The sequence below is a fragment of the Buttiauxella noackiae genome (genome assembly GCF_000737905.1).
Taxonomy (GTDB): domain Bacteria; phylum Pseudomonadota; class Gammaproteobacteria; order Enterobacterales; family Enterobacteriaceae; genus Buttiauxella; species Buttiauxella noackiae.
In genome coordinates this window covers 1-57006 of sequence record NZ_JPRU01000003.1, presented here as the reverse complement: position 1 = coordinate 57006, position 57006 = coordinate 1, and the positions used below count along the sequence as shown (strand labels likewise).

Here is a 57006-nt window from a genome sequence, read left to right as displayed (position 1 = left end):
CTTCCAACACCATGCCAGGCTGAAGATCGTTCATAGTTTCAACGCCATCAGCAAACTTCGCAGTTTTGAACTCAGGGCGCGGGTCACGGCCTGGTTTTTCCAGCTCTTTGATGATGTCGGTAACTGTTGGTACACCAAAACGTTCATCGGTGAAATCGCGTGGGCTCAGACCGCGTAACGCTTCACCATTACCCATCAAATCCTGCAGTGCTTGCTCGGTCGCAGCCAGGATGCGCTCAACAATCGGATACGCTTCCGGGTGCACGGTGGAGGCATCGAGTGGGTTATCGCCGTGGTTAATACGCAGGAAGCCCGCGCACTGCTCAAAGGCTTTTGGCCCAAGGCGGCTGACTTTCAGCAACTGCTGGCGGTTCTGGAAACGGCCATTCTCATCACGCCAGTTGACGATGTTCTGCGCCATCATGCGCGTTAAACCTGCCACGCGAGTCAGTAGCGGCACAGACGCAGTGTTCAGATCCACACCCACGGCGTTTACGCAGTCTTCGACTACCGCATCAAGCTTTTTAGCTAGTTGAGACTGACTAACATCGTGCTGATACTGGCCGACACCGATAGATTTCGGATCGATTTTTACCAGTTCGGCAAGCGGGTCTTGCAGACGGCGGGCAATCGAAACCGCGCCACGGATCGAAACATCGAGATCAGGGAATTCCAGCGCTGCAAGCTCAGATGCGGAATACACTGATGCCCCCGCTTCGCTGACGATGACTTTCTGCGCGGTGACTTTCGGGAATTGTTGCTGCACATCGAGGAAGAAGCGCTCGGTTTCACGTGATGCTGTTCCGTTGCCGATAGCGACCAGCTCAACATTGTGCTTCTCGCACAGTGCAGCAACAGCAACAGCGGCTTTTGCGGCTTGTCCGGTATGTGGGTAAATGGTGTCGGTGGCAACCAGTTTGCCGGTTGCATCAACCACCGCCACTTTTACGCCAGTACGCAGGCCCGGATCGAGGCCCATTGTGGCACGTAAGCCAGCAGGTGCCGCCATTAACAAGTCGTGGAGGTTACGGGCGAAAACGTTAATTGCTTCGTCTTCAGCACGTTCACGTACGGTTCCCATTAGTTCGGTTTCGAGGTGCATCAGCACTTTGATGCGCCATGTCCAGCTCACTACCGCACGGCGCCAGGCATCTGCTGGGGCGTTGTTCAGGCGCAAACCGAGATGGTCGATAATGATTTGTTCGCAATAGCTTTCACGCGGCGGTTCATCGTGTTGCGGATCGGCATTCAGCGCGAGCTGCAAAATGCCTTCGTTACGGCCTCGGAACATGGCGAGGGCGCGGTGAGAAGGAGCGGTGGCGATAGGTTCGTGATGGTCGAAGTAGTCGCGGAATTTCGCGCCTTCCTCTTCCTTACCACTGACCACGGTAGCCACCAGATGTGCGTTCTTCCACAGGTAGTTACGCACTTTTGCCAGCAGCGCGGCATCTTCGGCAAAACGCTCCATCAGAATGTAGCGTGCGCCATCGAGTGCGGCTTTAGTATCAGCAACACCTTTATCGGCATCAACGTAACTTGCAGCGGCTTCTTCCGGTGTGTGGGAAGGATCATTCCACAGCAACTCGGCCAGTGGCTCAAGACCTGCTTCGATAGCAATCTGCCCGCGTGTACGGCGCTTTTGCTTATACGGTAAATAGAGGTCTTCGAGCTCGGTTTTACTCAGCGTGCCGTTGATGGCTGCGGCGAGTTCGTCACTTAATTTACCCTGCTCGGTAATTGATTTAAGGATCGTCTGACGACGGTCTTCTAATTCGCGCAGATAGCCCAGACGAGTTTCGAGCTGACGCAGTTGCGTGTCATCCAGACCGCCGGTGACTTCCTTACGATAACGTGCAATAAACGGCACGGTATTCCCTTCATCCAGCAGGCGAACGGCGGCATCAACCTGTTCGTTTCGGGCTTTTAGCTCGCTGGCAATAATGCGGCAGAGTGAATCATTCATCATGGCTTTTCATCTGAGTTAGTCGGAATTATTTGGGGATAGTTATACGGATTGGAGGGTAAAAATGCCAGCCGCAGCGCCCGACAGGTGATGAATCGGACTGTTCTGTTGCTGGCCTGTATGCTATTTCACATACTCGATTTCATTAACGTACCACTGCGCTTCTCCGGCGGGTGTCTGCACAACGGCGAGGTCACCCACTTCTTTTTTCAGCAATGCTCGCGCCATCGGTGAATCGATAGAAATGTAATCTTTGCGTCCAAAAATCTCGTCGTAACCGACGATGCGAAAACGCATCTGGTTTCCTGCATCATTTTCAATCTCGACCCACGCGCCAAAGAACACTTTTCCTTCTTGTTGCGGTGAATAGTCGACAATTTTCAACTGTTCGAGGCATTTCGTGAGATAACGCACTCTACGATCTATTTCTCGCAGGCGTTTTTTGTTGTACTGGTAGTCGGCATTTTCACTGCGATCGCCAAGGCTTGCCGCCCAGGTGACCTTTTTTGTCACCTCTGGACGCTCTTCACGCCACAAGGTGTCCTTTTCTTGTTTGAGCTTTTCATAGCCTTCGCGGGTAATTAATGGCGTTTTCATCAGCAAGCCTTGCATGGGTGAAACAATTAACGGTGATTTAAACCGAAATATCAGGGTGATGGCAATCCCGGAGATTTGCGAAGTAAGTCATTGTTCTGTGCTAAAAAGTGCCTATAACCATCTGTTTAATATGCTTTGTAACAATTTCGACTAGAATATATACCAGATTTGACTGGTCGTAACGTCGCAGTTTTTTAAGAATACGCACTCACTGTTCGAGCCTTTGGGAGTATAAGAATGCAAGAGAATTATAAGATTCTGGTCGTGGATGACGACATGCGCCTGCGTGCGCTGCTAGAGCGTTATCTCACCGAACAAGGCTTCCAGGTCCGTAGCGTTGCTAACGCAGAACAGATGGATCGCCTGCTAACCCGTGAGTCCTTCCACCTGATGGTGCTTGATTTGATGCTGCCGGGGGAAGATGGCTTGTCTATCTGCCGCCGTCTACGCAGCCAAAGCAATCCAATGCCAATCATTATGGTTACCGCGAAAGGCGAAGAAGTTGACCGTATTGTTGGTCTTGAAATTGGGGCTGATGACTACATTCCAAAACCTTTTAACCCGCGTGAGCTGCTTGCACGTATCCGTGCTGTTCTTCGCCGTCAGGCTAATGAACTGCCTGGTGCACCTTCTCAGGAAGAGGCGGTTATTGCGTTTGGTAAGTTTAAGCTGAATCTCGGCACTCGCGAGATGTTCCGTGAAGATGAACCTATGCCATTAACCAGTGGCGAGTTTGCGGTACTGAAAGCGCTGGTGAGCCATCCGCGTGAGCCGTTGTCTCGCGATAAGCTGATGAACCTGGCGCGTGGACGTGAATACAGTGCGATGGAACGCTCAATCGACGTGCAGATTTCTCGTCTGCGCCGCATGGTTGAAGAAGACCCTGCGCATCCTCGCTACATCCAGACCGTATGGGGCCTGGGCTACGTATTCGTGCCGGACGGTTCCAAGGCATGAGGCGAGTCCGCTTCTCCCCCAGAAGCTCGTTTGCACGCACGTTGTTACTGATTGTCACCTTGCTGTTCGTCAGCCTGGTGACGACCTATCTTGTGGTGCTGAACTTCGCCATTCTGCCGAGTTTGCAGCAGTTTAATAAGGTACTGGCTTACGAAGTCCGTATGCTGATGACCGATAAGCTGCAACTGGAAGATGGCACGCAACTGGTGGTTCCGCCTGCATTTCGGCGTGAAATCTATCGTGAATTGGGTATCTCTCTTTATTCCAATGAAGCGGCGGAAGACGCGGGTTTACGCTGGGCGCAGCATTACGAATTCCTCAGCCATCAAATGGCGCAGCAACTGGGTGGCCCAACCGAAGTTCGTGTTGAGGTAAACAAAAGCTCGCCGGTTGTCTGGCTGAAGACATGGCTGTCACCGAATATCTGGGTTCGCGTTCCTCTTACTGAAATTCATCAGGGCGATTTCTCGCCGCTGTTCCGCTATACGCTGGCGATAATGCTGCTGGCGATAGGCGGCGCATGGCTGTTTATTCGGATTCAGAACCGACCCTTGGTTGACCTTGAACATGCTGCTTTACAAGTGGGCAAGGGCATTATTCCGCCCCCGCTTCGTGAATATGGTGCATCTGAGGTGCGCTCTGTGACCCGGGCGTTCAACCATATGGCTGCTGGTGTGAAGCAACTGGCCGATGACCGTACATTATTGATGGCAGGTGTTAGTCACGATTTGCGTACACCGCTCACTCGTATTCGTCTGGCAACAGAAATGATGAGTGAAGAAGATGGCTATTTATCTGAGTCAATTAACAAAGATATCGAAGAATGTAATGCGATAATCGAGCAGTTCATCGATTACCTGCGTACCGGGCAAGAGATGCCACTGGAAACCGCCGATCTCAACACGGTGTTGGGCGAAGTGGTGGCTGCGGAAAGTGGCTATGAGCGCGAAATCGACACCGATCTGCAAGCAGGAGAATTGCTGGTCAATATCCATCCGTTATCCATTAAACGTGCTGCGGCCAATATGGTGGTGAATGCTGCACGTTACGGAAATGGTTGGATTAAAGTCAGCAGTGGCGGTGAGTTAAACCGTGCCTGGTTCCAGGTGGAAGATGACGGCCCAGGGATTAAACCTGACCAGCTCAAACACCTGTTCCAACCTTTCGTGCGTGGCGATAGCGCGCGTAGCACCAGCGGCACCGGTTTGGGACTGGCGATTGTGCAGCGTATTATCGACAACCATAACGGCTTGTTGGATATCGGCGTTAGTGAGCGGGGCGGTTTGCGGATACGGGCTTATTTACCGTTACCGATGAACAAAACGGTCAGCCAGCTAAAAGAAAGCTGAGTGATAAATAAAAAGCGAACCTCGAAGGTTCGCTTTTTTGTCGGTCGGGTTAGCGTAGATGGTGGATGTCACTTGCGCTAATCCACCCTACAAACTCATTCGCCATTCGAAAATTAAATCTTCGGCCCAGCGCTTACAAGGGCAGCACCCGCCGGAGTGTCGGTATATTTCTCGAAGTTCTCGATAAACAACTTAGCCAGTTGCTCTGATTTTTCCTGCCACTGTTCTGGTGATGCGTAGGTATTACGCGGGTCCAGAATATTGGCTTCCACACCTGCCAGTGCTGTTGGAACAGCAAGACCAAAGATTGGTAGGGTGAACGTTTCGGTATCATCCAGAGAACCATTAAGAATGGCGTCGATAATCGCACGCGTGTCTTTAATGGATATACGCTTACCTGTGCCATTCCAGCCGGTGTTAACCAGATAAGCCTGTGCACCTGCCGCCTGCATGCGTTTCACCAGCACTTCGGCATATTGTGTTGGGTGCAAAGAAAGGAATGCTGCACCGAAACAGGCAGAGAACGTTGGAGTAGGCTCGGTGACACCACGCTCAGTACCTGCCAGTTTGGCCGTGAAGCCTGACAGGAAGTGATACTGAGTTTGGTTGGCAGTAAGGCGTGAAACGGGTGGCAATACGCCAAAAGCATCAGCGGTCAGGAAGATAACTTTCCTGGCATGCCCAGCTTTTGAAACCGGCTGAACGATGTTTTCGATATGGTAAATCGGGTAAGAAACTCGGGTGTTCTCGGTTTTCGAACCGTCGTCAAAATCAATTGAGCCATCGGCACGTACCGTTACGTTTTCCAACAGCGCATCACGACGAATCGCATTATAAATTTCTGGCTCTGCTTCTGGGGATAAACGAATTGTTTTTGCGTAGCAACCGCCTTCGAAGTTGAAAACGCCGTCATCGTCCCATCCGTGTTCGTCATCACCAATCAGGCGGCGTTTCGGATCGGTAGAAAGCGTTGTTTTACCTGTGCCAGACAGACCAAAGAATACCGCAACATCGCCTTTTTCGCCGACGTTTGCCGAACAGTGCATCGAAGCAATGCCTTTTAGCGGCAGCAGGTAGTTCATGATTGAGAACATCCCTTTCTTCATTTCGCCGCCGTACCAGGTGCCGCCAATCAGCTGCACACGCTCGGTAAGGTTAAAGGCGATGAAGTTTTCAGAGTTTAAACCCTGCTCTTTCCATTGTGGGTTGGTGCACTTGGCACCATTCATCACCACAAAGTCTGCTTCGAATGTTTCAAGCTCTTCTTCGGTTGGACGGATGAACATATTCTTAACGAAATGAGCCTGCCAGGCCACTTCGGTAATAAAACGCACCGACAGACGAGTGTCTGCATTCGCACCGCAGTAAGCATCAATAATAAAGAGGCGTTTGCCAGAGAGTTGGTTAGTGACCAGACCTTTCAGATGCTGCCAGGTTTCTTCACTAAGCGGTTTATTGTCGTTTTTACCTTTGCCGTTATCTGCCCACCACAAGGTATCGCGGGTTGTGTCGTCACGAACGATGTATTTATCTTTTGGGGAGCGGCCAGTAAATATGCCGGTATCTACGGCAATTGCACCGAGATTGGTTTCTATGCCGCGCTCAAAACCTTCCAGATTGGGGTTGAGTTCTTCGTGATACAGAGTGTCGTAATCGGGGTTGTAAACCACTTCACTTGCGTCATGAATTCCATAAGCCTTGAGATCTTGCGGGGTTATGCCTTTAACTCGCATTTCACTGCTCCTTAGCCAATTTGTACTGCCTGAGATTGTAGGGTTGTTTATTGGTTGTTAACCGCGACACCTATCATAGATTTGAGCATCCACTCGAATCCACATAGCGGAAAACGCTGTGAAGCGAGTCACAACGGGGTGAGAGTATGGCAGGAAAAGCTAGTACGGCAGGGAAAATATTCTGAATATGTTAAAAAATAGTGCGATTAACGGACGAGGTGTGATTAAGCACTCAATTCTATGAAACGAAGATTTGCCCTTCCACAAATGGAAGGGCAAAAGGCATTAATGCACTTGTGGATCTGCTGGGGATGCGTTATTGCGGATCTCTGCAATATCCATGGCATTGAACACGTAGTGATTACCGCAGTAGTCACAGTTCATGTCGATTTCGCCTTCTTCTGCAATGATGCTATTCACTTCTTCATCAGGCAGAGTTCGTAGTGCATCGGCACAGCGTTCGCGTGAACAAGTACACTTAAATTCAACGTTTTGCGGATCGTAAAGTGTCACTTCTTCTTCGTGGTACAAACGCCACAGCACGTCATTGGCCGGTAGGGTCAACAACTCTTCAGCCTTGATGGTTTCAGTCAGTGCCGCAAGGTGGTTGAAATCGTCAGCCTGTGCATCTTGCGCTGGCAAAACTTGCAGCAACATGCCGCCCGCTGCTGGCCTACCTTCAACATCGCCAGTACGGATAAACAGACGCGTCGGCAACTGCTCGGAACGTAAGAAGTAATCTTCCAGACATGCTGCCAGAGTATCGCCTTCAAGCCCAACAACACCCTGATAACGCTCTCCCTGAGCCGGGGTGATAGTAATGACCAGATAGCCATTGCCAACCAACGTTTTCAGATCCGCATCGGCAGGGATATGACCTTTAAAACGCGCAACACCGCGCATTTGCTGGTTATTGTTGCCGTTAATCACCGCAAGGGTCATTGGACCATCACCCTGCAATTGCACGGTAATATCACCATCAAACTTCAAAGTTGCAGTCAGTAGGCTGGTTGCGACCAGCAATTCACCGAGAATGGTTTTCACCGGGGCTGGGTAATCATGGTTTTGCATGATTTGCTGCCAGGTGTCGGAAACCGTTACCAGTTCGCCGCGAACGGCAAAGTTTTCAAACAAGTAACGATGTAGTTGGTCGTGTTGAGCCATAATTTTCTCTCATTCAGGTGACAACTATTCGTTGCCACCGTGTTTAAATTTCATCAAATCACGACGCTCTTTTTTATCCGGGCGTCGGTCGGGGTGGGGCATGGTCAGCGCGTTCATTTTGCGTGCCAGCGCTACTTTCTCCCGCTTAGTGATACTTTCTGCTGTCTCTTCATAAAGCTGCGAGGCATCTGTGGCCGGGCGGCGTTGTTCAGTTACCGCCAGCACTTTAACGGTTCTCTCGTCATTGCCCTGGCGTAGCGTCAACATGGCATTCAGCTCAACGATTTTACTCGGTTTGCTGCGTTGCCCGTTGTAATGCACCTTACCGCCTTCAACCATTTCCCGGGCAATAGCACGCGTTTTATAAAAACGTGCGGCCCACAGCCATTTGTCGAGGCGCACACCTTCAGACGATTTCTCTTTCATCACAACTCCTTAAACATCAACTTCGGGAGTAGTCGGCGATAGTCGTTCAATGCCGGATGGCGCTGATATGTTTTGTCGGCCTGGCCAGAATCTGGATTGGTCACGCCCAGGCAATAGCGAATACCAAACTTTGCGGCGGAATCCAGAATCGGTTCGCTATCGTCAATAAATAGCGTTCTGGTGGGTTCCAGCCCGGTATGCTCGGCAACGGCTTGCCACAACCGCTGATCTTCTTTCGGATAACCAAATGTGTGGGTGGAAAGTAATAAATCAAGGTGCTGAGCTAAACCCGTGTGCTCAAGTTTGACAGCCAGATTATGTGGGTGAGCATTCGTCAGTAAGATACGACGTTTACCACAGGATTTTAGAGCATCAAGGAACGGGACCGTATCTTCACGTAGCACCGCATTTGGCCCCTGAGCTGTAGTCATGGCGCAAATGTCCAGGCCCAGACGCTCACTCCAGAAATCCAGGCAGTACCAGTTTAGCGTATGTTGTACGGCGTGATATTCGCGGGCGATCAACTGGTGGGCTTCATCCAATGGAATATTTCTTTGCTCACTGATTGTCTCTGGTACCAATTTTTGCCAGAAGTGGCTATCGAACGCGAGATCCAGCAATGTGCCGTCCATATCGAGCAATACGGTATCGACATCCTGCCAGGCAATATCAATATGCATAGGTTCGGACCTGATTAGAGAAAACTGCGCGACAGGTTAGCACAACCTGCCGCGTGACGTTTAGAACAGCGGGCGTACAGCGGAGATCGTGGTTAACGATGGATTCATACAGTTATCGTAGTACTGCTGGATTTGTGCCAGGCGATTGCGGCTGCGGCGGTAGCGGCGAATCGCCAGCACACCGTTAATGAGCAGACAGGCAATCATGCCGATAAGCAACAGTGTAGTACTGATGTAGCGCCACAGGCTGCTGCTATCCGGGATTTTATGCAGGGTGATGTGCTGCGTACCGTTTGCATCCTGATAGATGCCGGTAATAATTCCCTCGGCACTAAATGGCGTTTTAAGCAGCATATCGGCCAGACGTTGGAATTCGCCCCACTGCTCCTGGGCGGGGATGTCATACAACGGAACCGGCGGTAAAGGCTGGTCTACTAAATCACCACCTTCATCGCTAATAATCACATATCCATCAGGTGCAGGACTGTTTAGAGACTGTGCTGCGCGTGCTGTTTCACGAATAAAGAATGGTGCAGTTGAGGTGGTGACCAGGTTATCTAGTGACTCGGCACTAACCGGTCGCAGCAGAACATTTACGCCTGTGAGTTTTCCTGAATCTGCCTTTTTGGTCAGCGTATCCCAATCCTTGGTATTACCCAGATTGACCAACGCATTCTTCAGGCGAACACATTCATCTTCTGCGGTACAAAGCGCCTGTGTTTTCAGCACAATGCTGGCGAAATCATCCAACAGCACCATGCCTGATTTCTGAATAGCGCTACGTAGCTGCGGGTTTACTTTTGAATCGTCACTAGTCTGCGGATGAATTTGCCCACTCACCGCCTGAGTTAGTGCTGTGGCTTTATCCATAATATCGGATTCAGGCAACGGCAACGCCTGTGCGTTATTCCAGATGATTTGCGAACAGTCGAAGGGGGTAAACGGATAAGATTGCCGATTGGTATAATTACCAGGAGTGTGGATATTGCACATGCCCGTACCGTTTACTTTCAGCGTATCACCAACACGAAGCGTCGTTTTATCGAGGTCAGCTACCGTGGTCGCTTCGATGGTTTGCGCGCCTTTTAGCTTTGAGATGCTCAGTTTCAAAGGCATCTCCAGCGGCACCCAAATTGTCAGCATGATCAAAACGGCCAGGCTTCCAATGGCAATCACCAGATTGCGAACCCAATGCTGAATAGGGAAGTTGCGTACTTCGTCATGCAGTGACAGGAATCGCCCCTGGCGAATAACATGCCTGTCGAGATAAATATCAATATCGGTTTTTTGCCCAAGGTCCTGAGCAACATAAGGTTGCCAGTGCGCAGGGTAGATCAGGTCAATTATCCCCAAAGAGATATTGCTAATCTGATCCTGATTCGATTCCCCAAAAAGCCCCCAGCGCTTAGGTGTACCGCGTAAACAGTGGACTTCGCGCAGCGCATTTTTTGCCGGAGGTGCAAATAGTCCCCAAAGGCTCGCAGCCAGCAGCATAAAAGCACCACCGACTAACCACGGTAATACAACTGCAGGTGTAACCAGGCATAAAAACAGCATTATAAAGGCGACACAAATCAGAATTGCTTCGCGCAACCCATCGGGACGGCTCAGTGCATACTCTTCGGGCGTTTCCTGGCGGATATTGAGCAGTTCTATCTGTTCGCTTTCTTCGCCGCGGATAGAGGCCTGACTATGAGGTGTTTGTTCCAGTGCAAAACCACGATTTTCGCTGCTGTAGTCGACAAGCGTGTGCCCGTTAAGGGAGATAACCAACGGCATGGTTTCAGTACGAATCAACTCAACGTAGTTATCGTTAGTAATGTACTGTTCCCAGAATGGCGGAAGATGCACCTCTACTGAATCAAGGTAATAGCGCCATTTATTCGGGTCGTCCGTTGATAAGCCATAGCGGGTGATGGAGCGTGTGAGAGCAAGCGCTGTATTGCTCAGGGAGTTCAATACCAGCTTTGTCGGTGCAGCACTGGCGCCTGAAGGCCCCACGATATCCTGGGTGCGGTCTAATGATTCAATATAGTTTTCAACGGCGCTGCGTTCGTCTGTGGTCAGCTTGCGTGAAGTTGCGCCAGTAAACGATTGGGCTTGTGAAGCATGAGCGCGTAAACGCAGGCTGCGCCAAATAAGCCACCCCGCAATCAAGATGCAGGCCAGCATAGCAGCTAAAAGAAGTAATAAGGTGCTCATGCCTTCCCCATCAAACACTCGTTTTCTTATTAAAACGCAGCAAGTTGCACCCCTTAAAGCATTTGGGTGTAAAAATCGTTATCGGCAGGCATGGCCTCAATCTTGAGACATTTTTGCGTGTATAGCCTGCTGTAACATAATGTTAGCAAAGCGACTTTACGAGAAATATCAGCAAATTCCTATTTCATTTGTCGTGTATTGACATGTGATGGAGGTATTGAAAAATCACCTAAAGTTGCAAAAATGTAAATAATAACTAATGTCCGTTGCGTGAGATATGTGGCATAACGCACAATGGTGCACCTGCATTTACTGTTAACCCAGCCACGATGAGCAAACCATTACAAAAACCGACTATTTTACATGTTGAAACCGTGGCTCGTTCACGTCTGTTTAATGTCGAAACGGTGGACCTGGAGTTCAGCAACGGTGTGCGCCGAGTCTATGAGCGCATGCGTCCATCTGCCCGCGAAGCTGTAATGATAGTCCCTATCGTTGATAACCATTTGATTTTGATCCGTGAATACGCGGTTGGTACAGAGTCTTATGAACTCGGCTTCTCTAAAGGGTTAATTGACCCTGGCGAGACTGTCTTTGAAGCAGCGAATCGCGAGTTGAAAGAAGAGGTTGGCTTCGGAGCTCATCAGCTGACATTCCTGAAAAAATTGACGATGGCGCCGTCCTATTTCTCCAGCAAAATGAATATCGTCATTGCTGAGAGTCTCTATCCAGAATCGCTGGAAGGTGATGAGCCAGAAGAACTACCGCAAGTACGTTGGCCGCTAGACTCAATGCTGGATCTGCTTAATGAGGAAGATTTTAGCGAAGCGCGAAATGTGAGTGCGCTTTTCCTCGTGCGTGAATGGTTGAAAGAGCAGGGGCGCTTGTAACTTTTTCTCTTAAAGCCCGTTTCAGGGTGAAACGGGCTTTATCAATTACCTAGAACAGTTCGTGGGTCTCGCCGTTATCAATTATCGTCGTTCCCACCTCATGCACAGCCTGCTGCGTCGGTTGGGTGCCTTCAATAAAGAACTCAGGGCGACTATTCCCACCATTGGCAAGTTGCCCGGTGCTGCGATCGATATTGACCGTAACAATGCCTGGTGGCGGTGTTAACGGCTCTTCCGGAACACCTTCAAGAGCGGCTTTCATAAATTCATCCCACGCAGGTTGAGCACTTTTCGCCCCACCTTCATAGCCTGAGATCTGGTCTTTTATCGCACCAGATGCCGATGTACGCCCAAGGTCGCGACGATGATCGTCAAAACCAATCCAGACAGATGTCACCACGCCCGGTCCGTAGCCTGAGAACCATGCATCTTTTGAACTGTTTGTCGTACCGGTTTTGCCGCCAATATCATTGCGTTTCAAATCCCGCCCTGCACGCCAGCCAGTACCTTGCCAGCCCGGCTCGCCAAAGATGTTTGAGTTCAACGCACTCTTAATCAGGAAAGCCAGCGGGGTGTTGATAACATGTGGTGCGTATTCAGGCGGGCTGCTCTGCGCAACCAACTCGGTATTCGCTTGTTCAAGCTTCGGCATTGGGACGCTAACATTCTGTTTTTCCTCAGACTGTGCGACGTCTTCGACATTCCGATTTTCCAGCACGTTAGACTTCTGCGTTTCACCGTAAATCACCGGGATATCACAATCCGGGCAAGCTACTTTTGGTTTCGCTTCAAAGATTGTCCCACCGATTTCATTCTCAATTTTAGAGATGTAATACGGGTCAACCAGGAAGCCACCGTTCGCCATCACTGAGTAACCACGCGCGACTTGCATTGGCGTGAAAGATGCCGAGCCTAACGCCAGCGATTCGGTATGCACGATGTTCTGTGCAGGGAAGCCAAAGCGTTGCAGATATTCAGCCGCGTAATCCACGCCCATAGCGCGCATCGCACGTACCATTACCACGTTTTTCGACTGACCAAGACCCTGACGCAATCTTATTGGTCCGGCATATTCTGGCGGGGAGTTTTTCGGGCGCCAATCGGAACCCGCACCGGCATCCCAGCGTGAAATAGGCACATCGTTCAGCACACTCGCCAGCGTCAAACCCTTGTCCATTGCCGCTGTGTAGAGGAACGGTTTGATGTTGGAGCCAACCTGGCGTAATGCCTGCGTTGCACGGTTAAACTTGCTCTGATTGAAATCAAAGCCACCGACTAGGGCGACTATCGCACCATCATGTGGGTTGATGGAAACCAGGGCAGAGTTCACATCCGGGATTTGTCCAAGCCACCAGCTGTCATCAACTTTACGCACCCAGATTTGCTGCCCGGCCTGCACGACATCGGTCACTTTTCTTGGCGTTGGGCCCTGAGCAGTATCTGAACGATAAGGGCGCGCCCAACGCATGCCGTCCATATCAATAGAAACAGCGCTGCCATCCGCCAACAATGCGGTAGCTTCATTCGGTGATGCTTGTGTAATCACAGCAGGGTTAAGCGGGCCATAGACCGGTAGATTCTTTAACGAATCGACAATCTTTGTTTTGTCCCACGGTGTTTCACCTACTTTCCACAATACGTTTGATGGGCCGCGATAGCCGTGGCGCATGTCATAGGCCATAACGTTGTTACGCACGGCTTGTTGTGCAGCTTGCTGAGTTTTACGAGTGATGGTGGTGTAAACCTTATAACCATCTTCGTAGGCTTTCTCACCGTACTTAGCAACCATGTCCTGGCGGACTAACTCAGACAGGTAAGGTGAGGAGAACGCGATTTCTGGTGCGTGGTAGTTCGCATCGATTGGCTGATTTCGCGCTTCATCGAATTGCGCCTGAGTGATGTAGTTTTCACTCAACATACGCGATAACACCACATTACGGCGGGAAGTTGCACGATCGAGCGAGTACAGCGGGTTAAAGGTTGACGGCGCCTTTGGCAAACCGGCAATAACCGCTATTTCACTCAGGCTTAATTCATTTACGGACTTCCCAAAATAGACCTGTGCTGCGGCACCTACACCATATGCGCGGTAGCCGAGATAAATCTTATTGAGATACAACTCGAGGATTTCATCTTTGGAAAGTAACTGCTCAATACGAATTGCCAGGAACACTTCTTTTATCTTTCGCGTCAGCGTTCGTTCAGGACTTAAAAAGAAGTTACGTGCCAGCTGTTGGGTGATAGTGCTTGCGCCCTGCGATGCATGGCCAGAAAACAGCGCCACGCTAGCGGCGCGGAAAATCCCAACCGGATCAACACCATGGTGTTCGTAAAAACGGCTGTCTTCAGTCGCAATGAACGCTTTCACCATGACGGGGGGAATTTGATCGAGCGTAACCGGAATACGGCGCTTTTCACCGTATTGCGCGATTAACTCGCCATCAGCCGTATAAACCTGCATTGGAATTTGCAGTCGCACGTCTTTCAGCGTAGCGACATCAGGCAACTGCGGCTCAATAAATTTGTAAAGCCCGAAGATCGAGCCTGCTCCCAGCAGAATGCAACATACTGCAAGGATTAATAAATACTTTACGAACTTCACCTTAAATTTCCCATTACGTTTCCATTGGGCAGTTTATAAACAACCGCGCGGTAGTATAAAGGCAAGCCAGTGGCATTGGTATGGCATTTTCCGTAACCGGCGATAAGGAGATCGTAAACATGGTATTCACAACCTGGCAAATTGGTATGGATATTCAACATGAAAACATTCGTGTTGTGGCTGTTCAGCGCCAACGACAAGGGTGGCAACTTCGGCATTGGTGGCAATTGCCACTGCCTGAAGGCACCTTCAGCAACGGCCTGGTAATGAATACTGAAGCGCTGACTAAGGCACTGGTGGATTGGCGAAAAGAGTTACCTCTACGTCACCAGATACGCATCTCTTTTCCTGGGTCACGGACATTACAACGCCCTGTCCCCGCACCTGATAAACGTTTGTCTGAACCAGCACGAGAAGCTTATATCGCCTCAGCAACTGCCCGTCAGTTGCAAATGACATCGGCTCAATTGTGTTGGGATTATTTACCGTCACAAGATGTTGCTGATCCACATTTGATAGTAGCTGCGCGCCAGACAGATGTCGCTGCGTTGCTCAAAAGCCTGGCCGCGATAAGGCTATATCCCACGACATTAACCCCTGGAGCCAGCGCATTGCCGGCACTTATTTCTCCGTGCCGTCTGGAGAAATGTCAGTACCTGGTTCATCAAGAACAGGGCCATTGGTTATGGGCTTCTACTGAGCCTGTGCCAAGTTGGGGATGGAGTGATACCAACGTGGCGCCAACAATTTTCGACTTGTGTCAGCAATTAAAAACCGAGCCTGGATTGGTTGCATTGAGTCATGCGCAATCGTCACCAGTTTCGGCGGACATTTTATCTTTAGATGCCTGGCAAGCGTTCTCCCGTCTACAGCCACCCTTACCACGTAATGGCGCCGAATTTACGGTCGCGATAGCACTGGCGATAGGTAGAGTATTTAGCTGATGCGCCTGATTAATTTACTACCGTGGCGCCAGATACAGCGCCAGCAACGTATGCGCCATTGGAGTTTTTTATTCTGCCTGGTTTTGGTGCTTGTGCCGTTACTGGTCATGACTGTGCGGCAGTTTTCCGCATGGGAAATTCGCCAACAGCAGGCACGAAATGACTACCTGACAAGCATGCAATCTGCATTAGAGCATCTCTATCAACGGCGATTAGTTCAACAGAAGCAGAACAAAGAAATGCTGCGCTTGCAGCAGACTCGTGAAGCGCAGCAAAAAGCTATCCAGATATGGGAAAAACGCTTGATTCGTATCGCTGGTTTTATGCCCGGTGGAGCCTGGTTGTCTTCCTTAACACAGCAAAAAGGGCAATTTATTGTCAAGGGACACAGCGGCCTTCTTGAAGATTTACAGGTGCTTGAAAAAGAGCTCACTCATCTTGAAGGTGTTTCTGCCGTGCGGACTGGTGCGGTTCAGTACGAAGCACAAGGCGGGTTTGGTTTTGTTTTCACCTTAACGATATCTGAGGTGGCAAATGCCCTGGTTAATTGAATGCTGGCTGAGTGGCCCGGGCTGGAGACGTGTGGTGATGATTGTCGTCGTAACAGGTGTAGTCACGTTTGTTGCCTGGATAAGTTTGATACGGCCACATCATTCTCATTTTTCTCAGTTAGAAGCAGACAGCAAGCATTCAGCTCGACGCATTACTGAATTGCAACGCAAAGTCCTTCAAGTTTCACCCTCTGAACTGCACGTGCATCCATCTAATTTACGGGCATTCTCCGTGACGGAATTCGTTGGGAAATCAAGGGGGAAGTTGCTGAAGTGGCAGCCTGAAAATAAGGAGGGAACACTGGAAATTCTTGTGCCATGGGAGGAACTACCGGGTGTATTTACCAGACTTGCAGAATATCGAGTGGTAGCTGGGCACTCTTTCACCATTACTGCACAAGGGGAGTTACTCAAACTAATGCTGATAATGGAGTTTTCCGATGAGTCGTAGCATTTTCTGGGTAGGATTCATTGTTATTTCAACTGTGAGTGCTATGCCTCCGAACCCCTTTCAGCCGCATATTTCTCCTTGTGAAAAACTGACCGAGCAACTGGCGGCATGGGTATTACAGGGAGTTCTCAGTTCGCCCACTGCGAGTACGGCGCTAATGCTCAGTCCACAAGGTATCGGGCAGCGAATCAAAGTAAATCAAGAGCTCTTTCCCGATGTACGTATTGAAAATGTCGGGATGGGGTATGTGGTGGCGAGGCTTAATCCCGCCTGCAAACCCTCTTCTTATCGTTGGGAAATAAAAGGAAAAATATATGCCATGGATGCGGGTATTTCTTCTGGTGTTGGCTCTGCCTCTCTCCTGCCAGGCAGATAAAGGAATTTCTCTGGTCCTCGACAACGCGCCGGTAACCCAGGTTTTACAGGTATTAGCTGAAAACCAAAACGTTAACCTTATGATTGCTCCAGGTGTGGATGGAGTGCTGTCGCTTAACTTAATTGATGTGCCGTGGAAGCAAGCATTTCAATTGGTATTGAATAGCGCGGAACTTAGCCAGCAACAGGAAGGTAATGTAATACAGATTTTTCCGAAGGCTCGCTTGCGTGAGCAACAAGCGCAAGCGATGGAGCAACGAAAACAACGGTCACTCGATCAACCTATGTTCTACCAGATCTTCACTCCTCATCATGCCGATGTTGAAGAGTTATCGACATCACTAAAATCTGGTGGAAATAAGTTGTTGAGTGCTCAGGGTAATATCACGGCTGATAAACGCACTAACCGGCTGATTGTGCGTGATAACAAGACAGTGCTCAAACAGATTGCTGACTGGGTGAAAGAAATGGATTTGCCAATTGGGCAAGTGGAAATTTCAGCCCATATTGTCACTATCAACCAGGATAAGTTACGTGAGCTTGGTGTGAAATGGTCTACCGCGGAGCAATCTGGGGAAAATAAGCTCCATCAGACCACTGGTTTTTCAGCCGATCTTTCCGTCAATAACGCTACAACAAAGGTCGGTTTTAATATTGCTCGAATTGATGGGCGATTACTGGAACTTGAATTATCTGCTCTGGAACAACAGCAACAGCTTGAAATCATTGCCAGCCCACGTCTGATGGCGGCACATCAACAGCCTGCCAGCATCAAGCAAGGTACGGAGATCCCTTATCAGGTATCCAGTGGCGAGAGCGGGGCAACGGCAATTGAGTTTAAAGAGGCTGTTCTGGGGATGGAGGTGACGCCGACTATTCAGTCTGATGGTAATATCCGCTTAAAATTGCGCATTAGCCAAAACATGCCAGGTCGTAGTATTCAGCAATCTGATGGCGAAGTCCTGGCGATTGACAAGCAAGAAATTGAAACTGTCGTTGCGGTGAAAAATGGTGAGACTCTTGCCCTTGGTGGGATCTTCCAGCAACACAACACTGACAGTAGCGACAGCGTCCCTTTGCTTGGCTCAATACCCATTGTGGGCAGCCTGTTTCGCCATGATGCAAAAAATCATCAACGCCGTGAATTAGTTGTATTTATTACCCCTCGACTTATCCCTGTTTCGTAGCTTTTTCTTTCCTCATCGTGCAGTTTTTCTTTGAAACGTTGCCCAGGTGTTTGACGCCAGAGAGGAATTAGCTTACAAGGTGTACCGTTTCGAGAGGCTGGTTGCTCAAGTCTTGTGACAGATAACCCCGATTTATGCATTTTCTTCTTCATAGGAAGGCTGGGGAATATAATCGGTTGCCAAACCACCTTGAGTATTGAGATAATTTTCAGTCTGACTCTCGCACTATCGCTTATGAGGTTTCAGTTCATGTCCCGCTGCACCTGGTTGTAACAGGGCGGGTTTATCATCAACGAATTGTCTTAGTAGTACCGAAAAAATGGCAGAGAAACGCAATATCTTTCTGGTTGGGCCTATGGGTGCCGGCAAAAGCACTATTGGGCGTCAGTTAGCTCAGCAACTCAATATGGAATTTTTCGATTCTGATCAAGAGATTGAGAAACGTACCGGAGCTGATGTGGGCTGGGTATTCGACGTTGAAGGCGAAGACGGCTTCCGCGATCGCGAAGAAAAAATCATCAACGAACTCACTGAAAAACAGGGCATTGTGCTGGCAACTGGCGGCGGTTCTGTAAAATCTCGTGAGACCCGTAACCGTCTCTCCGCCCGTGGAGTTGTGGTGTATCTTGAAACCACAATTGAAAAACAGCTCGCCCGTACGCAGCGTGATAAAAAACGCCCACTACTGCAAGTTGAGACTCCACCGCGTGAAGTTCTTGAAGCCTTAGCTCAGGAACGCAATCCTCTTTATGAAGAGATTGCTGATGTGACGATTCGCACTGACGACCAAAGTGCCAAAGTGGTTGCTAACCAGATTATTAATATGTTGGAAAGCAACTGATTCTGGCTTAATCGAAAAAAACGCCTGCGGGCTAAGCAACATCAAGGTGGACTTCGCGTTATGGAGAGGTTAACAGTCACTCTCGGGGAACGTAGTTACCCTATCACCATTGCTGCTGGGTTATTTAGTGACTCGGCATCTTTTGGGCCGCTGAAGGCTGGCGACCAAACGATGCTGGTGACCAATGAAACCCTGGCGCCGCTCTACCTGGATAAGGTGCGTGGCGTGCTGGAGCAAGCGGGCGTTAAAGTCGATTCCGTCATCCTTCCGGATGGCGAACAATTTAAGAGTCTCGCTGTATTAGACACTGTCTTTACTGCGTTACTTGAAAAGCCACATGGTCGTGATACGACACTCATTGCTTTGGGCGGTGGTGTCGTAGGTGACCTGACTGGCTTTGCCGCAGCGAGTTATCAACGCGGCGTACGCTTTATTCAAGTTCCAACCACTTTGCTTTCGCAAGTGGACTCTTCTGTCGGCGGTAAAACAGCCGTTAACCACCCTCTTGGTAAAAATATGATTGGCGCGTTCTACCAACCTGCTTCGGTAGTGGTGGATCTCGACTGTCTGAATACTTTACCTGCCCGGGAGTTGGCATCTGGTCTGGCAGAGGTGATTAAGTACGGAATTATTCTCGACGGCGATTTCTTTAACTGGCTTGAAGAAAACCTGGATGCGTTGCTTGCGCTGGATGGCAAAGCAATGGCCTGGTGTATTCGTCGTTGTTGTGAGCTGAAAGCAGAAGTTGTTGCCGCTGACGAGCGCGAAAGCGGCTTACGTGCTTTACTGAATTTGGGCCACACCTTTGGTCACGCTATAGAAGCAGAAATGGGCTATGGCAATTGGCTACACGGTGAAGCTGTTTCCGCAGGTATGGTTATGGCGGCACGAACAGCTCAGCGTTTAGGGAACTTCAGTGAGGCAGATGTGCAGCGCGTTATTAAATTGCTGCAACGTGCCGGGCTGCCAGTTACTGGGCCGAAAGAAATGTCTGCTGCCGCGTATATGCCCCACATGATGCGTGACAAAAAAGTTTTGGCCGGTGAGCTGCGCTTAGTGCTGCCGCTGGCAATCGGGAAGAGTGAAATGCGTGGCGGAGTGCCACACGATATCGTTTTGTCCGCCATTGCTGATTGTCAGCAGGCTTAATTATTAGAAATTTCGGTCGCTGATGTCAGGCGATTTTTAACTTCGGGCGTAGTGCTGACTTTGAATCGCTGGCACAAGCCTTTGAGTGGGGTGTTAAATGGATGAATTTAAACCGGAAGACGAACTGAAACCCGATCCCAGCGATCGCCGTTCAGGCCGTAACCGTAAATCTGATGAGCGCGATAATGATCCGCAGATCAATGTCGATGATGTTGAATTAGACTCTGATGAGCCTCGTCCCGCGCGTACCCGTCGTGCTCGTGATGAAGAAGAGTATGAAAACGACGATGACCTGCAAGTTGACGCAGAAGAACGTCGCCCGGCTCGTACCCGTAAAAAATCCGCTAAACAGAAAGTGCCGGTTTCCCGCCAGCACCTGATGATGGGCATTGGTATTCTTGTACTGTTGCTGTTAATCATCGGGATTGGTTCGGCCCTCAAAGCCCCTTCTACTGATACTGAAACAGCGAATAAGAATCCGAGCGCTGAAAAGAATATCGACTTGTCCGGTTCTGCGGCTGACCAGGCTAATGGCGCGCAACCGCAGCCTGGTGACACATCTGCTGCTAATCAGACCGAAACCGCAGGTAACCCGCAAGAAGTGACTCTTCCTGCAATTTCTTCAACGCCGACTGATGCGCAAACTCAACCTGTGCCTCAGGGCCAACAGCGTGTTGAAGTTCCGGGTGACCTGAATAATGCACTGACTCAACAGTCCGGCCAGATTGACAATGCAGTTAATAGCTCAACATTGCCAACAGCTCCGGCTACTGTCGCAGCAGTTGCAGGAGCAACTACAGCTCCACGTGCAGTAGCAAAATCAGAGCCAGAGAAACAAGCCGCTCCACGTCAGGAACGTAAAACTGTCGTGATTGAGTCGCAGCACAAAGCTCAACCTGTAAAACAACCAGCCGTGAAAGCGGAACCAAAACCGGTAGCAACGGCAAAACGTAGTGAGCCTGTTACTGCTCCTGCGCCAACAGCAGCGGCACCAGTTAAAGCACCGGTCAGTGCTGCGGCACCTAAAGCTGCTCCGACTCAAACTGCAGCAGCCCCGGTATCGAAAGCAGCAGAAGCAACTCCTGCAGCGGCCGCCACTGGCGCTGTCGCGGGTGATGCAGGCGCAATCAAAGGTGCTCCGGGAAGCCATTACACCTTGCAGCTCAGCTCTTCTTCTAACTCGGCAAACCTGAATGCCTGGGCGAAGAAAGAGAACCTGCAGCACTATATGGTTTACCAGACTGTGCGAAATGGTCAGCCATGGTATGTGTTGGTTAGCGGTATTTATGCCAACAAAGATGAGGCAAAACGTGCCGTTGCAACATTGCCAGCCGATGTGCAGGCCAAGAACCCATGGGCAAAACCTATCCATCAGGTTCAGTCTGATCTGAAGTGATGAACAAGCGCAGCCGCTGTTGGAACCTTTCCACAGCAGGAAAAGGTGTAAATAGTTAGGCAGCATGAAAAAAAATCGCGCTTTTCTGAAATGGGCAGGGGGTAAATACCCCCTGCTCGAAGACATTAAAAAGTATCTGCCGAAAGGTGATTGTCTGATTGAGCCGTTTGTTGGTGCCGGCTCAGTCTTTCTGAATACTGATTACTCTCGTTATATCCTCGCAGATATTAATAGCGATCTGATTAACCTCTATAACATCGTCAAAACCCGCGCGGATGAGTACGTTCAGGAGTCCCGTAAACTCTTTACTGCTGAGCAAAACGATGAGCAGGCGTTTTATCTCAATCGTACCGAATTTAACCAATGCAAAGATGAGTTTCGTCGTGCATTGCTGTTTTTATATCTGAACCGCCATTGTTACAACGGCCTTTGTCGTTATAACCTACGTGGTGAATTCAATGTCCCGTTTGGCCGTTACATCAAACCCTACTTCCCTGAAGAAGAGTTGTATCATTTTGCCGAACGAGCACAAAACGCCATATTCTTGTGTCAGTCATACGATGTCAGCATGGCAAATGTCAGTGCGGGATCTGTTGTTTATTGCGATCCTCCCTACGCACCTTTGTCTGCAACGGCTAATTTTACGGCGTATCACACCGATAGCTTTAATGCTGTGCAGCAGCAACATCTCGCGCAGTTAGCCGAAAATTTGCAAGGAAATCGCATCCCGGTGCTGATTTCTAACCATGATACGGAACTCACCCGGTTGTGGTATCACCAGGCAAAACTGCATGTCGTGCAAGTGCGTCGTAGCATTAGCCGGAATGGTGGAACACGTAACAAGGTGGACGAACTGCTGGCGCTGTATAAAGTCAGTGCCTGAGACGTTTCGTCCGCGGTCTTTTTTGATTTGCTATTGGAGAAGCGGATGAAACAGTTTTTGATTGCCCCCTCAATCCTCTCAGCCGATTTTGCCCGTCTGGGTGAAGACACGGCCGCGGTGCTGGCTGCAGGTGCGGATGTCGTCCATTTCGATGTGATGGATAACCATTACGTTCCTAACCTCACCATTGGCCCGATGGTGTTAAAAGCGCTGCGAGATTACGGTATTACTGCCCCTGTTGATGTGCATCTGATGGTGAAGCCTGTTGACCGCATTATTCCGGATTTCGCCGCTGCTGGTGCCAACATAATTACCTTCCATCCCGAAGCGTCAGAGCATGTTGACCGTTCCCTGCAACTGATCAAAGAGCACGGCTGCAAAGCAGGCCTGGTGCTTAACCCAGCAACATCGTTGAGTTGGCTGGATCACGTCATGGATAAACTTGATGTGATTTTGCTGATGTCTGTTAACCCGGGTTTTGGCGGCCAATCATTTATTCCACATACGCTGGAAAAACTGCGCCAGGTACGTGAGCGCATTGATGCTTCTGGCTATGACATTCGCCTGGAAGTGGATGGTGGAGTGAAAGTGGACAATATTGCTGAAATTGCTGCGGCAGGTGCTGACATGTTTGTTGCCGGTTCGGCGATTTTCAATCAGCCAGATTATAAAGCCGTTATTGATCGTATGCGTAGTGAGTTAGCAAAGGTAAGTCATGGATAAGTTAAGTAAAATTCGCGGTATCGCCTTTGATTTAGACGGTACACTGGTCGACACCGCATTGGGGCTGACACAGGCAATGGATCAGGCGCTTTATGCGCTGGAGTTGCCGACCGCAGGTGAAGACAAAGTTGAAAAGTGGATCGGCAACGGTGCTGATGTGCTGGTTAAGCGCGCATTGACCTGGGCGCTGAAAGGTGAAGAGCCTGAAGCTGACCGATGCAGCATCGCTCGTAAACTGTTTGACACCTACTATGCGCAAACAGCAGAAGAGGGCAGCTTCCTGTTCCCGGAGGTCGCTAATACGTTAGCTGTGTTGGCCGAAAAAGGCTTGCCGATGGGACTGGTAACTAACAAGCCGACACCGTTTGTATTACCGATGCTGGAAAGATTGGGCATTGCGCAATACTTCAAAGTCATTATTGGTGGCGATGATGTGGAAAACAAAAAACCACATCCCGAAGCGCTGCATAAAGTGATGGAAGAGTTGAATCTTAGCGCGGAAGAACTGCTTTTTGTTGGTGACTCCCGCAACGATATTCTCGCGGCTCAGGCGGCTGGTTGCTGTTCCATTGGCCTGACTTACGGTTATAACTATGGTGAGTCCATCGAGTTGAGCAAACCCGATTACGTGTTTGACCATTTCAACGATTTATTGCCCGCATTAGGGCTCTCTAACAAAGAACATCAGGAATAAGAACATGAGTAAGCCCATCGTCTTTAGTGGCGCACAGCCATCAGGTGAATTGACCATTGGTAACTACATGGGTGCGCTGCGTCAGTGGGTCAACATGCAAGATGATTACCACTGCATTTACTGCATCGTTGACCTGCATGCGATTACTGCGCGTCAGGATGCAACGCAATTGCGTAGCCGGACACTCGACACGTTAGCGCTGTACCTGGCTTGTGGTATCGACCCTGCTAAAAGCACCATCTTTGTACAGTCTCACGTGCCAGAACATGCGCAGTTGGGCTGGGCTCTGAACTGCTACACCTATTTTGGTGAGCTGAGCCGTATGACGCAGTTTAAAGACAAGTCTTCTCGTTATTCTGAGAACATCAATGCTGGTCTGTTTGACTACCCGGTATTGATGGCTGCAGATATTTTACTGTACCAGACCAATCTGGTGCCGGTCGGTGACGATCAGAAACAACACCTGGAATTGAGCCGTGATATTGCAGCACGTTTCAATGCTCTGTATGGCGATGTGTTTAAAGTGCCTGAGCCGTTTATTCCTAAATCAGGCGCGCGTGTAATGTCTCTGCTTGAGCCGACCAAGAAAATGTCTAAATCAGATGATAACCGTAATAACGTTATCGGCCTGTTGGAAGACCCGAAATCGGTCGTGAAGAAAATCAAACGTGCGGTCACTGACTCTGATGAGCCACCTGTTGTGCGTTACGACCCGGTGAATAAAGCAGGTGTTTCCAATATGTTGGATATTCTTTCTGCTGTTAGTGGTAAGCCAATCCCTGAACTTGAGCAGCAGTTCGAAGGCAAAATGTATGGCCATCTGAAAGGTGAAGTTGCTGAAGCCGTATCTGGTATGTTGACTGAATTGCAGGAGCGTTATCACGCCTTCCGTAACGATGAAGCTTATCTGCAGAAAGTGATGAAAGAAGGTGCCGAAAAAGCGCGTTCACATGCCAGCGTTACACTGAAGAAAGTTTATGAAGTGATTGGGTTTGTCGCTCAGCCTTAATGATTTATGGCTCACATACTCTCTTAATAGTGAGAATATCGCAGCTGTCCAATAATAAAAAACCGCTCTTATATTTGAGCGGTTTTTTTATATTTGCTTCTGAAAAATTATTGTGGAGATGCTGGGCCGCAGCCACCAATAATTTTAGAAATAGAAATTGCTGGGTGCAGTAAATAATCATAACCACAAGATTTATCTTTATTTTCAATATGGCCTGTGCAACCTGACAGCAGAGCAAGGACAGCCAGTGCGGAAGCAGCTTTTACGAGCTTGTTCATTGATATTCCCTATCATTAATTATTTGGATGTAACGAACCTTTCAAAAAGGTGTTTAATTATAGGGTTTACTCATAGCATTACTAAGTCCGGAATCAGACACGCCATTGCATGAAATAAATGTTGCTTATGATAATTATTAAAATAATTAAATACTTATAACAAAAAGGCTTGCCAGAATACTCGGGCAAGCCTTTTTGTTATCTTAAATTAAAATTAATGATTCGAGAACCAGTTCAACTTCTCGCGCAATGCAACGACTCGGCCGACAATAATTAATGCCGGGCTTTCAACCTGTGTCGATAATTCACCTAGCTCACTTAATATTCCGCTGACCACGCGTTGTTTAACCGCGGTGCCGTTTTCAACTAGCGCGACTGGCATTTCCGCAGACATACCGTATTCAATCAGTTTCTCCTGGATAGCAGGAGCCTGGTTTAATCCCATATAGAAGACCAGTGTCTGTTTTTCTGCAGCCAGGTTTTCCCAGTCCAACTCACCACCTGTTTTGAGGTGCCCGGTAATGAGACGCACACTCTGCGCATAATCTCTGTGAGTTAGCGGAATACCGGAATAAGCTGAGCAGCCCGATGCCGCAGTAATTCCTGGTACGACGGAGAACGGAATGCCCCCATCGCACAGCGTTTCTAACTCCTCGCCGCCGCGTCCAAAGATAAACGGATCGCCACCTTTCAGGCGCACCACACGTTTACCGCTCTGTGCTTCACGCAGCAGGATCTGGTTAATTTCTTCTTGCGGGACGCAGTGATAACCTGCGCGTTTGCCAACGAATATGCGGTCGGCATCACGGCGCACCAAGTCCATGATGTCGTCGGAAACCAGTCGGTCATAAACCACCACATCGGCCTGCTGGATTTGTTGTAGCCCCTTGAGTGTCAACAGCCCCGCATCTCCCGGGCCTGCGCCTACCAACACAACTTCGCCACGATGATCGAGTGGTGTGGCGAACATGGACTCAATTTCTTTGTTGATGGCTTGCTGATCTTCGTTTGCCAGATATTGTGCCAGGCGGTCATTAGTGAAGAACTTTTCCCAGAAGCGGCGGCGCTCACCCATGGTTTTGAAATTCGCTTTTACCCGGCCACGCAACGCACCGGCGTAAGAGGCGATATTCCCCAAATGCAGCGGCAGAATGGCTTCGAGTTTTTCACGTAGCAGGCGAGCAAGAACCGGGGAGGTACCGCCGGACGATACAGCTACCATCAGCGGTGAGCGGTCGATAATCGACGGCATGATAAAGCTGGCTTGTTTTGGGGCATCTACGACATTACAGAAAATACGCCGGGATTCAGCCTCATCGCTGACTTGCTGGTTGACTACATCGTTGTCTGTCGCGGCGATAGCTAGCCAACAAATATCAAGCAGTGAGGCGTCGAACTCACCCTGAACCAGGGTAATCATGCCCTGTTCTGCCCACACATGAAATTGCGGGGAGAAGTCCAGGGCATTTACAGTGACTTGTGCACCTGCCTCCATCAACAAACGCGCTTTACGTTCTGCAACATCGCCACCGCCGACGAGTAGGCAGGCACGACCTTGCAATTGACAAAATATAGGCAGGTGATCCACGTTCAATCCTCAAAAGAAATTAGTTGCGGGCAGTCTCCGGCGCGGCGGCTTGCGCAGGCTGGGGACGCTCGGCTTTCGGAGTAGCATACCAATAACCCAGACCCATGAATACTACGCCGGAAAGGGTATTCCCAAGCGTTACCCACAGCAGATTGTGACCGATTCCCGCCATAGTGTATGCATCGCTATGATGACCAAACCAGGAGAGTGCAAACAGCGTCATGTTGGCGATGGAGTGCTCGTAACCGGAAGCGATAAAGGCCAACAGGCACCACCAGATAGCAATGAATTTCGCAGCACCTTCAGTACGGACAGCCATCCAGATTGCCAGGCAAACCAGCCAGTTACACAACGCACCTTTAAAGAACAACACCATTGCTGGAGCGGTTGTTTTTGCCAGCGCCGCAGTGTGAACCAGGCTTGTGTCCAACGGTAACAGGCTACCGCCGCCCCATTTGTACAGCAGGGCAACAAACACGGAGCCAATCAGGTTACCCAGCCAGGTTTGCGGCAAAATGCCCCACATTTGGCCCTGGGAAATCGTGCCGGCTTTAACACCAAAAGTCAGGAACATCGTGTGGCCGGTGAATAATTCAGAGCCAGCGATGATAACCAGTGTCAAAGCGATACCGAAGGTCGCTCCCATCACTAGTGGGCGCAAAGATGGCTCAACCAGGTTACCGAGGGTGAATATTAGAATGATCCCAAGGCCTACGTATGCACCAGCCATTGCAGAGCTGATCCAGAAACCGAGAGGGTTGTTTTGTGACAATCGGGCAATGCGAGCGGCATTCGCCGCACATTTATTAATGGTATCGGTGAACATTTTTTTGTTATCCCAACAAATTGAAAGAAAAGTAAAAATTGAAAAATTTGGAAAGTTACCCTCACCCTAATCCTCTCCCTGAGGGAGAGGATTATCCGGAGAAGCCTTTTTGACTTTCTCCCTCTCCTGAGGAGAGGGCCGGAGTGAGGGTTCTATAAAGTCTTATGCTTTAATCTGAACCTGGCCGTCCTGAACGCGCGCTGGGTAGTGCGCAATTGAGCGGCTCTCATCTTCCATACACAGCCCGTCACGCAGTCTGAAACGCTGCTTTTTCAACGGGCTGGCGACCCAAAGCTCGCCCTGGTGTTCGGCGATAATGCCACGAGACAACACGCTCGCTTCGAAGAACGGGTCAATGTTGCTGATGGCGAAAACCTGGTCGTCATTACGTGGGCGGAAAATTGCAATTTGCTCATTACCTACCAGGGCACAAACACCGGTAGCAGGCAAGATGTCGGTTAACGGGCAAACAGTAGTCCACTGGCTCATACATTTTCCTCCACTTCTTCTACCAGGGTGACCGGGATACGCTCGTACGGTGTCGCTGGGCGATGTTGTTCACGTTCAGGCACGATTTGTACGTTCGGGTCGCGCACAGGACTGTTGATAAAGTGTTTGAAGCGAACCTGAGCTTCTGGCGTGTTGACTGTCTCAGTCCATTCGCAAACCACTTTGTCGCGCAGGCGCTCGAGCTCGGCTTCAAGTTGAGCGTTCAGGCCCAGTTTGTCTTCGATGATGACTTTTTTCAGATACTCAATGCCGCCTTCCAGGTTGTCGAGCCATGGAGCGGTACGGGTCAGTTTGTCGGCGGTGCGGATGTAGAACATCATGAAACGGTCGAGGTACTTGATCAGCGTTTCACGGTCTAAGTCAGCGGCCAGCAAATCCGCGTGACGTGGTTTCATACCGCCGTTACCGCATACGTACAGGTTCCAGCCTTTTTCGGTTGCGATAATCCCGACGTCTTTACCCTGTGCTTCCGCACATTCACGAGTACAGCCGGAGACACCAAACTTCATTTTGTGCGGAGTACGAATCCCTTTGTAGCGGTTTTCCAGCTCAACGCCGAAACCAACGCTATCGCCAACGCCGTAGCGGCACCAGGTGCTGCCGACGCAGGTTTTGGCCATACGCAGTGCTTTCGCATATGCGTGGCCTGTTTCAAAACCGGCTTCAATCAGTTGACGCCAGATCTCTGGCAAGTCGTCTTTCTGTGCACCAAACAGGCCGATACGCTGGGAACCGGTGATTTTGGTGTAGAGATTGAATTCGCGCGCAATACGGCCCACTTCCATCAATCCTTCCGGGGTAATTTCTCCGCCCGCAGAACGTGGAATGACTGAGTAAGTTCCGTCTTTCTGGATGTTGCCCAGGAAGTTGTCGTTGGTGTCCTGAAGCGGTGTGTGCTGCGGTGCAAGCACATAATCGTTCCAGCAAGAAGCCAGCAAAGAACCGACGGTCGGTTTACAGACTTCGCAGCCGTAACCTTTGCCGTATTTTTGCAGCAGCTCGTCGAAGGATTTAATTCCTTCAACGCGGATCAGGTGGTACAACTCCTGGCGTGAAAATGCGAAGTGTTCACACAGGTTATGGTTAACTTCGATACCTTGCTTGCTCAACTCAGCATTCAATACCTGAGTGATCAATGGAATACAGCCACCACAACCGGTACCTGCTTTGGTTTCCGCTTTCAGTGCGGCAACGGTATGGCAACCGTTGTTGATAGCTTTAACCAGATGACCTTTGGTGACATCGAAACAGGAACAGATTTGCGCGCTGTCCGGGAGTTTATCAACACCAATGGCTGGCTTACCGGAGCTTGCGTGTGCAGGCAGAATCAGCGCGTCAGGGTTTTCCGGCAGTTCGATGTTATTGAGCACAAGTTGCAGCAGGTTGCCGTAATCGCTAGTGTCACCTACCAGAACCGCACCGAGTAACGTTTTGTTGTCGGCGCTGACAATCAGGCGCTTATAAACCTCTTTGCTTTCGTCGAGGTAAACATAGCTGCGGCAATTTGGCGTGCGACCGTGTGCATCACCAATCCCGCCAACGTCCACGCCGAGCAGTTTTAACTTGGCGCTCATGTCTGCGCCTTCGAAGGCATTTTCAGTACCTAACAAATGGTCAGCGGTAACTTGCGCCATTTTATAGCCAGGTGCTACCAGGCCGAAGGTGCGGTTATTCCAACTGGCACATTCGCCGATGGCGTAGATGTCTGGATCAGACGTCTGGCAAGTGTCGTTAACCACTATGCCGCCGCGCTGTGCTGTCGCCAGGCCGCACTGGGTGGCCAGTTTATCGCGTGGGCGGATACCGGTGGAGAAGACGATGAAGTCCACTTCCAGTTCGCTGCCGTCGGCAAAACGCATGGTCTTACGTGCTTCGTTACCGGCTTGTACGATTTCCTGGGTGTTTTTGCTGGTATGAACGCGCACGCCCATGCTTTCGATTTTATTGCGTAACTGCTCGCCGCCCATGCGGTCGAGTTGTTCGGCCATCAGCATTGGTGCGAATTCGATAACGTGTGTTTCTACGCCGAGGTTTTTCAGCGCGCCTGCTGCTTCAAGGCCAAGCAGGCCACCACCGACCACGGCACCACGCTTGCTGCGGCGGGCACATGCTTCGATAGCGTTCAAATCTTCGATAGTGCGGTAGACGAAACAGTCTTGTGTTTCAGAACCTTTAATCGGTGGGATCCACGGATAAGAACCAGTCGCCATGACCAATTTGTCGTAATACACCGTACGACCGGTATTCGAGTGGATCACTTTTTCCTGGCGGTTAATGGTGATGGCGCGTTCGCCGACCAGCACTTTTACACCGTGTTTCTCGTAAAAGCCGTCACGAACCAGGGATAACTCTTCTGCTGTATGATGGGAAAAATAGGAAGACAGGTGCACGCGATCGTAGGCTTTGCGCGGCTCTTCACAGAAAACGGTAATGTCGAATTCGCCTGGCTGGGCTTTATCAAGTAAGTCCTCGATAAAGCGATGGCCGACCATGCCATTACCGATGATTGCGATTTTGACTTTGCTCATAATTGCCTCAATTTCTTTTCTATTACCGCCTACCTTAACGATTCAGCAATGGCGATTATTGATACAAATCAAATACACCTTTATATACCTCTTAATGAGTATGCTGCTGATTTTAGTGGGTTTTTATAAGTTGAGGAAATGTTTAGCTATTCGCGGGAAGACAATAAATGCTTCCATTTTGCCTTGTGTGCTATGAATTAGGGGCGGTTAATTAACAAGGAGTGGGTATGAGTAATTTGGCGTTAATTCAAAATGTGCGTCTGGTCGGGCGTGAAGGCTTGTGGCAAATAGCCATCGAAAATGAGCGTATCACCACCATTAAACCAATGAGTGAAACCCCAACTGAAAGCCAGCAGGTGCTTGATGGGCGAGGCGGCCTTGCTATCCCACCATTTATTGAGCCTCATATTCACCTTGATACCACCCAGACTGCCGGGCAACCGAACTGGAACCAGTCAGGAACCTTATTTGAAGGCATCGAACGTTGGGCTGAACGCAAAGCGCTTCTCACGCATGAAGATGTGAAACAGCGAGCCTGGCAGACACTGAAATGGCAAATCGCCAACGGTATTCAGTATGTGCGCACGCACGTTGATGTTTCAGACCCGACATTGACCGCGCTAAAAGCGATGCTGGAAGTGAAGCAAGAAGCGGCTCCATGGATTGAAGTGCAAATTGTCGCATTCCCACAAGAAGGGATTCTGTCGTATCCCAATGGTGAAGCGCTGCTTGAAGAAGCCTTACGTCTGGGGGCGGATGTCGTCGGCGCAATTCCGCATTTTGAATTTACCCGAGAATACGGCGTTGAATCGCTGCATAAAGCTTTTGCGTTGGCGAAAAAATACAATAGTCCGTTAGATATTCACTGCGATGAAATCGATGATGAGCAATCGCGGTTTGTCGAAACCGTTGCTGCTCTGGCGTTGAGAGACGGTATTGGGCCGCGTGTCACCGCTAGCCATACCACCGCGATGCACTCTTACAATGGCGCTTATACTTCGCGCTTGTTCCGCCTGTTGAAAATGTCCGGGATTAACTTTGTCGCCAATCCGTTGGTGAATATTCATCTACAAGGGCGTTTTGATGATTATCCAAAACGCCGTGGTATCACGCGCGTGAAAGAGTTACTTGAGGCGGGAATTAACGTCTGCTTTGGACATGATGATGTGTTCGACCCGTGGTACCCGCTGGGTACCGCCAATATGTTGCAGGTACTGCATATGGGGCTGCATGTTTGTCAGATGATGGGTTACCAGCAAATTGATGAAGGTCTAAAACTGATTACCGATAACAGCGCCCGTACGTTTGGCGTACAGGAATACGGTATTGCCGAGGGAAATACGGCGAACCTGATTATCCTTCCGGCTGAAAATGGCTTTGATGCGGTGCGCAGGCAGGTGCCGGTGCGTTGGTCAGTGCGAGCAGGGAAAGTCATTGCGACTACGCAATTGTCGCAAACCTGGGTGATGTTGGATGAAGCGGAGGAGATAAAATTTGGCGGGTGAAAACACCCGCCATTCGCTTTTCGTAGGTCGAATTAGCGAAGCGACATCCGACGTCTACCGTTAGTGCGCAGTCGCTACATTATGTTGGCGATGTTTCGTTACCAGACCCAAAATCAGGCACATGATAAACACTACTGCGTACAGGGCGTTTGAGGTTTGTAGCGCCGCGTGCGGGCCGCTATGAGCCACAATTGGGCCTGTTACAACGAAGGTTAGCATGGTGCCGATGGTACCGCAGGTCAGTACGAAGTTAACCAGTTTTGGCGAGGCGACTTTGGTCTGCAATGAACCCAGGGTGATGACAGAGGTATAAATTGCGCTGGAGAAGAAGCCAAGCGCCAAAATAAACCATGCCAGGTGTGCCGGCTCGCTTTTGTTAAATAGGTACATCAGAACGGTAGCGACACCTGCCAGAACAGTCAGAATACGTTGTAGATCGAAGAAACGCAGAATAAAGCTGAACGCCCACATTCCGAACATGTACGACATCCAGAAATCGCTGACCAGTTGGCCGGCATCATTCAGATTCATGCCCAGGCTTTTAGCGTATTCCGGTACCCAGGAGATAAAGCCCAATTGGCCGAGGATATAGCACAGTGCTGCGATGGACAGGAACAGCACACCTACACCCCATTTCTCTTTCTCGACTACTTTTTCAGGTTGCTGTGCGTGTTTACCTAATGCAGGGAAGTCACAACCGATAGTCAGTATGAAGATGGCGACATAAACCAGACCGATGCAGACATAAACCCAATACCAGTTGATGCTGCGAGCCAGCAGAATCGCGGCCACCATTGGGAAGATCATCCCTGCCATGCTGAAGAAGGAGTCGGTAAACAGCAGGCGTGAACCACGCTGACGGCCTTCATACATGTGGGTAATCAGGAACGTACCAATCGACATTGTGATACCACTGACCAGGCCAAGTACAAACATCGCGACCGAGAAAATAGTCAGGTTATCGCCAAAGACAAGCCCGGCAACCGCCAGCACCATCAGAATGAAGCCAAAACGAAGCTGTGTTTTGAGCGGTACGATTTCCATTAACCAGGCATTCAGGAAGATAGAAATCAAAATACCCGCGTTCAGGAAAGTAAAAGTATTACTCATGCTGGAAACGGGGACGTGGAAGTATTCGGCGATATTGCCCATCACCATCCCGGTGACGATCACCAACGCACCAGTGAGGGCGTAGGAGAAGAAGCTGATCCATGTGAGCTTAATGCGGTTGCTGTTAGTCATGACAAGCCTGTGAATAGAAATGTAAAGTGCTTTGACAGCACTCGAGAAGAATGGATTTTAGTCAAAAACGTGACTCATTCATACAATTTATAAGTCATTTGCTGCAACGACTTGAATTTAAGGTGACCGTTGTCACAATTAATCGCGTTATTTGATTATTGATTCATTTAACTTATTGATTTGTGTGAAAGTAAAAAACCGTAAATGGCTGGCGCATACTTGAGAGCGTCTTTACAATCTAGCAACTTGCCTCATTCACTGCATTCGTAAGGAATTATTCATGCTCAAATCGACTCTGGCGGCTGTAGCAACTGTGTTTGCTCTAACCGCTCTCTCTCCTGCGGCGCTCGCTGCTAAAGGCGACCCACATGTCCTGCTGACCACGTCAGCGGGTGAAATTGAGCTTGAGTTAAATAGCCAAAAAGCCCCTATCTCTGCGAAAAACTTCGTGGATTACGTCAACAGTGGCTTCTACAACAACACTATTTTCCATCGCGTGATCCCAGGCTTTATGCTCCAGGGCGGCGGCTTCACTGAAGATATGAATCAGAAGCAGCCAAATCCACCGATCAAAAATGAAGCTGATAATGGCTTGCGCAATACTCGTGGCACCATTTCTATGGCGCGTACCGCAGATAAAGACAGCGCAACCAGCCAGTTCTTTATCAACGTGGCAGATAATGCCTTCCTCGATCACGGCCAGCGTGACTTCGGTTATGCGGTATTTGGTAAAGTTGTGAAAGGGATGGAAGTTGCCGATAAGATCTCTCAGGTACAAACTCATGACGTCGGTCCTTATCAAAATGTGCCGTCAAAACCTGTAGTTATCCTCTCCGCGAAAGTCCTGCCGTAAAAAATTCCTGTGCGGGTATTCTGTACCCGCACATTCTCACCTTCCTGCACGTCTACCGATTGCTGCTTATACTTGTGGCAACTATGGGTCATGTTAGGGAGGCATCATGACAAAGAAACTGACCGACAAACAAAAGTCCCGCCTTTGGCAGCAACTGCGTAGCCGTTCATTTCAGGCCAGTAGTCGGCTGGATATTCTTGAACCTCATGCGCAAGACGAGACAATCGCGCAGCGCGTGGAGACCATTGAACTTGGCCCGCTGCATCGCGGATTACCCTGGCTTTGTGCCATCCACCAGCAGCTTTTTCAGGATGTTTTCGACTGGGCGGGTGAGCTACGTGATGTGGATATTTCCAAAGGGGAGACACGTTTCTGTCATTTCGAGTACATCGAAAATGAAGGCAACGATTTGATGCAGGAAATGGAAGACGAGCAGTATCTGGTTGGACTTGGCAGAGATGAGTTCGTTAAGCGCCTGGCACATTATTATTGTGAAATTAACGTCCTTCATCCGTTCTTTGTCGGCAGTGGACGAGCGCAGCGTGTGTTCTTCGAGCAACTGGCGATTCATGCCGGGTATGTGCTGGACTGGAGCGATGTTGATCCGGACGAATGGCAAACGGCGAATCAGGCTGGCGCGCTGGGGGATTTAAACCCGCTTTGCGAGATTTTTACTAAAGTCGTGAGTGAAGCGCGCGAAAGCGAATAGAATAGCGCGGTTCTTTTTTACCCCGGAGCCGCGATGCTACTGCTTATCGACAATTACGACTCATTTACCTGGAACCTTTATCAGTACTTTTGTGAATTAGGCGCAGAAGTGGTGGTGAAACGTAACGATGAGCTGACCCTTTCTGATATCACTGCCCTGGAACCAGAAAAACTGGTCATATCCCCTGGCCCTTGCACTCCTGATGAAGCGGGTATTTCCCTTGCGGCGATTCAACATTTTGCCGGGAAATTACCGATTCTGGGTGTGTGCCTTGGCCACCAGGCTATTGCACAAGCATTTGGTGCAACTATTGTTCGGGCGCAAAAAGTGATGCATGGTAAAACATCGGCCATCATGCATAACAATTCTGGTGTGTTCACTGGTTTGAACAACCCCCTTACTGTCACGCGTTACCACTCTTTGGTCATCGACCCGCTATCGCTGCCGGATTGCTTTGAATTGACCGCGTGGACGGACAAACAAGAGATTATGGGCATCCGTCACCGTGATTTTGACCTGGAGGGTGTGCAATTCCACCCGGAAAGTATTCTTAGTGAGCAGGGGCACCAACTGTTAGCTAATTTCCTTAATCGTTGATTTTTTATTGCCAGATAATGATTTTTTATGCATATTTCATGATTATATTTTCAAATATCTTTCATGAAGCGTTATGCGTAAAAAGGGGATAGGCAATTAATGGCAACTGAACAATCAGCAATTACCCGCGCAACTTTCGACGAAGTGATTCTGCCGATTTATGCACCTGCGGAGTTTATCCCGGTAAAAGGCAAAGGCAGTCGCGTATGGGATCAGCAAGGGAAAGAGTATGTTGATTTCGCGGGCGGCATCGCGGTTACGGCGTTAGGCCACTGCCACCCGGCGTTAGTGGAAGCCTTAAAAAGCCAGGGTGAAACACTGTGGCATACCAGCAATGTTTTCACCAACGAACCCGCTCTACGCCTGGGCCGTAAGCTGATTGACGCAACTTTTGCTGAACGCGTGCTGTTTATGAACTCTGGCACCGAAGCAAATGAAACAGCCTTTAAACTGGCCCGCTACTACGCTTCTACCCGTCATAGCCCGTATAAAACCAAGATTATCGCATTCCATAACGCCTTCCATGGCCGTTCTTTGTTTACTGTTTCAGTTGGCGGGCAGCCTAAGTATTCTGATGGTTTTGGTCCAAAACCTGCTGACATCATTCATGTGCCATTTAACGATTTGCATGCGGTAAAAGCCGTAATGGACGACCATACCTGCGCGGTGGTGGTTGAGCCGATTCAAGGTGAAGGCGGTGTTACGGCGGCAACGCCAGAATTCTTGCAAGGTTTGCGCGAACTATGTGATGAGCACAAAGCTTTGTTGGTATTTGATGAAGTGCAGTGCGGCATGGGACGTATCGGCGAGCTGTTTGCCTATATGTACTATGGTGTGACTCCAGATATTCTGACCAGCGCTAAAGCGCTCGGCGGCGGTTTCCCGGTGAGTGTGATGCTGACGACGCAGGAAATTGCCTCGGCGTTTCACGTCGGTACACACGGTTCAACTTACGGCGGCAACCCGCTGGCATGTGCAGTTGCAGGCGCGGCGTTTGATATCATTAACACGCCTGAGGTACTGAGTGGCGTAACGGCAAAACGGGAACAGTTCGTCGCTCATTTACAGAAGATCGATGAGCAGTTTGATCTGTTCAGCGATATCCGCGGGATGGGCCTATTGATCGGTGCTGAGTTGAAACCGCAATACAAAGGTCGCGCACGTGAGTTCCTTTACGCAGCAGCGGAAGAGGGCGTGATGGTACTCAATGCGGGGCCTGACGTAATGCGTTTTGCACCTGCGTTGATTGTTGAAGATATCGATATTGAAGATGGCATGAAGCGTTTCGCTAAAGCTGTCGCGAAGATAATTAAGGCGTAATACTTAGCTGGACCGTCGTAGGCGGCTCAGCCAGATACCATGATGTGGCCGTTGGCGCCATGCAACTGAAGATATGGTATGCATGGTGCTCAGATGTCCCAGTATCCGCTGCAAATGTTGCTCCATCGTACTTAGCGGCCCGTTTGGAAGCCCTTCAAGCGGGTCCAGAATATTCGCGTCATTGGTTTCTCCTGGCTCATCATATTGAAGACGCTGCTGGCATCGTTGCAGAGCAATTTCACATGACTGCAAATAACGCTGGGCAAGGTCTGGCGTCAACATATTGTGCTCGCGAGCCAAAGTCGTCATTGCGTTAATATGTTCGACAATAAATTGGCTGTGTGTCACCCACAGTTTCATATCCGCCAGATAATGCGAATTAAACCCAGGCTCCTGCATTGCTTGATTCAGGGAGTTAAACAGAGCGTTATGTGCCTGGTTGACCTTCATGCGTTCATAAGCCAGCGGCGTTGGTTCGGGGTCATTACTTAGAATCAGGCGAATGGCACTTTGATCCCTTTCCAGCGCATCGTGCGCGTTCTGGCGCAACAAGCCACTCTGCCATTGTGGCCATAGCCACACCATACCGCCAAAGGCTATCAAACAGCCTAGCAAGGTATCTATCAGGCGAGGGACGATGTACTGCTCGGCACTTAATGTTATCAATTGCAGGGTATAAACGGCTGTCACCGTAAAGCCTATCGTCGCCCAGCCGTAGCTTTTGCGAATAAACAAATAGCTCACCAGCGTAATGACCAACATCGCGCCCAGGGCAATGCTTTGCGGGAAGTGGAAGTGCAGCGCAATACCTGCGATGGCAAGGCCTGCGATGGTGCCAGCCGAACGGTGGAGAATTCGAACACGTGTGGCACCGTAGCCGTTTTGTGTCACGAACATCACCGTCATTAAAATCCAGTAGGGCTTGGGCAGATGTAAAAATGCACCTAACAGACTGGCTATCGTGAGCATCACACCCAATCTTGCTGCGTTGCGAAGCGCCGCTGACTTCAATGATAAATAGCTTTTTAATGCCGCCCACAGCGGCAAACGGCGCTGCCGGTCTTCCATTAAATCACGGACATAGAGTGGGCGTTGAGTGCGTAGCACGCGAGCGACACGGCTGAAGTGGTAATGACAAAATTGCCCTACCGGGTTATCTGGATTCTGTCGGGCGATTTTCTCAAGGGCATCGATCTGTTTTTCCATCGTAAAACGCTGTGGATAACGATGATAAAGAATATCGTCAGCCAGTACACGTAGCCGCGCCGCGATTGTCTGGGCATTCCAGCGAATAACCGCTTCTGCATGGCTTTTCTCGACGAGTTTTTGCACTTCCGCAGGCTGGTGAAGGCTTACCGAGATGTGTTCCTGTAAATCTAAAGCCACCTGAAAAGCACGCAGCAAGCGCTTGTAGCCGTTATGCTGATTCGCCGCCAGCATATGAAGCTGTTGGTAGCATTGAGTAATGAGATCTACTGCTTTTTGCTGACGAGCCAGTAGCGGAGGCAGCGCTTTTTCCGGATCGGTATGTTGAGTCAGCATGCCGTATTTTGCTTCACAGTAATCTGCTAACTGCCGATAGAGCAGGCTCAATGATTCGCGTAATGGCTGCTCGCGCCACATCCAGAACCAAAACCAGTTAAATACGCCGTACCAAATCGTACCGGAGACATAAAGTAGCATCGGCTTCCAGATTGGCATATTCCCGGCCATGCTGAGCGTAAAAATAGCGGCAATCAGTGAAGCGGGAAGTAGACGCGCGTGAAGTGAGCTGATTTCTGCCGTGACACCCAGTAAAAGTGCCATCACAACAAGAATGATAGGCAGTGGCACACTGGTATACAAAAGTAGCAACTGCATGATCAAGCTACTGATGGCAAAAAGGCTGCCGCCAATAATCAAACGTTTGAAGAAGCGCTTATGGGGAGTGTCAAGGCCCGCAATATTGCAGCAGGCAGGAACTAACGAGAAAAGCAGGCCAGACTGGAGATCGCCAACGAGTAAACCTACCGCCACAGGGAGGCACAGCACCAGCGTTTGTCGCAGTGCGTAATTCACCTCGGGATGGTAGATAACTCTTCGCCACATAAACCCTTCTTACTTAAAGCTGCAGCGGCGTTAGCTGCATTCATTCACCCGAATCACTTACTTGAGTAAGCTCATCGGGATGAACTCACTTGCTGCCTAAACGGGTTTCAGATTTGGTTTTTTTGAGACAAAAATGGCGTGTTATTGAAGTAACACGCCATTTTTTTAGACGGAGATTAACGAGTGCCGTATACGACGATCGTTTTACCGTGAGCGGAGATCAGATTTTGATCTTCCAGCATTTTCAAGATGCGACCAACAGTTTCGCGAGAGCAACCCACGATCTGACCGATTTCCTGACGGGTAATTTTAATCTGCATACCGTCCGGGTGGGTCATTGCATCAGGTTGTTTAGCAAGGTTCAGCAGTGTCTGCGCGATACGACCGGTAACGTCCAGGAATGCCAGGTTGCCTACTTTCTCAGAAGTGACTTGCAGACGGCGTGCCATCTGCGAAGAAAGGCGCATCAGAATGTCTGGGTTGACCTGGATTAGCTGGCGGAATTTTTTATATGAAATTTCAGCCACTTCACAGGCACTTTTAGCACGAACCCAGGCACTACGCTCCTGACCTTCTTCGAACAGCCCTAACTCACCAATGAAATCGCCCTGATTTAGATAGGAGAGGATCATTTCCTTGCCCTCTTCATCTTTAATCAGAACAGCCACAGAGCCCTTGACGATGTAATACAGCGTCTCTGCCTTCTCACCTTGGTGAATGAGTGTGCTCTTCGATGGATACTTATGAATGTGGCAATGGGACAAGAACCATTCGAGAGTCGGGTCTGTTTGCGGTTTGCCAAGCACCATGCGCGGTTATCCTCTGTTTTATAACTGGCTACCAACGACAGGACGCTAAACATCCTGTCTGGCGTTGCAAGTAATTAGAATATTCCCCACCTTGGGGAGATGGCATGCAAGTCATTCTTGCTGCCTGTAATTAGTGATGTCCTCTGCATACATGCATTACGTCAATGTATCGATGTAGCATCTGGATTGTTTTAGCATAGCTTTTGACAAGTGTCTCCTGTTGTATCGTTTCAGCTTGACGCATGTCGCCTTCCGTTGCCAGATTTGCTGAATCTGCGTACTCTGAACGGTAATTTATCTACAGGAGTAAGTAGCATGCAGGCACGAGTGAAATGGGTTGAAGGGTTTACCTTCCTGGGTGAATCCGCTTCAGGGCACCAGATTCTTATGGATGGCAATTCTGGTGATAAAGCACCAAGCCCAATGGAAATGGTGCTGATGTCCGTTGGCGGTTGCAGTGCAATTGACGTAGTTTCTATTTTGCAAAAAGGCCGCTACACCGTGACCGACTGTGAAGTGAAACTGACCTCTGAGCGCCGTGAAGAGGCTCCGCGTTTGTTTACACATATCAATCTGCATTTCATCGTGACAGGCAAAGAGTTAAAAGATGCTGCAGTTTCCCGCGCAGTAGATCTCTCTGCTGAGAAGTACTGCTCTGTTGCACTGATGCTTGAAAAAGCTGTCAATGTTACTCATAGCTATGAAGTGATTGAAGGCTAATTTATCCGTTATCCTTCGAGCAGCAGGGGGTTGTGAGTGCCGCCCACCAGCAAATCGAATGCTAACGGGCATAAGTCATGACAAGGGCGGTGATCAATCGCCCTGATTAATATTTCGCCCTTCCGCCAACCGTTTCACTAACGGTGTCATAATCAATTCCATCGCCAGCCCCATCTTGCCGCCCGGCACCACCAATGTATTGATATGCGAAATAAATGAGCCTTGTAGCATGGCGAGTAAATACGGGAAATCGATGTCATCCAGCCCGCGAAAATGAATCACCACAAAACTTTCATCCAGTGACGGGATGCCGCGAGCCGCAAATGGGTTCGACGTATCAACAGTTGGGACGCGCTGGAAGTTGATGTGGGTGCGAGAGAATTGCGGCGTGATGTAATTGATATAGTCATCCATAGAACGAACCACAGAATCCATTACCGCTTCACGGGAATGCCCGCGCTCGCTGGTATCTCGCACCAGTTTTTGTATCCACTCCAGGTTCACAATCGGTACCACACCAACCAGTAAATCCACGGCTTTGGCTACATCATGCTGTGGCGTGACCACACCGCCGTGCAAACCTTCATAAAACAAAACATCAGTGGGTTCTGGTAGTGGCTGCCATGGCGTAAAGGTTCCGGGGATTTGGTTCCAGGGTACTGCTTCATCGTAAGTATGTAGATACTTGCGTGACTTACCTTGCCCGGTTCTCCCGTACTCAATGAAAGTTTGCTCAAGTAAACCAAAGTCATTGGCTTCCGGGCCGAAATAGCTGATATGGCGCCCAAGGTCGCGTGCTTTACGAATAGCCATATCCATTTCAGGACGAGTGAAACGATGGAAACTGTCACCTTCAACTTCCGCTGCACGTAAATTGAGTTGCTGGAAGATTTTACGGAAAGCAAGGCTGGTGGTTGTCGTTCCCGCGCCGCTGGAACCTGTAACGGCAATAACCGGATGTTTGGCTGACATAAGGCAACAACTCCATGGGTGATAGCAAGTGTGTGTAAGTAAGGGCTGGCCCTCACTCTCAGGGAGATAGCTGGGTGAGGGTGGTTTTATTATGCAGTATAGAAGTTAAACGCTTAGCCGCGAAACTGCCCACGAGCCATAATATTTACCGTTTCATGGAGTTCCGACCATACCAGTACAGCCTCACCACTTTGCAGTTGGCGCTTAACGTCGGCCACTTTCTGCTCCAGTGAACGCTCTTGTTCACCATAATCTGTGCCTTCGCGTAATACAAAGGATTCAATCAGATTATCAAGCGTTTCGGGAGGCAGATCTTGCCAGGGAATCATCATATTACTGGTCCAAAAATTTAGACAGCCACTGGGGGATTCGTTGCTCAAGCCACATTTCAGGGCGGCGCAGCGTACCGCCAACAAATCCAACGTGCCCGCCGTAGCGTGTCAGTTGATATTCAATATTGGCAGGTAAGATAGCTTTATCAGGGATCACATGGTGATCCATAAATGGGTCATCTTTTGCGTGGATGATGAGCGTCGGTGTTTTGATTTGTGGCAGCAGCGGCATAGCGCTGCACTGGCGGTAGTAATCGATAGCGTCAGCAAAGCCGTGAATCTTTGAGGTAATCAAATCGTCAAATTCGCGCAGACGACGCATTCCTTTTAGCTGACGCATATCTACCGGGAGTGTGCCCGGATAACTTCTTAACTTACGCGCGGCATTTTTCTTCAGCAGATTCAAAAGATAGTGCTGATAAACACGGGAGAAGCCTTTTTCGATATGCTTGCTGCAATGCTCCAGCATCAGGGGGGCTGAAACCACTACACCGGCCTGAAGCGTACAATCGGCACCCTGTTTTGCCATCAGGCAGGCGAGCATATTGCCACCAAGTGAAAACCCGACCGCCGCTGTTGGTACTTTGCCATAACGCTCGGATAGCCAGTTTAAAAAGAAGCTGCCATCTTCTGTTTCACCCGAATGGTAGATACGCTTCATGCGATTAGGAACACCGCTGCAACCACGGAAATGCATTACCACGCCTAACCAGCCTTGCTTGCTGGCGGCCTCAATTAAACCGTGAGCGTATGGGCTGTGCAGGCTACCTTCTAGTCCATGAAAAACGACTAACCGTGGTTTATGCATTGCCAGGCGCGGGTCCTCGCTCCAGGCAAGATCAACAAAATCCCCATCCGGCATGTCCAGACGCTGCCAGTGAGGTTTGAAATTGAGGCGACGGCGAATCAAACGCGGAAGCATGGTTTGCAGGTGTGGATTACTCACACCTTTTAAAGGACGAAACTGTTCATCGTCTTCGTGATTAAAATTCAATGCTGCGGGACTTGTCGTGGCCATATCACACTGTTAGTTTCATTTAGTTTGCTAATCAACTTTACCGGGTGTGGAACACCCATTTCATGGAAACGCTTTTTTTCTCAATGCTAGGCTTTCTCTGGGTTGCTGCTATCACACCAGGCCCAAACAACATGCTACTCACTTCATCCGGCGCGAATTACGGATTCCTGCGCACCATACCATTGATGATAGGTATCATGCTTGGTATGCAGTGCATTTTATTATTGGTGGCTTTTGGTGTGGGTAGCTTAATTCTATTGTACCCCGCTTTACACCTCATTCTGAAAGTTGCCGGTAGTGCTTACCTTTTGTGGTTGGCCTGGAAAATTGGTACGGCGGCCTACGAACGTCTGGAAACAGATGCCCCACCTCCTGAGCCAATTCCATTCTGGCAGGGTGGTTTGCTGCAAGTCATTAATCCAAAAGCTTGGTTGATGGCGTTAGGTGCTGTCGCAAGTTTCAGTCTGGCGGGTTCTCAGTACCTGCATTCTGTGGTGTTAATCAGTATCGGTATTGCACTGGTGAACATTGTTGCGGGGATCATCTGGATTGCGTTTGGTAGCTTGATAGGCACGCTGCTGCGTAGTCGCCGTGCCTGGACTGTGTTTAACGTCTTTATGGGATTGCTGACTGCGGCGTGTGTGTTGCTGATTTGGCACTAAGAATGTAGTCAATGTTCAAACGCGTAACTGGCCCACAAGTGGGCCAGTTTGTTTTTGATTAAAAGCGATAGTGGATTCCGGCAGAAATGATGTAATTTTCGTTTTTAATTCCTGCAGCATCACCGTCTGTGTACTTTGTTTTGCCTGTAGCGCGGTTGATCATTTCACTCCCGCCCTTACCTTCTGAGTAATAGTTATAAGCAAACTCAGTGGAGACTTTTGCATTAGGCGTAATATAATATCCGACTTCGATTGCGGCCGCATAATAATGAGAGCTGGTTGTTTTTTCACGGAATGTGGTATCTCGGGAATAGTGCTCATCATTATCTTTCGCAGTTACCCAATCGCTGAATTTCAATAATGTATTAACCTCAATACCTTGATATAGGTATTGACCTGCAAGGCCGATATAGGGTAGCGAAAATTTTTGTTGGTAACCAATAGTGCGCTTACCATCTGTGAAAGAGCCAATATCAGTCCCATTGTCGTAATTATAGTTACCACCATATGCACTCCAGCTAAATCGAGTTTGTTGATAACCTGCCACTGCTGCTACTTTATAATTGTCAGTTTTTAATAACCAACCCCTGATGCTGAGATCAAATTCATTAGCGTAATTGAGACGGGTATTGGAATGATGTGACCAGTCGCTCCAGCCAGATTTGTTATCGTCAAGCCAGTCATAGTCGTCCATTGTGTTGCCGCGTGAGGCTAGAGAGGTCCAGCCTCTGGCATTAAGTGTGAGCCTTTGCCAGGCATCCCAGTTTACTTCCCCTTTAAGAACAGGAGTGTTTTTTATTTTCCAATCAAGTTGGCTTATTTTTTCACCGCTTTTGTTATCATATACTCGCTCTGTAGATTTCCCGCCCAGAATACCTAACGATGTTCCTACAGATAAACTTTCTGATTTTAGTGAGGGTGTTAAGTCGTCAAGGTTATTTGCATATGCAAGATGGTTAAATGCAGAAAGCATAATAATAGATGTAATTAGTCGTCTCATTATATTCATTCCATTGAGGTGAGTTTTTATATGTTATGACCATTCTTGTTAAGAAGGCTGTAAAATATAGCGCGCGCGATAACGAATAAATTTGTTATCTTTTGCCGTTGTACTCTATTCGTTGACGAATACACAATGTGACAAATCTATCGTTGCGATAAGATTCAAATATGCGATGAAATAGGAGATTACCCGGGATGTTATCTTATAGAAATCTCCCGGGATAAGTGATAGTTTTCGTGAGTTAATTTATTCGCTTTGCATCATCTGTTCTAACTGCTCATGAGCATCCAGCCATTCCATTTCGCACTCTTCCAACGCCGACTTCACTTTTACCTGAGTTTGTAGGCATTCAGTCATTTCTGCCTTGCGACTTTGGTCGTAAATGGCACTGTCAGCCAGCTTTTCTTCGACGGCTGCAAGCTGCACGTTCAGTTTTTCCATCTGCTTTTCAAGCTGCGTGATTTGCTTACGTAATGGCTGCGTTTGAGTGCGTAATTCCGCCTCGCGGCGTTTTTGATCTTTACGCGCTTGCGCACTGTTTACGTTATCTTTTGCTGAATCAAGCGGTTGGTTTTCCTGCTTTTGCAGATCGACAAGCCACTGCTGATAATCTTCCAGATCGCCGTCAAACGCTTCAACTTTCCCGTCGTGTACCAGATAGAGATCGTCGGTAGTGGAACGCAACAGGTGACGGTCGTGCGAAACCACAACCAGTGCGCCTTCGAAATCAATCAATGCTTCGGTCAGCGCCTGACGCATATCGAGATCGAGGTGGTTGGTCGGTTCATCGAGCAGCAGCAGGTTAGGGCGCTGCCAGACAACCAAGGCAAGAACCAGGCGCGCTTTTTCGCCGCCAGAGAAGCGAGCTGTTTGTTCGGTGACTTTATCGCCCCGGAAACCGAAACCGCCGAGGTAATCTCGCAGTTGCTGCTCAAGTTCTTTCGGGGCGATACGAGCCAGGTGCTGCAACGGTGATTCGTCGGCGCGTAAATATTCCAGCTGATGCTGCGCGAAGTAACCGAGCTTAACTCCTTTTGCCAGGCCGATATCGCCCTGCAAAGGTTTGATCTCCTCCGCCAGCAGTTTAATCAGCGTTGATTTACCGGCGCCGTTGCGACCAAGCAGACCGATGCGAGAGCCAGGAACCAGATTCAGTTTGATGGAGTCAAGGATCACGCGCTCGCCATAACCCGCGCTGACTTTTTCCATACGCAAAAGTGGGTTCGGCAAACTTTCAGGCGCGCGGAAACTGAAATGGAACGGATTGTCGACATGAGCCGGAGCAATCAACTCCATGCGTTCAAGCATCTTCACGCGGCTTTGTGCTTGCTTTGCTTTACTGGCTTTGGCTTTGAAACGATCGATAAAGCTTTGCAGATGCGCGACACGCTCCTGCTGGCTTTCAAACATCGACTGTTGTTGAGCAAGGCGCGTGGCGCGCTGGCCTTCAAACGATGAATAGTTGCCGGTGTATTCAAACATCGACTCTTGTTCGATGTGAATAATTTTTCCAACTACCGGATCTAAGAAGTCACGGTCGTGGGAAATCAGAATCAGTGTGCCTTGATAGCTTTTCAGCCAGCGTTCCAGCCAGATAACGGCGTCTAAGTCCAGGTGGTTAGTTGGTTCATCGAGCAGAAGTAAATCTGAGCGGCAGATCAGTGCTTGCGCCAGGTTCAGGCGCATACGCCAGCCACCGGAAAAATCACTGACCGGTCGTTCGAGTTGCTCATTGCTGAAGCCTAAACCGTGCAGCAGGCTCGATGCGCGAGAGCGAATCGTCCAGGCATCAACCGCATCCAGCTTGCCGTGCACCAGTGCAATTGCATGGCCATCATTGCGCTCATTAGCTTTTGCTAGTTCGGCTTCAAGCTGGCGGAATTCACGGTCGCCATCAATAACATATTCAATAGCTGGCATTGCCAGTGCAGGAGTTTCCTGGTTTACCCAAGCCAGCGCCCAGTTACCAGGATAGGTCATACTTCCGCCATCGGCGCTGATCTCGTTCTTCAGCAGCGCCAGCAGCGTGGATTTACCGCAGCCGTTTTTACCTACCAGACCCACTTTCTGGCCTGGATTGATGGTAGCGGTGGCGTTATCCAGCAGAACGCGGGTACCGCGACGAATTTGTAACGAGGAGAAAACAATCATAAAGCGCCGTATGTTCAGAGTATGTTAAATTGTCATTATATTAAGGTAACGTGATGCTAATGGCACCGCGTCGGGCTGCATGGTAGCCCAAAAAAATCACTATGACGACGCCCTGGAGGGTAATGATGTCGCAGCCGCCGAAAGTTTTGCTGCTATATGCCCATCCGGAGTCACAAGACTCGGTCGCAAACCGCGTCTTACTCCAGCCGGCGCAGCAGCTTGCCAATGTCACTGTGCATGACCTTTATGCGCACTATCCTGACTTTTTTATTGATATCTATCGCGAGCAGGCATTACTGCAAGAGCATGATGTTATCGTCTTTCAACACCCTCTCTATACCTATAGCTGCCCAGCGTTACTCAAAGAGTGGCTGGATCGCGTTCTAAGCCGTGGTTTTGCCAGCGGCGTTGGAGGCAACGCTCTGGCGGGAAAGTACTGGCGCAGTGTAATTACTACTGGCGAGCCGGAGGGGGCTTATCGCCACGATGGTTTTAACCGTTTCCCGCTGACCGATATTTTGCGTCCTTTTGAACTTACAGCTGCGATGTGCCGTATGCACTGGATGAATCCCATTATTGTTTACTGGGCGCGCCGCCAGTCTCCGCAGGAACTGACCAGCCATGCGAAAGCTTATGGCGAGTGGTTGGCTTCACCGACATTACCGGGAGGCCGCTGATGGAAGGTTCTGACGTATTACTGGCAGGAGTGCTGTTTTTATTTGCTGCGGTTGTCGCTGTGCCTATTGCCGCCCGTTTGGGCATTGGCGCGGTGTTGGGATATCTGCTTGCAGGTATAGCCATCGGGCCGTGGGGGTTAGGTTTTATCAGTGATGTGGATGAAATTCTTCATTTCTCTGAGCTGGGTGTGGTGTTCCTGATGTTTATCATCGGGCTGGAACTGAACCCATCGAAGTTGTGGCAGTTACGGCGTTCGATATTTGGCGTGGGTGCCGCACAGGTGTTGCTCAGCGCAGTGGTGCTTGCTGGGTTGTTGATGCTGACGAAGTTCTCCTGGCAGGCGGCGGTGGTCGGCGGTATTGGTCTGGCGATGTCCTCCACCGCAATGGCGCTACAGTTGATGCGCGACAAAGGCATGAATCGCAATGAATCCGGGCAGCTCGGTTTTTCCGTACTGCTGTTCCAGGATTTGGCTGTAATCCCGGCGATTGCGCTGGTGCCGTTGTTGGCCGGTAATGACGGCGGCCATACCGACTGGATAAAGATCGGTTTCAAAGTGCTGGCCTTTGCGGGGATGTTGGTTGGCGGGCGTTATCTGCTGAAGCCTGTGTTCCGCTTTATTGCGGGTTCCGGTGTGCGCGAAGTCTTTACTGCGGCGGCATTGCTGTTGGTGTTGGGGTCAGCGTTATTTATGGATGCGCTGGGCTTCTCAATGGCGCTTGGGACATTCATCGCGGGCGTCTTATTAGCTGAAAGTGAATATCGTCACGAACTGGAAATCGCGATTGATCCTTTTAAAGGATTATTGCTCGGCTTGTTCTTTATCTCCGTTGGCATGGCATTAAACCTTGGGGTGCTTTACACACATATCTTCTGGGTTGTTTTAGGTGTTGTGGTGCTGGTGGCAGTTAAAGGCGGCGTGCTGTATGGCCTGTCGTGGTTTTTCGGTTTGCGCAGCTCCGAGCGTCTACAGTTTTCAGGTGTGCTAAGCCAGGGCGGGGAGTTCGCATTTGTACTTTTCTCTACGGCTTCATCTCAAAAGCTGTTCAACGGTGACCAAATGCCGCTCTTACTGGTGACTGTCACACTTTCAATGATGACTACACCGCTATTGATGAAAGGCGTTGATGCCATTCTTGCGCGGCGATTTAATGTCGCTGATGACGAAAACGATGAAAAGCCTTATGTGGAAGACGATCAGCCACAAGTTATTATTGTGGGCTTTGGGCGTTTCGGGCAGGTGATTGGCCGCTTACTGATGGCGAACAAAATGCGCATTACAGTTCTTGAGAGAGACATCAGCTCTGTCAGTCTGATGCGTAAATATGGCTACAAGGTCTATTACGGCGATGCTACCGAACTTGAGTTACTGCGTTCAGCAGGTGCCGAGACGGCAAAATCTATTGTGATTACCTGTAATGAGCCGGAAGACACAATGAAAGTGGTTCATTTGTGTCAACAACACTTTCCACATCTGGCGATACTTGCGCGAGCAAGAGGGCGTGTAGAAGCGCATGAATTGTTGCAAGCTGGAGTGACGCAGTTCTCACGTGAAACCTTCTCCAGTGCGTTGGAATTAGGGCGCAAGGCGCTAATGACATTGGGGATGCATCCTCATCAGGCGCATCGTGCACAACTTCATTTCCGCCGTCTGGATATGAGTATGCTGCGTGAGTTAATGCCGATTCATACCGATAACGCGCAAATTTCCAGAGTGCGTGAAGCGCGTCGTGAGCTAGAAGAGATTTTCGAACGCGAGATGCAGCAAGAGCGTCGGCAGTTCGATGGTTGGGATGAGTTTGAATAAAATAAGGTGAAGCGAATGCCGGTGCGTAAACGTTTTATTGCCGGGGCCGTCTGCCCCGAATGCCAGGCGCGGGATTCCCTCGCGATGTGGCGTGAGAATAATGTCGATATTGTAGAGTGTGTTAAGTGCGGCCATCAAATGCGAGAAGCGGATAAGCAAGTTCGTGAGCATGTTCGCGAACAAGAGCAAGTCATTGGGATTTTTCATCCAGACTAGCGAGATGCCCCAGCTTTTTTTAAGCTTAAGGGTACACCGGCGCTAAATTCCGCTACAATCGGCGCCAGTTTTTTTTCTCACGCTCGCTCAGGAGATATCATGAAAGTAGCAAAAGACCTGGTGGTCAGCCTGGCTTACCAGGTACGTACAGAAGACGGTGTGTTGGTTGATGAGTCTCCGGTGAGTGCGCCGCTGGACTATCTGCATGGTCACGGCTCCCTGATTTCAGGTCTGGAAACTGCGCTGGAAGGTCACGTTGTTGGTGATCGTTTCGACGTGAATGTTGGCGCAAATGACGCTTACGGCCAGTATGACGAAAACCTGGTGCAACGCGTTCCTAAAGACGTGTTCATGGGCGTTGATGAACTGGAAGTTGGTATGCGCTTTATGGCGGACACCGACCAGGGTCCAGTGCCAGTTGAAATTACTGCAGTTGAAGATGAGCACGTTGTTGTTGATGGCAACCACATGCTGGCAGGCCAAAACCTGAGCTTCAACGTAGAAGTTATCGCGATTCGCGAAGCAACTGCTGAAGAACTGGCTCATGGCCACGTTCACGGCGAGCACGATCATCATCACGATCACGACCATGAAGGTGGTTGCTGTGGTGGTCACGGTCACGGCGACGACCATGAACATGGTAAAGGCGGCTGTGGCGGTAACGGCGGTTGCGGTTGCCACTAATCTGCGAAAGATAAAAAAGGCGTGTCACTGACACGCCTTTTCTTTTGGTAACTAGTAATGCGGAGGTGGAGTCTCTTCGGCTTCTGATGCCACCATCGAAGGCTGGCTGGCTTTTAGTTTTTCAACCAGCAAGCGGAAATGCTCGCGCAGTTTGACCATCTCCAATTCATGAGCCGTTACCGTCTGATTTAACTCTTCTATAGTAATCTCCTGGAAAGCGAGACGACTCTCAAGTTCTTCTAGCCGCTGTTCGGTCGATTTCTGTTGCATGGCTAATACTCCTGGCCTGCGGATGGACAATTTCGGGCGATTCTACTGAAAAATCCTGCACGTTACAGCGCTGTTTTACTCATGACGAAACTTCTTTATACAAAAAGAGTCTGAATTTGTCTCGATATGGCGCGGAGAGATTGTGTAGATTTCTTCCACGACGTTATAGTACATCTCTTAGTTGATAATAACCTTGGGGTTAGAGGCCCCGGCCCTGGAGAAATGGATGAAATCACTGTTTAAAGTAACGCTACTGGCGACCACGATGGCCGTTGCCCTGAGCGCTCCGGCGTTCGCTGCTCCTGCCACTCCGGCAGCCGCTAAAGATACTGCGGCCCCAGCTGCAAGCAACGCGGCATTCAAAAATGACGACCAGAAATCTGCGTATGCATTGGGTGCTTCGCTGGGCCGTTATATGGAAAACTCTCTGAAAGAACAAGAAAAGCTGGGTATTACTCTGGATAAAAACCAGCTTATCGCCGGTGTTCAGGATGCATTTGCTGATAAGAGCAAATTATCCGATCAGGAAATTGAGCAGACTCTGCAAGCTTTCGAAGCTCGCGTGAAGTCTTCTGCTCAAGCTAAAATGGAAAAAGACGCTAAAGAAAACGCGGATAAAGGCAAAGCCTTCCGTGATACTTTTGCAAAAGAGAAAGGTGTTAAAACCTCCCCAACTGGCCTGATGTATAAAATCGACAAAGCCGGTACAGGTGAAGCACCAACTGACAGCGATACTGTTGTTGTTAACTACAAAGGCACGCTTATCGACGGTAAAGAGTTTGATAACTCTTACACCCGTGGCGAGCCACTCTCTTTCCGTCTTGATGGCGTAATCCCAGGTTGGACTGAAGGTTTGAAAAACCTGAAGAAAGGCGGGAAAATCAAACTGGTTATTCCACCAGAACTGGCTTATGGCAAAACTGGCGTTCCGGGAATTCCGGCTAACTCCACACTGGTATTCGACGTTGAGCTGCTGGATATCAAACCAGCGCCTAAAGCAGACGCGAAACCTGAAGCCGCTCCAGATGCAGACGCTGCGAAGAGCAAATAAGGCATTATTAACCGCCGTCCTCAGGGGCGGCGGTTTTTTATTTGAGGCAGGATATAATAAAAGCTGGAAAGCGCCTCTTACGCTGTATTACCTTAGCAGGCTGCGCAACAACGAGTATGAGTCTGCCCTGACACCATTTAAGCGCGACAGGCTCTCTGTAGAGGGTGGTATCTTTAAATGTCCAATTCGCTTTTAACCAATGAAACCAGTGAGCTTGATTTACTGGACCAGCGTCCTTTCGAACAAACCGACTTTGAAATATTAAAATCCTACGAAGCGGTGGTGGACGGGTTAGCGATGCTGATTGGTTCTCACTGTGAAATCGTGTTGCACTCGCTGCAAGATCTGAAGTGTTCCGCTATTCGCATCGCAAATGGTGAACACACTGGGCGCAAAATTGGCTCGCCAATTACCGATCTTGCCTTACGTATGCTGCATGATATGACTGGTGCGGATAGTAGCGTTTCCAAATGCTATTTCACCCGTGCAAAAAGCGGTGTCCTGATGAAATCAGAGACTATTGCCATTCGTAATCGTGATGAACGTGTTATCGGCCTGTTGTGTATCAACATCAACCTTGATGTTCCCTTCTCGCAAATTATGTCGACGTTCATTCCGCCAGAAACGCCTGAAGTGGCTTCATCGGTGAACTTTGCGTCCTCAGTTGAAGATCTGGTTATGCAGGCACTGGAATTCACGATTGAAGAGGTGAATGCCGATCGCAATGTATCCAACAATGCCAAGAATCGGCAGATTGTGCTGAACCTCTATGAGAAAGGCATTTTTGATATCAAAGATGCGATTAATCAGGTTGCGGATCGTTTGAATATTTCTAAGCACACGGTTTATCTCTACATCCGTCAATTCAAAAACGGTGATTTCCAGGGGCAGGATAAGTAATGCGTTTTGCCATCCTGGTGACCGGCCCGGCTTATGGTACGCAGCAGGCGAGTAGTGCATTGCAATTTTCTCAGGCCGTTATTGCTCAAGGGCACACATTAGAAAGCGTGTTCTTTTACCGTGAAGGTGTTTATAACGCAAACCTTCTTACATCCCCGGCAAATGATGAATTTGATATTGTTCGCGCATGGCAGCAACTCAATGAACAGCATGGTGTTGAATTGCATATCTGTGTTGCAGCAGCGCTGCGTCGCGGTGTTACTGATGCAGGGCAAGCTAATCAGCTCGGTTTACCTTGCTATAATATGCAACCTGGTTTCACCCTTAGTGGGTTAGGAGCACTGGCTCAGGCTTCGTTAAGCTGTGATCGGACGGTACAATTCTGATGAAGCGCATAGCATTCGTATTTAAATCCGCGCCTCATGGAAGCGCCAGCGGGCGCGAAGGACTGGATGCCTTACTTGCCACGTCAGCACTAACCGAAGACATCGGCGTGTTTTTCATTGGTGATGGGGTTATGCAACTGATACCAGATCAGCAACCAGGCCTTATTCTTTCCAGAGATTACATCGCGACCTTCCGCGTGCTGCCATTGTACGATATTGAGCAGTGTTATCTCTGCGCGGCCTCCATCCGTGAACGAGGGTTGTCGCCAGAGAGAACCTGGGTTCTCGATGCTAAACCGCTTGAGCCTGATGCATTGTGTGAAATGCTGCATCAATTTAATGTGGTGCTAACCTTCTGAGGCGAAATGCTGCATATTTTACAACAATCACCTTTTCAGACCGATCTTGAGTCATTGCTGCTCTGTGTGAAACACGGCGATGAACTTTTATTACGGCAAGATGCGGTCATTGCAGCCCTTTCAGGGACCAAAGCCCTTGATTTACTGCTCGCCGCCCCCATTTCTATCTATGCTCTGCAGGAAGATATCGAGGCCCGCGGCTTAACTGCTCAAATTTCAACCGGTGTAGGCAAGGTCAGCTATACTGACTTCGTTGCATTGACGGTTAAACACGAACAACATATTTCCTGGTAAAATCCAGGATTGTTGTATATTTCTTGACACCTTTTCGGCTCAGCCCTAAAATTCTGCGTCCTCATATTATATGAGGCCGTTTTATTACGTGTTTACGAAGCAAAAGCTAAAACCAGGAGCTATTTAATGGCAACAGTTAACCAGCTGGTACGCAAACCACGCGCTCGCAAAGTTGCAAAAAGCAACGTGCCTGCGCTGGAAGCCTGCCCGCAGAAACGTGGCGTATGTACTCGTGTATATACTACCACTCCTAAGAAACCAAACTCCGCACTGCGTAAAGTATGCCGTGTGCGTTTGACTAACGGTTTTGAAGTTACCTCCTACATCGGCGGTGAAGGTCACAACCTGCAGGAGCACTCCGTGATCCTGATCCGTGGTGGTCGTGTAAAAGACTTGCCAGGTGTTCGTTACCACACCGTTCGTGGTGCACTTGACTGCTCCGGCGTTAAAGACCGTAAGCAATCTCGTTCCAAGTATGGCGTGAAGCGTCCTAAGGCTTAATGGTTTCCGTTAAGTAAGGCCAAACGTTTTAAATAAATGTCAAACTCAATAGAGTTTTGGACAACCCTGAATTAACAACGGAGTATTCCCATGCCACGTCGTCGCGTCATTGGTCAACGTAAAATTCTTCCAGATCCTAAGTTCGGATCAGAGTTGCTGGCCAAATTTGTAAACATTCTGATGGTAGATGGTAAGAAATCTACTGCAGAAACTATCGTCTATACCGCGCTGGAGACCCTGGCTCAGCGTTCTGGTAAAAACGAACTGGAAGCTTTCGAAGTCGCTCTGGACAACGTTCGTCCGACTGTAGAAGTTAAGTCCCGCCGCGTTGGTGGTTCTACTTATCAGGTTCCAGTAGAAGTACGTCCGGTTCGTCGTAATGCTCTGGCAATGCGTTGGATCGTAGAAGCTGCTCGTAAACGCGGTGATAAATCCATGGCTCTTCGCCTGGCGAACGAACTTTCTGATGCTGCAGAGAACAAAGGTACTGCAGTTAAGAAACGTGAAGACGTTCACCGTATGGCTGAAGCCAACAAGGCGTTCGCTCACTACCGTTGGTAATCCCTTCGGAGTGTTAGTCACCAAGCGGGCGCTTCATGTGAGCTGCCCGCTTTGGGTTACTTAAATGAACGTCCCAGGATATAGAGGAATCAAATGGCTCGTACAACACCCATTGCACGCTACCGCAACATTGGTATCAGTGCACACATCGACGCCGGTAAAACCACTACTACCGAACGTATTCTGTTTTACACCGGTGTAAACCATAAAATCGGTGAAGTTCATGATGGCGCTGCCACCATGGACTGGATGGAACAGGAGCAGGAACGTGGTATCACCATTACTTCTGCTGCAACTACTGCGTTCTGGTCAGGTATGGCTAAGCAGTATGAACCGCATCGCGTAAACATCATCGACACCCCAGGGCACGTTGACTTCACCATCGAAGTAGAACGTTCCATGCGTGTTCTTGACGGTGCGGTAATGGTTTACTGCGCAGTTGGTGGTGTTCAGCCACAGTCTGAGACCGTATGGCGTCAGGCTAACAAATACAAAGTGCCACGCATTGCGTTCGTTAACAAAATGGACCGCATGGGTGCTAACTTCCTGAAAGTTGTAGGCCAGATTAAATCCCGCTTGGGCGCGAACGCAGTTCCGCTTCAGTTGGCGATTGGCGCTGAAGAAGGTTTCACCGGTGTTGTTGACCTGGTGAAAATGAAAGCAATCAACTGGAACGATGCCGATCAGGGTGTGACCTTCGAATACGAAGAAATCCCTGCTGATATGGCTGAACTGGCTGCTGAATGGCGCCAGAACTTGGTTGAGTCTGCAGCAGAAGCTTCTGAAGAGCTGATGGACAAATACTTGGGTGGCGAAGAGCTGACCGAGGAAGAAATCAAAACTGCGCTGCGTGAACGTGTACTGCGTAACGAGATCATTCTTGTTACCTGCGGTTCTGCGTTCAAGAACAAAGGCGTACAGGCAATGCTGGATGCGGTAATTGATTACCTGCCAGCACCAACAGACGTACCTGCAATCAACGGTATGCTGGACGACGGTAAAGACACTCCATCTGAGCGTCATGCAAGTGATGAAGAGCCGTTTGCTGCTCTGGCATTCAAAATTGCAACCGACCCGTTCGTTGGTAACCTGACGTTCTTCCGCGTTTACTCTGGCGTGGTTAACTCCGGTGATACCGTTTATAACCCAGTGAAATCCGCTCGTGAGCGTTTTGGCCGTATCGTTCAGATGCACGCTAACAAACGTGAAGAGATCAAAGAAGTTCGCGCGGGCGACATTGCAGCGGCAATCGGTCTGAAAGACGTGACCACAGGTGACACCATCTGTGATCCGGACAACGTGATCATTCTGGAGCGTATGGAATTCCCTGAACCGGTAATCTCCATCGCTGTAGAACCAAAAACCAAAGCTGACCAGGAAAAAATGGGTCTGGCTCTGGGCCGTCTGGCTAAAGAAGACCCATCATTCCGCGTATGGACTGATGAAGAATCTAACCAGACCATCATCGCTGGTATGGGTGAACTGCACCTTGACATCATCGTTGACCGTATGAAACGTGAATTCAACGTTGAAGCTAACGTTGGTAAACCTCAGGTTGCTTACCGTGAAGCGATTCGCGCGAAAGTTACCGATATTGAAGGTAAACACGCTAAGCAGTCTGGTGGTCGTGGTCAGTACGGTCATGTTGTTATCGACATGTACCCACTGGAGCCGGGCTCGAATCCGAAAGGTTACGAGTTCATCAACGACATCAAAGGTGGTGTAATTCCTGGTGAATACATCCCTGCTGTTGATAAAGGCATCCAGGAGCAGCTGAAGTCTGGTCCTCTGGCGGGTTACCCAGTAGTAGATCTCGGCGTGCGTCTGCACTTCGGTTCTTACCACGACGTTGACTCCTCTGAACTGGCGTTTAAACTGGCCGCTTCTATTGCCTTCAAAGATGGCTTTAAGAAAGCGAAACCAGTTCTGCTTGAGCCTATCATGAAGGTTGAAGTTGAAACTCCGGAAGAGAACACTGGTGACGTTATCGGTGACCTTAGCCGTCGTCGTGGTCAGCTGAAAGGTCAAGAATCTAACGCTACTGGCGTTCAGATTCACGCTGAAGTTCCGTTGTCTGAAATGTTCGGTTACGCAACTCAACTGCGTTCACTGACCAAAGGTCGTGCATCTTACTCCATGGAATTCCTGAAGTATGATGACGCGCCAAACAACGTTGCTCAGGCCGTAATCGAAGCTCGCGGTAAATAAGCCCCGGGTTTTAAAAAACATTGATCCCGCGCTCTCTCCTTGAGGGGAGAGCGCAACAGTAAGGAATATAGCCGTGTCTAAAGAAAAATTTGAACGTACAAAACCGCACGTCAACGTCGGTACTATCGGCCACGTTGACCATGGTAAAACCACTCTGACTGCAGCAATCACTACCGTTCTGGCTAAAACCTACGGTGGTTCTGCTCGTGCTTTCGATCAGATCGATAACGCACCAGAAGAAAAAGCTCGTGGTATCACCATCAACACTTCCCACGTTGAATATGACACCCCGACTCGCCACTACGCGCACGTTGACTGCCCAGGGCACGCCGACTACGTTAAAAACATGATCACCGGTGCTGCTCAGATGGACGGCGCTATCCTGGTTGTTGCTGCGACTGATGGCCCAATGCCACAGACTCGTGAGCACATCCTTTTGGGTCGTCAGGTTGGCGTTCCTTACATCATCGTGTTCCTGAACAAATGCGACATGGTTGATGATGAAGAGCTGCTGGAACTGGTAGAACTGGAAGTTCGTGAAATTCTGTCTCTGTACGACTTCCCGTGCGACGATACTCCTATCGTTCGTTGTTCAGCCCTGAAATGCCTGGAAG

The 57006-nt window shown here is 49.5% G+C and carries 57 protein-coding genes (1 of these 57 only partly in view); 35 read left to right on the top strand and 22 right to left on the bottom strand.

The annotated features are described in order from the left end of the window. Positions 1-1966, bottom strand: partial view of a Tex family protein gene (locus tag IX31_RS16135; RefSeq protein ID WP_034460311.1) — the 5' portion only. 365 nt of this gene lie to the left of the window's left edge; only the first 1966 of its 2331 coding nucleotides appear in the window; the start codon lies at positions 1964-1966; its stop codon lies beyond the left edge, outside the window. A gap of 120 nt (positions 1967-2086) precedes the next feature. After that, positions 2087-2560, bottom strand: coding sequence for a transcription elongation factor GreB (greB, locus tag IX31_RS16130; RefSeq protein ID WP_034460310.1), 474 nt, complete (start codon positions 2558-2560; stop codon positions 2087-2089). A 237-nt stretch (positions 2561-2797) separates the two neighbouring features. Between greB and ompR the strand changes: the two genes are divergently transcribed. Next, positions 2798-3517, top strand: a complete 720-nt coding sequence (gene ompR / locus IX31_RS16125; protein WP_001157751.1) for an osmolarity response regulator transcription factor OmpR — start codon at positions 2798-2800, stop codon at positions 3515-3517. Next, complete coding sequence (envZ, locus tag IX31_RS16120; protein WP_034460303.1) at positions 3514-4866, top strand: two-component system sensor histidine kinase EnvZ; 1353 nt, start codon at positions 3514-3516, stop codon at positions 4864-4866. The genes ompR and envZ overlap by 4 nt, the downstream gene beginning before the upstream one ends. Positions 4867-4979: 113 nt before the next feature. On the opposite strand, the gene pckA is transcribed toward envZ, so the two are convergent. The 5 genes from pckA to IX31_RS16095 form a co-directional block, all read right to left on the bottom strand. Beyond that, positions 4980-6599 (bottom strand): phosphoenolpyruvate carboxykinase (ATP), encoded by a 1620-nt coding sequence (gene pckA, locus IX31_RS16115; protein WP_034460301.1) that lies wholly within the window; start codon positions 6597-6599, stop codon positions 4980-4982. A gap of 285 nt (positions 6600-6884) precedes the next feature. Beyond that, entirely contained in the window at positions 6885-7763 is an 879-nt protein-coding gene (hslO, locus tag IX31_RS16110; RefSeq protein ID WP_034460299.1) for an Hsp33 family molecular chaperone HslO, read from the bottom strand. Positions 7764-7787: 24 nt separating this feature from the next. Then, complete coding sequence (gene hslR / locus IX31_RS16105; protein WP_034460297.1) at positions 7788-8189, bottom strand: ribosome-associated heat shock protein Hsp15; 402 nt, start codon at positions 8187-8189, stop codon at positions 7788-7790. Then, a complete protein-coding gene (gene yrfG, locus IX31_RS16100) occupies positions 8189-8869 on the bottom strand; it encodes a GMP/IMP nucleotidase (RefSeq protein WP_034460295.1) in 681 nt (226 codons plus the stop codon). The genes hslR and yrfG overlap by 1 nt, the downstream gene beginning before the upstream one ends. A 60-nt stretch (positions 8870-8929) precedes the next feature. Then, a complete protein-coding gene (locus IX31_RS16095) occupies positions 8930-11071 on the bottom strand; it encodes an intracellular growth attenuator family protein (protein WP_034460294.1) in 2142 nt (713 codons plus the stop codon). Between the two features lie 329 nt (positions 11072-11400). Between IX31_RS16095 and nudE the strand changes: the two genes are divergently transcribed. Next, a complete protein-coding gene (nudE, locus tag IX31_RS16090) occupies positions 11401-11961 on the top strand; it encodes an ADP compounds hydrolase NudE (RefSeq protein ID WP_034460292.1) in 561 nt (186 codons plus the stop codon). A 49-nt stretch (positions 11962-12010) separates the two neighbouring features. Here the strand turns inward: nudE and mrcA are convergent, their stop codons facing one another. Next, positions 12011-14563, bottom strand: a complete 2553-nt coding sequence (gene mrcA, locus IX31_RS16085; RefSeq protein ID WP_034460290.1) for a peptidoglycan glycosyltransferase/peptidoglycan DD-transpeptidase MrcA — start codon at positions 14561-14563, stop codon at positions 12011-12013. A gap of 119 nt (positions 14564-14682) precedes the next feature. Here mrcA and pilM point away from each other — a divergent pair, with 119 nt between their 5' ends. From pilM to trpS, 12 genes are all read left to right on the top strand, one after another. Continuing rightward, complete coding sequence (pilM, locus tag IX31_RS16080) at positions 14683-15507, top strand: type IV pilus biogenesis protein PilM (protein WP_034460288.1); 825 nt, start codon at positions 14683-14685, stop codon at positions 15505-15507. Beyond that, entirely contained in the window at positions 15507-16058 is a 552-nt protein-coding gene (locus IX31_RS16075; RefSeq protein ID WP_034460285.1) for a PilN domain-containing protein, read from the top strand. The genes pilM and IX31_RS16075 overlap by 1 nt, the downstream gene beginning before the upstream one ends. Continuing rightward, on the top strand, positions 16042-16509 hold the full coding sequence (locus tag IX31_RS16070) for a HofO family protein (protein WP_157837379.1): 468 nt from the start codon (positions 16042-16044) through the stop codon (positions 16507-16509). Before IX31_RS16075 ends, IX31_RS16070 begins: the two co-directional genes overlap by 17 nt. Further along, positions 16499-16885 carry a hypothetical protein gene (locus IX31_RS23440; protein ID WP_157837378.1) on the top strand — a complete coding sequence of 129 codons (387 nt, stop codon included), beginning with the start codon at positions 16499-16501 and terminating at the stop codon, positions 16883-16885. The genes IX31_RS16070 and IX31_RS23440 overlap by 11 nt, the downstream gene beginning before the upstream one ends. Beyond that, a complete protein-coding gene (gene hofQ, locus IX31_RS16065) occupies positions 16824-18071 on the top strand; it encodes a DNA uptake porin HofQ (protein ID WP_072009471.1) in 1248 nt (415 codons plus the stop codon). Before IX31_RS23440 ends, hofQ begins: the two co-directional genes overlap by 62 nt. 319 nt (positions 18072-18390) lie before the next feature. Then, a complete protein-coding gene (aroK, locus tag IX31_RS16060) occupies positions 18391-18912 on the top strand; it encodes a shikimate kinase AroK (RefSeq protein WP_034460280.1) in 522 nt (173 codons plus the stop codon). Positions 18913-18972: 60 nt separating this feature from the next. Then, positions 18973-20061 (top strand): 3-dehydroquinate synthase, encoded by a 1089-nt coding sequence (aroB, locus tag IX31_RS16055; protein WP_034460277.1) that lies wholly within the window; start codon positions 18973-18975, stop codon positions 20059-20061. Positions 20062-20158: 97 nt separating this feature from the next. Further along, positions 20159-21457: a cell division protein DamX gene (gene damX / locus IX31_RS16050; protein ID WP_034460275.1), complete on the top strand. Its 1299-nt coding sequence runs from the start codon at positions 20159-20161 to the stop codon at positions 21455-21457. Positions 21458-21521: 64 nt separating this feature from the next. Further along, positions 21522-22340 (top strand): adenine-specific DNA-methyltransferase, encoded by an 819-nt coding sequence (dam, locus tag IX31_RS16045; protein ID WP_034460273.1) that lies wholly within the window; start codon positions 21522-21524, stop codon positions 22338-22340. A gap of 45 nt (positions 22341-22385) precedes the next feature. Then, positions 22386-23063, top strand: coding sequence for a ribulose-phosphate 3-epimerase (rpe, locus tag IX31_RS16040; protein WP_034460270.1), 678 nt, complete (start codon positions 22386-22388; stop codon positions 23061-23063). Continuing rightward, positions 23056-23757 carry a phosphoglycolate phosphatase gene (locus tag IX31_RS16035; protein WP_034460268.1) on the top strand — a complete coding sequence of 234 codons (702 nt, stop codon included), beginning with the start codon at positions 23056-23058 and terminating at the stop codon, positions 23755-23757. The genes rpe and IX31_RS16035 overlap by 8 nt, the downstream gene beginning before the upstream one ends. Before the next feature lie 4 nt (positions 23758-23761). Further along, positions 23762-24766, top strand: coding sequence for a tryptophan--tRNA ligase (gene trpS / locus IX31_RS16030; protein WP_034460265.1), 1005 nt, complete (start codon positions 23762-23764; stop codon positions 24764-24766). A 107-nt stretch (positions 24767-24873) separates the two neighbouring features. Here the strand turns inward: trpS and IX31_RS22490 are convergent, their stop codons facing one another. The 5 genes from IX31_RS22490 to nirB form a co-directional block, all read right to left on the bottom strand. Continuing rightward, the gene (locus IX31_RS22490; RefSeq protein ID WP_034460262.1) at positions 24874-25044 is read right to left on the bottom strand and encodes a DUF4223 family protein; all 171 of its coding nucleotides are present in this window, start codon (positions 25042-25044) and stop codon (positions 24874-24876) included. 214 nt (positions 25045-25258) lie between these two features. After that, the gene (gene cysG, locus IX31_RS16020) at positions 25259-26632 is read right to left on the bottom strand and encodes a siroheme synthase CysG (RefSeq protein WP_034460259.1); all 1374 of its coding nucleotides are present in this window, start codon (positions 26630-26632) and stop codon (positions 25259-25261) included. A 19-nt stretch (positions 26633-26651) separates the two neighbouring features. Then, positions 26652-27458 carry a nitrite transporter NirC gene (gene nirC, locus IX31_RS16015; protein WP_034460256.1) on the bottom strand — a complete coding sequence of 269 codons (807 nt, stop codon included), beginning with the start codon at positions 27456-27458 and terminating at the stop codon, positions 26652-26654. Positions 27459-27620: 162 nt separating this feature from the next. Continuing rightward, on the bottom strand, positions 27621-27947 hold the full coding sequence (gene nirD / locus IX31_RS16010; RefSeq protein ID WP_034460253.1) for a nitrite reductase small subunit NirD: 327 nt from the start codon (positions 27945-27947) through the stop codon (positions 27621-27623). Next, complete coding sequence (gene nirB / locus IX31_RS16005) at positions 27944-30496, bottom strand: nitrite reductase large subunit NirB (protein WP_034460250.1); 2553 nt, start codon at positions 30494-30496, stop codon at positions 27944-27946. The genes nirD and nirB overlap by 4 nt, the downstream gene beginning before the upstream one ends. A gap of 227 nt (positions 30497-30723) precedes the next feature. Between nirB and IX31_RS16000 the strand changes: the two genes are divergently transcribed. Next, on the top strand, positions 30724-32001 hold the full coding sequence (locus IX31_RS16000) for a cytosine deaminase (RefSeq protein ID WP_034460247.1): 1278 nt from the start codon (positions 30724-30726) through the stop codon (positions 31999-32001). 60 nt (positions 32002-32061) lie between these two features. On the opposite strand, the gene tsgA is transcribed toward IX31_RS16000, so the two are convergent. Further along, positions 32062-33243 carry an MFS transporter TsgA gene (gene tsgA / locus IX31_RS15995; protein ID WP_034460244.1) on the bottom strand — a complete coding sequence of 394 codons (1182 nt, stop codon included), beginning with the start codon at positions 33241-33243 and terminating at the stop codon, positions 32062-32064. Between the two features lie 280 nt (positions 33244-33523). Here tsgA and ppiA point away from each other — a divergent pair, with 280 nt between their 5' ends. The 4 genes from ppiA to argD all read left to right on the top strand — a co-directional run bounded on the left by ppiA (position 33524) and on the right by argD (position 36722). Beyond that, complete coding sequence (gene ppiA, locus IX31_RS15990; RefSeq protein ID WP_034460242.1) at positions 33524-34096, top strand: peptidylprolyl isomerase A; 573 nt, start codon at positions 33524-33526, stop codon at positions 34094-34096. Positions 34097-34202: 106 nt separating this feature from the next. Continuing rightward, a complete protein-coding gene (locus IX31_RS15985) occupies positions 34203-34805 on the top strand; it encodes a putative adenosine monophosphate-protein transferase Fic (RefSeq protein WP_034460240.1) in 603 nt (200 codons plus the stop codon). Positions 34806-34838: 33 nt separating this feature from the next. After that, the gene (gene pabA / locus IX31_RS15980; protein ID WP_034460238.1) at positions 34839-35402 is read left to right on the top strand and encodes an aminodeoxychorismate synthase component 2; all 564 of its coding nucleotides are present in this window, start codon (positions 34839-34841) and stop codon (positions 35400-35402) included. Positions 35403-35501: 99 nt separating this feature from the next. Continuing rightward, entirely contained in the window at positions 35502-36722 is a 1221-nt protein-coding gene (argD, locus tag IX31_RS15975) for a bifunctional acetylornithine/succinyldiaminopimelate transaminase (protein WP_034460236.1), read from the top strand. A 3-nt stretch (positions 36723-36725) separates the two neighbouring features. Here argD and IX31_RS15970 read toward each other — a convergent pair whose 3' ends face one another. Together IX31_RS15970 and crp are read right to left on the bottom strand one after the other, a co-directional pair. After that, positions 36726-38810, bottom strand: a complete 2085-nt coding sequence (locus IX31_RS15970) for a YccS/YhfK family putative transporter (RefSeq protein ID WP_034460232.1) — start codon at positions 38808-38810, stop codon at positions 36726-36728. 176 nt (positions 38811-38986) lie between these two features. Next, positions 38987-39619 carry a cAMP-activated global transcriptional regulator CRP gene (crp, locus tag IX31_RS15965; RefSeq protein ID WP_003852956.1) on the bottom strand — a complete coding sequence of 211 codons (633 nt, stop codon included), beginning with the start codon at positions 39617-39619 and terminating at the stop codon, positions 38987-38989. 315 nt (positions 39620-39934) lie between these two features. Here crp and IX31_RS15960 point away from each other — a divergent pair, with 315 nt between their 5' ends. Next, positions 39935-40339 (top strand): OsmC family protein, encoded by a 405-nt coding sequence (locus IX31_RS15960; RefSeq protein WP_034460229.1) that lies wholly within the window; start codon positions 39935-39937, stop codon positions 40337-40339. Positions 40340-40432: 93 nt separating this feature from the next. On the opposite strand, the gene IX31_RS15955 is transcribed toward IX31_RS15960, so the two are convergent. The 3 genes from IX31_RS15955 to IX31_RS15945 all read right to left on the bottom strand — a co-directional run bounded on the left by IX31_RS15955 (position 40433) and on the right by IX31_RS15945 (position 42661). Beyond that, a complete protein-coding gene (locus IX31_RS15955) occupies positions 40433-41311 on the bottom strand; it encodes a phosphoribulokinase (RefSeq protein WP_034460227.1) in 879 nt (292 codons plus the stop codon). Positions 41312-41424: 113 nt separating this feature from the next. Beyond that, positions 41425-41643 carry a YheU family protein gene (locus IX31_RS15950; protein ID WP_034460225.1) on the bottom strand — a complete coding sequence of 73 codons (219 nt, stop codon included), beginning with the start codon at positions 41641-41643 and terminating at the stop codon, positions 41425-41427. A gap of 1 nt (position 41644) precedes the next feature. Continuing rightward, positions 41645-42661: a hydrolase gene (locus IX31_RS15945; RefSeq protein ID WP_034460222.1), complete on the bottom strand. Its 1017-nt coding sequence runs from the start codon at positions 42659-42661 to the stop codon at positions 41645-41647. A gap of 62 nt (positions 42662-42723) precedes the next feature. Between IX31_RS15945 and IX31_RS15940 the strand changes: the two genes are divergently transcribed. Continuing rightward, on the top strand, positions 42724-43323 hold the full coding sequence (locus IX31_RS15940) for a LysE family translocator (RefSeq protein WP_034460220.1): 600 nt from the start codon (positions 42724-42726) through the stop codon (positions 43321-43323). A 58-nt stretch (positions 43324-43381) separates the two neighbouring features. Here the strand turns inward: IX31_RS15940 and IX31_RS15935 are convergent, their stop codons facing one another. Next, complete coding sequence (locus IX31_RS15935) at positions 43382-44323, bottom strand: omptin family outer membrane protease (protein WP_034460217.1); 942 nt, start codon at positions 44321-44323, stop codon at positions 43382-43384. A 249-nt stretch (positions 44324-44572) separates the two neighbouring features. Then, positions 44573-46477, bottom strand: coding sequence for an ABC transporter ATP-binding protein (locus IX31_RS15930; RefSeq protein WP_034460215.1), 1905 nt, complete (start codon positions 46475-46477; stop codon positions 44573-44575). A 122-nt stretch (positions 46478-46599) separates the two neighbouring features. Between IX31_RS15930 and kefG the strand changes: the two genes are divergently transcribed. The 4 genes from kefG (at position 46600) to slyD (ending at position 49862) form a co-directional block, all read left to right on the top strand. Further along, on the top strand, positions 46600-47154 hold the full coding sequence (kefG, locus tag IX31_RS15925) for a glutathione-regulated potassium-efflux system ancillary protein KefG (RefSeq protein WP_072009470.1): 555 nt from the start codon (positions 46600-46602) through the stop codon (positions 47152-47154). Continuing rightward, positions 47154-48962 carry a glutathione-regulated potassium-efflux system protein KefB gene (gene kefB / locus IX31_RS15920; protein WP_034460210.1) on the top strand — a complete coding sequence of 603 codons (1809 nt, stop codon included), beginning with the start codon at positions 47154-47156 and terminating at the stop codon, positions 48960-48962. Before kefG ends, kefB begins: the two co-directional genes overlap by 1 nt. 15 nt (positions 48963-48977) lie before the next feature. Next, on the top strand, positions 48978-49178 hold the full coding sequence (locus tag IX31_RS15915) for a YheV family putative zinc ribbon protein (RefSeq protein ID WP_034460208.1): 201 nt from the start codon (positions 48978-48980) through the stop codon (positions 49176-49178). Positions 49179-49277: 99 nt separating this feature from the next. Next, a complete protein-coding gene (gene slyD, locus IX31_RS15910) occupies positions 49278-49862 on the top strand; it encodes a peptidylprolyl isomerase (RefSeq protein WP_034460207.1) in 585 nt (194 codons plus the stop codon). A 51-nt stretch (positions 49863-49913) separates the two neighbouring features. On the opposite strand, the gene IX31_RS15905 is transcribed toward slyD, so the two are convergent. Next, complete coding sequence (locus tag IX31_RS15905) at positions 49914-50132, bottom strand: protein SlyX (RefSeq protein ID WP_034460204.1); 219 nt, start codon at positions 50130-50132, stop codon at positions 49914-49916. A 226-nt stretch (positions 50133-50358) separates the two neighbouring features. Here IX31_RS15905 and fkpA point away from each other — a divergent pair, with 226 nt between their 5' ends. From fkpA to IX31_RS15860, 9 genes are all read left to right on the top strand, one after another. Next, entirely contained in the window at positions 50359-51183 is an 825-nt protein-coding gene (gene fkpA / locus IX31_RS15900; RefSeq protein WP_034460203.1) for an FKBP-type peptidyl-prolyl cis-trans isomerase, read from the top strand. 177 nt (positions 51184-51360) lie between these two features. Beyond that, positions 51361-52083, top strand: a complete 723-nt coding sequence (locus tag IX31_RS15895) for a helix-turn-helix transcriptional regulator (protein ID WP_034460202.1) — start codon at positions 51361-51363, stop codon at positions 52081-52083. Further along, positions 52083-52469, top strand: a complete 387-nt coding sequence (gene tusD / locus IX31_RS15890; RefSeq protein ID WP_034460201.1) for a sulfurtransferase complex subunit TusD — start codon at positions 52083-52085, stop codon at positions 52467-52469. The genes IX31_RS15895 and tusD overlap by 1 nt, the downstream gene beginning before the upstream one ends. Further along, complete coding sequence (gene tusC / locus IX31_RS15885; RefSeq protein WP_034460200.1) at positions 52469-52828, top strand: sulfurtransferase complex subunit TusC; 360 nt, start codon at positions 52469-52471, stop codon at positions 52826-52828. Before tusD ends, tusC begins: the two co-directional genes overlap by 1 nt. 6 nt (positions 52829-52834) lie before the next feature. Then, positions 52835-53122 carry a sulfurtransferase complex subunit TusB gene (gene tusB, locus IX31_RS15880; protein WP_034460197.1) on the top strand — a complete coding sequence of 96 codons (288 nt, stop codon included), beginning with the start codon at positions 52835-52837 and terminating at the stop codon, positions 53120-53122. 126 nt (positions 53123-53248) lie between these two features. Continuing rightward, the gene (gene rpsL, locus IX31_RS15875; RefSeq protein ID WP_003023654.1) at positions 53249-53623 is read left to right on the top strand and encodes a 30S ribosomal protein S12; all 375 of its coding nucleotides are present in this window, start codon (positions 53249-53251) and stop codon (positions 53621-53623) included. Between the two features lie 90 nt (positions 53624-53713). Then, complete coding sequence (gene rpsG / locus IX31_RS15870) at positions 53714-54184, top strand: 30S ribosomal protein S7 (protein ID WP_034460190.1); 471 nt, start codon at positions 53714-53716, stop codon at positions 54182-54184. Between the two features lie 93 nt (positions 54185-54277). Beyond that, complete coding sequence (gene fusA / locus IX31_RS15865; protein ID WP_034460188.1) at positions 54278-56392, top strand: elongation factor G; 2115 nt, start codon at positions 54278-54280, stop codon at positions 56390-56392. A 73-nt stretch (positions 56393-56465) separates the two neighbouring features. Further along, a partial coding sequence (locus IX31_RS15860) for a GTP-binding protein (protein WP_034460185.1) occupies positions 56466-57006 on the top strand: 541 nt, incomplete at its 3' end.

Excerpts from the sequence above, each read along its gene's own strand:
- pabA (WP_034460238.1), top strand. The coding sequence starts at position 34,839 with ATGCTACTGCTTATCGACAATTACGACTCATTTACCTGGAACCTTTAT.
- IX31_RS16000 (WP_034460247.1), top strand. The coding sequence starts at position 30,724 with ATGAGTAATTTGGCGTTAATTCAAAATGTGCGTCTGGTCGGGCGTGAA.
- argD (WP_034460236.1), top strand. The coding sequence starts at position 35,502 with ATGGCAACTGAACAATCAGCAATTACCCGCGCAACTTTCGACGAAGTG.
- rpsL (WP_003023654.1), top strand. The coding sequence starts at position 53,249 with ATGGCAACAGTTAACCAGCTGGTACGCAAACCACGCGCTCGCAAAGTT.
- IX31_RS15950 (WP_034460225.1), bottom strand. The coding sequence starts at position 41,643 with ATGATGATTCCCTGGCAAGATCTGCCTCCCGAAACGCTTGATAATCTG.
- kefB (WP_034460210.1), top strand. The coding sequence starts at position 47,154 with ATGGAAGGTTCTGACGTATTACTGGCAGGAGTGCTGTTTTTATTTGCT.
- rpe (WP_034460270.1), top strand. The coding sequence starts at position 22,386 with ATGAAACAGTTTTTGATTGCCCCCTCAATCCTCTCAGCCGATTTTGCC.
- IX31_RS16035 (WP_034460268.1), top strand. The coding sequence starts at position 23,056 with ATGGATAAGTTAAGTAAAATTCGCGGTATCGCCTTTGATTTAGACGGT.
- tusC (WP_034460200.1), top strand. The coding sequence starts at position 52,469 with ATGAAGCGCATAGCATTCGTATTTAAATCCGCGCCTCATGGAAGCGCC.
- IX31_RS15895 (WP_034460202.1), top strand. The coding sequence starts at position 51,361 with ATGTCCAATTCGCTTTTAACCAATGAAACCAGTGAGCTTGATTTACTG.
- IX31_RS15935 (WP_034460217.1), bottom strand. The coding sequence starts at position 44,323 with ATGAGACGACTAATTACATCTATTATTATGCTTTCTGCATTTAACCAT.
- IX31_RS15930 (WP_034460215.1), bottom strand. The coding sequence starts at position 46,477 with ATGATTGTTTTCTCCTCGTTACAAATTCGTCGCGGTACCCGCGTTCTG.
- IX31_RS16095 (WP_034460294.1), bottom strand. The coding sequence starts at position 11,071 with ATGAGCACCTTATTACTTCTTTTAGCTGCTATGCTGGCCTGCATCTTG.
- IX31_RS15940 (WP_034460220.1), top strand. The coding sequence starts at position 42,724 with ATGGAAACGCTTTTTTTCTCAATGCTAGGCTTTCTCTGGGTTGCTGCT.
- IX31_RS15945 (WP_034460222.1), bottom strand. The coding sequence starts at position 42,661 with ATGGCCACGACAAGTCCCGCAGCATTGAATTTTAATCACGAAGACGAT.
- rpsG (WP_034460190.1), top strand. The coding sequence starts at position 53,714 with ATGCCACGTCGTCGCGTCATTGGTCAACGTAAAATTCTTCCAGATCCT.
- dam (WP_034460273.1), top strand. The coding sequence starts at position 21,522 with ATGAAAAAAAATCGCGCTTTTCTGAAATGGGCAGGGGGTAAATACCCC.
- envZ (WP_034460303.1), top strand. The coding sequence starts at position 3,514 with ATGAGGCGAGTCCGCTTCTCCCCCAGAAGCTCGTTTGCACGCACGTTG.
- IX31_RS16075 (WP_034460285.1), top strand. The coding sequence starts at position 15,507 with ATGCGCCTGATTAATTTACTACCGTGGCGCCAGATACAGCGCCAGCAA.
- IX31_RS15915 (WP_034460208.1), top strand. The coding sequence starts at position 48,978 with ATGCCGGTGCGTAAACGTTTTATTGCCGGGGCCGTCTGCCCCGAATGC.
- tsgA (WP_034460244.1), bottom strand. The coding sequence starts at position 33,243 with ATGACTAACAGCAACCGCATTAAGCTCACATGGATCAGCTTCTTCTCC.
- nirD (WP_034460253.1), bottom strand. The coding sequence starts at position 27,947 with ATGAGCCAGTGGACTACTGTTTGCCCGTTAACCGACATCTTGCCTGCT.
- slyD (WP_034460207.1), top strand. The coding sequence starts at position 49,278 with ATGAAAGTAGCAAAAGACCTGGTGGTCAGCCTGGCTTACCAGGTACGT.
- hslO (WP_034460299.1), bottom strand. The coding sequence starts at position 7,763 with ATGGCTCAACACGACCAACTACATCGTTACTTGTTTGAAAACTTTGCC.
- yrfG (WP_034460295.1), bottom strand. The coding sequence starts at position 8,869 with ATGCATATTGATATTGCCTGGCAGGATGTCGATACCGTATTGCTCGAT.
- trpS (WP_034460265.1), top strand. The coding sequence starts at position 23,762 with ATGAGTAAGCCCATCGTCTTTAGTGGCGCACAGCCATCAGGTGAATTG.
- crp (WP_003852956.1), bottom strand. The coding sequence starts at position 39,619 with ATGGTGCTTGGCAAACCGCAAACAGACCCGACTCTCGAATGGTTCTTG.
- pilM (WP_034460288.1), top strand. The coding sequence starts at position 14,683 with ATGGTATTCACAACCTGGCAAATTGGTATGGATATTCAACATGAAAAC.
- fusA (WP_034460188.1), top strand. The coding sequence starts at position 54,278 with ATGGCTCGTACAACACCCATTGCACGCTACCGCAACATTGGTATCAGT.
- tusB (WP_034460197.1), top strand. The coding sequence starts at position 52,835 with ATGCTGCATATTTTACAACAATCACCTTTTCAGACCGATCTTGAGTCA.
- IX31_RS23440 (WP_157837378.1), top strand. The coding sequence starts at position 16,499 with ATGAGTCGTAGCATTTTCTGGGTAGGATTCATTGTTATTTCAACTGTG.
- pckA (WP_034460301.1), bottom strand. The coding sequence starts at position 6,599 with ATGCGAGTTAAAGGCATAACCCCGCAAGATCTCAAGGCTTATGGAATT.
- aroK (WP_034460280.1), top strand. The coding sequence starts at position 18,391 with ATGGCAGAGAAACGCAATATCTTTCTGGTTGGGCCTATGGGTGCCGGC.
- IX31_RS15905 (WP_034460204.1), bottom strand. The coding sequence starts at position 50,132 with ATGCAACAGAAATCGACCGAACAGCGGCTAGAAGAACTTGAGAGTCGT.
- ompR (WP_001157751.1), top strand. The coding sequence starts at position 2,798 with ATGCAAGAGAATTATAAGATTCTGGTCGTGGATGACGACATGCGCCTG.
- ppiA (WP_034460242.1), top strand. The coding sequence starts at position 33,524 with ATGCTCAAATCGACTCTGGCGGCTGTAGCAACTGTGTTTGCTCTAACC.
- damX (WP_034460275.1), top strand. The coding sequence starts at position 20,159 with ATGGATGAATTTAAACCGGAAGACGAACTGAAACCCGATCCCAGCGAT.
- tusD (WP_034460201.1), top strand. The coding sequence starts at position 52,083 with ATGCGTTTTGCCATCCTGGTGACCGGCCCGGCTTATGGTACGCAGCAG.
- IX31_RS15960 (WP_034460229.1), top strand. The coding sequence starts at position 39,935 with ATGCAGGCACGAGTGAAATGGGTTGAAGGGTTTACCTTCCTGGGTGAA.
- hslR (WP_034460297.1), bottom strand. The coding sequence starts at position 8,189 with ATGAAAGAGAAATCGTCTGAAGGTGTGCGCCTCGACAAATGGCTGTGG.
- nirB (WP_034460250.1), bottom strand. The coding sequence starts at position 30,496 with ATGAGCAAAGTCAAAATCGCAATCATCGGTAATGGCATGGTCGGCCAT.
- aroB (WP_034460277.1), top strand. The coding sequence starts at position 18,973 with ATGGAGAGGTTAACAGTCACTCTCGGGGAACGTAGTTACCCTATCACC.
- nudE (WP_034460292.1), top strand. The coding sequence starts at position 11,401 with ATGAGCAAACCATTACAAAAACCGACTATTTTACATGTTGAAACCGTG.
- IX31_RS15955 (WP_034460227.1), bottom strand. The coding sequence starts at position 41,311 with ATGTCAGCCAAACATCCGGTTATTGCCGTTACAGGTTCCAGCGGCGCG.
- greB (WP_034460310.1), bottom strand. The coding sequence starts at position 2,560 with ATGAAAACGCCATTAATTACCCGCGAAGGCTATGAAAAGCTCAAACAA.
- IX31_RS22490 (WP_034460262.1), bottom strand. The coding sequence starts at position 25,044 with ATGAACAAGCTCGTAAAAGCTGCTTCCGCACTGGCTGTCCTTGCTCTG.
- IX31_RS15985 (WP_034460240.1), top strand. The coding sequence starts at position 34,203 with ATGACAAAGAAACTGACCGACAAACAAAAGTCCCGCCTTTGGCAGCAA.
- kefG (WP_072009470.1), top strand. The coding sequence starts at position 46,600 with ATGATGTCGCAGCCGCCGAAAGTTTTGCTGCTATATGCCCATCCGGAG.
- IX31_RS16070 (WP_157837379.1), top strand. The coding sequence starts at position 16,042 with ATGCCCTGGTTAATTGAATGCTGGCTGAGTGGCCCGGGCTGGAGACGT.
- fkpA (WP_034460203.1), top strand. The coding sequence starts at position 50,359 with ATGAAATCACTGTTTAAAGTAACGCTACTGGCGACCACGATGGCCGTT.
- nirC (WP_034460256.1), bottom strand. The coding sequence starts at position 27,458 with ATGTTCACCGATACCATTAATAAATGTGCGGCGAATGCCGCTCGCATT.
- IX31_RS15970 (WP_034460232.1), bottom strand. The coding sequence starts at position 38,810 with ATGTGGCGAAGAGTTATCTACCATCCCGAGGTGAATTACGCACTGCGA.
- hofQ (WP_072009471.1), top strand. The coding sequence starts at position 16,824 with ATGCCATGGATGCGGGTATTTCTTCTGGTGTTGGCTCTGCCTCTCTCC.